Annotated in this window: 47 protein-coding genes (2 of these 47 running past the window's edge); 19 read left to right on the forward strand and 28 right to left on the reverse strand. The window is 74.0% G+C overall.

Going from position 1 to position 56,590, the window contains the following annotated elements:
* A protein-coding gene (locus tag ACZ6CZ_RS16795; RefSeq protein WP_469021021.1) for an OmpA family protein crosses the window boundary here: on the reverse strand, positions 1 to 333 show its beginning. The gene continues 930 nt to the left of window position 1, outside the view; 333 of the gene's 1,263 nt are visible here — the first part of the coding sequence; it begins with the start codon at positions 331 to 333; its stop codon lies off the left edge, out of view.
* A 159-nt stretch (positions 334 to 492) separates the two neighbouring features.
* Between ACZ6CZ_RS16795 and ACZ6CZ_RS16800 the strand changes: the two genes are divergently transcribed.
* Positions 493 to 1,068 carry a Pycsar system effector family protein gene (locus tag ACZ6CZ_RS16800; RefSeq protein ID WP_469021023.1) on the forward strand — a complete coding sequence of 192 codons (576 nt, stop codon included), beginning with the start codon at positions 493 to 495 and terminating at the stop codon, positions 1,066 to 1,068.
* A gap of 90 nt (positions 1,069 to 1,158) precedes the next feature.
* On the opposite strand, the gene ACZ6CZ_RS16805 is transcribed toward ACZ6CZ_RS16800, so the two are convergent.
* The 6 genes from ACZ6CZ_RS16805 to ACZ6CZ_RS16830 form a co-directional block, all read right to left on the reverse strand.
* Positions 1,159 to 2,046, reverse strand: a complete 888-nt coding sequence (locus ACZ6CZ_RS16805) for a hypothetical protein (protein WP_469021025.1) — start codon at positions 2,044 to 2,046, stop codon at positions 1,159 to 1,161.
* On the reverse strand, positions 2,043 to 4,169 hold the full coding sequence (locus tag ACZ6CZ_RS16810) for an FAD-binding oxidoreductase/lyase (RefSeq protein WP_469021027.1): 2,127 nt from the start codon (positions 4,167 to 4,169) through the stop codon (positions 2,043 to 2,045). The genes ACZ6CZ_RS16805 and ACZ6CZ_RS16810 overlap by 4 nt, the downstream gene beginning before the upstream one ends.
* A gap of 13 nt (positions 4,170 to 4,182) precedes the next feature.
* Positions 4,183 to 4,938 (reverse strand): hypothetical protein, encoded by a 756-nt coding sequence (locus tag ACZ6CZ_RS16815; RefSeq protein WP_469021030.1) that lies wholly within the window; start codon positions 4,936 to 4,938, stop codon positions 4,183 to 4,185.
* Between the two features lie 120 nt (positions 4,939 to 5,058).
* Positions 5,059 to 5,778: a Crp/Fnr family transcriptional regulator gene (locus ACZ6CZ_RS16820; protein ID WP_469021032.1), complete on the reverse strand. Its 720-nt coding sequence runs from the start codon at positions 5,776 to 5,778 to the stop codon at positions 5,059 to 5,061.
* Between the two features lie 249 nt (positions 5,779 to 6,027).
* Positions 6,028 to 6,879 carry a hypothetical protein gene (locus ACZ6CZ_RS16825; RefSeq protein WP_469021034.1) on the reverse strand — a complete coding sequence of 284 codons (852 nt, stop codon included), beginning with the start codon at positions 6,877 to 6,879 and terminating at the stop codon, positions 6,028 to 6,030.
* Between the two features lie 151 nt (positions 6,880 to 7,030).
* Complete coding sequence (locus ACZ6CZ_RS16830) at positions 7,031 to 7,318, reverse strand: metal-sensitive transcriptional regulator (RefSeq protein WP_469021642.1); 288 nt, start codon at positions 7,316 to 7,318, stop codon at positions 7,031 to 7,033.
* A 231-nt stretch (positions 7,319 to 7,549) separates the two neighbouring features.
* Here ACZ6CZ_RS16830 and ACZ6CZ_RS16835 point away from each other — a divergent pair, with 231 nt between their 5' ends.
* Positions 7,550 to 8,494: a slipin family protein gene (locus ACZ6CZ_RS16835; RefSeq protein ID WP_469021037.1), complete on the forward strand. Its 945-nt coding sequence runs from the start codon at positions 7,550 to 7,552 to the stop codon at positions 8,492 to 8,494.
* Here the strand turns inward: ACZ6CZ_RS16835 and ACZ6CZ_RS16840 are convergent.
* Entirely contained in the window at positions 8,394 to 9,629 is a 1,236-nt protein-coding gene (locus ACZ6CZ_RS16840; RefSeq protein WP_469021040.1) for an MFS transporter, read from the reverse strand. The genes ACZ6CZ_RS16835 and ACZ6CZ_RS16840 overlap by 101 nt on opposite strands.
* Positions 9,630 to 9,750: 121 nt before the next feature.
* Here ACZ6CZ_RS16840 and ACZ6CZ_RS16845 point away from each other — a divergent pair, with 121 nt between their 5' ends.
* From ACZ6CZ_RS16845 to ACZ6CZ_RS16855, 3 genes are read left to right on the forward strand one after another with little or no spacing between them, the layout of a single operon-like run.
* The gene (locus ACZ6CZ_RS16845) at positions 9,751 to 10,761 is read left to right on the forward strand and encodes an ArsR/SmtB family transcription factor (protein WP_469021043.1); all 1,011 of its coding nucleotides are present in this window, start codon (positions 9,751 to 9,753) and stop codon (positions 10,759 to 10,761) included.
* A 32-nt stretch (positions 10,762 to 10,793) separates the two neighbouring features.
* Positions 10,794 to 11,315, forward strand: coding sequence for a glutathione peroxidase (locus ACZ6CZ_RS16850; RefSeq protein WP_469021046.1), 522 nt, complete (start codon positions 10,794 to 10,796; stop codon positions 11,313 to 11,315).
* 52 nt (positions 11,316 to 11,367) lie between these two features.
* Positions 11,368 to 12,234: a MerR family transcriptional regulator gene (locus ACZ6CZ_RS16855; protein WP_469021048.1), complete on the forward strand. Its 867-nt coding sequence runs from the start codon at positions 11,368 to 11,370 to the stop codon at positions 12,232 to 12,234.
* Between the two features lie 130 nt (positions 12,235 to 12,364).
* Here ACZ6CZ_RS16855 and ACZ6CZ_RS16860 read toward each other — a convergent pair whose 3' ends face one another.
* The 3 genes from ACZ6CZ_RS16860 to ACZ6CZ_RS16870 all read right to left on the reverse strand — a co-directional run bounded on the left by ACZ6CZ_RS16860 (position 12,365) and on the right by ACZ6CZ_RS16870 (position 14,739).
* Positions 12,365 to 12,556 carry a DUF397 domain-containing protein gene (locus ACZ6CZ_RS16860; RefSeq protein WP_469021050.1) on the reverse strand — a complete coding sequence of 64 codons (192 nt, stop codon included), beginning with the start codon at positions 12,554 to 12,556 and terminating at the stop codon, positions 12,365 to 12,367.
* 189 nt (positions 12,557 to 12,745) lie between these two features.
* Positions 12,746 to 13,603: a helix-turn-helix domain-containing protein gene (locus ACZ6CZ_RS16865; RefSeq protein ID WP_469021053.1), complete on the reverse strand. Its 858-nt coding sequence runs from the start codon at positions 13,601 to 13,603 to the stop codon at positions 12,746 to 12,748.
* Between the two features lie 365 nt (positions 13,604 to 13,968).
* A complete protein-coding gene (locus tag ACZ6CZ_RS16870; protein ID WP_469021055.1) occupies positions 13,969 to 14,739 on the reverse strand; it encodes a GOLPH3/VPS74 family protein in 771 nt (256 codons plus the stop codon).
* 231 nt (positions 14,740 to 14,970) lie between these two features.
* Here ACZ6CZ_RS16870 and ACZ6CZ_RS16875 point away from each other — a divergent pair, with 231 nt between their 5' ends.
* The 3 genes from ACZ6CZ_RS16875 (at position 14,971) to ACZ6CZ_RS16885 (ending at position 21,545) form a co-directional block, all read left to right on the forward strand.
* Positions 14,971 to 17,571 (forward strand): D-alanyl-D-alanine carboxypeptidase, encoded by a 2,601-nt coding sequence (locus ACZ6CZ_RS16875; RefSeq protein ID WP_469021058.1) that lies wholly within the window; start codon positions 14,971 to 14,973, stop codon positions 17,569 to 17,571.
* A gap of 226 nt (positions 17,572 to 17,797) precedes the next feature.
* Positions 17,798 to 19,717 (forward strand): MFS transporter, encoded by a 1,920-nt coding sequence (locus tag ACZ6CZ_RS16880; protein WP_469021060.1) that lies wholly within the window; start codon positions 17,798 to 17,800, stop codon positions 19,715 to 19,717.
* Positions 19,718 to 19,970: 253 nt separating this feature from the next.
* A complete protein-coding gene (locus ACZ6CZ_RS16885) occupies positions 19,971 to 21,545 on the forward strand; it encodes a sodium:solute symporter family protein (RefSeq protein ID WP_469021062.1) in 1,575 nt (524 codons plus the stop codon).
* Positions 21,546 to 21,603: 58 nt separating this feature from the next.
* Here the strand turns inward: ACZ6CZ_RS16885 and ACZ6CZ_RS16890 are convergent, their stop codons facing one another.
* From ACZ6CZ_RS16890 to ACZ6CZ_RS16905, 4 genes are all read right to left on the reverse strand, one after another.
* Positions 21,604 to 22,719, reverse strand: coding sequence for an ADP-ribosylglycohydrolase family protein (locus tag ACZ6CZ_RS16890; protein ID WP_469021065.1), 1,116 nt, complete (start codon positions 22,717 to 22,719; stop codon positions 21,604 to 21,606).
* A 178-nt stretch (positions 22,720 to 22,897) separates the two neighbouring features.
* Positions 22,898 to 23,467 carry a hypothetical protein gene (locus ACZ6CZ_RS16895; protein WP_469021068.1) on the reverse strand — a complete coding sequence of 190 codons (570 nt, stop codon included), beginning with the start codon at positions 23,465 to 23,467 and terminating at the stop codon, positions 22,898 to 22,900.
* 126 nt (positions 23,468 to 23,593) lie between these two features.
* Positions 23,594 to 26,179, reverse strand: a complete 2,586-nt coding sequence (locus ACZ6CZ_RS16900; protein WP_469021070.1) for a bifunctional FO biosynthesis protein CofGH — start codon at positions 26,177 to 26,179, stop codon at positions 23,594 to 23,596.
* A 24-nt stretch (positions 26,180 to 26,203) separates the two neighbouring features.
* Entirely contained in the window at positions 26,204 to 27,076 is an 873-nt protein-coding gene (locus ACZ6CZ_RS16905) for an LLM class F420-dependent oxidoreductase (RefSeq protein ID WP_469021073.1), read from the reverse strand.
* Positions 27,077 to 27,413: 337 nt separating this feature from the next.
* Here ACZ6CZ_RS16905 and afsR point away from each other — a divergent pair, with 337 nt between their 5' ends.
* Both afsR and ACZ6CZ_RS16915 read left to right on the forward strand, forming a co-directional pair.
* Positions 27,414 to 30,380, forward strand: a complete 2,967-nt coding sequence (gene afsR / locus ACZ6CZ_RS16910; RefSeq protein WP_469021075.1) for an SARP-family global regulator AfsR — start codon at positions 27,414 to 27,416, stop codon at positions 30,378 to 30,380.
* A gap of 201 nt (positions 30,381 to 30,581) precedes the next feature.
* Entirely contained in the window at positions 30,582 to 30,749 is a 168-nt protein-coding gene (locus ACZ6CZ_RS16915) for a hypothetical protein (RefSeq protein ID WP_469021077.1), read from the forward strand.
* A gap of 267 nt (positions 30,750 to 31,016) precedes the next feature.
* Here ACZ6CZ_RS16915 and afsK read toward each other — a convergent pair whose 3' ends face one another.
* Positions 31,017 to 33,389, reverse strand: a complete 2,373-nt coding sequence (afsK, locus tag ACZ6CZ_RS16920; RefSeq protein ID WP_469021080.1) for a protein serine/threonine kinase AfsK — start codon at positions 33,387 to 33,389, stop codon at positions 31,017 to 31,019.
* Positions 33,390 to 33,557: 168 nt separating this feature from the next.
* On the reverse strand, positions 33,558 to 34,304 hold the full coding sequence (kbpA, locus tag ACZ6CZ_RS16925) for an AfsK-binding protein KbpA (RefSeq protein ID WP_469021082.1): 747 nt from the start codon (positions 34,302 to 34,304) through the stop codon (positions 33,558 to 33,560).
* Positions 34,305 to 34,438: 134 nt separating this feature from the next.
* Between kbpA and ACZ6CZ_RS16930 the strand changes: the two genes are divergently transcribed.
* The gene (locus tag ACZ6CZ_RS16930) at positions 34,439 to 35,074 is read left to right on the forward strand and encodes a TetR family transcriptional regulator (protein ID WP_469021646.1); all 636 of its coding nucleotides are present in this window, start codon (positions 34,439 to 34,441) and stop codon (positions 35,072 to 35,074) included.
* 129 nt (positions 35,075 to 35,203) lie between these two features.
* Here ACZ6CZ_RS16930 and ACZ6CZ_RS16935 read toward each other — a convergent pair whose 3' ends face one another.
* Entirely contained in the window at positions 35,204 to 35,659 is a 456-nt protein-coding gene (locus tag ACZ6CZ_RS16935) for an Lrp/AsnC family transcriptional regulator (RefSeq protein ID WP_469021084.1), read from the reverse strand.
* A gap of 109 nt (positions 35,660 to 35,768) precedes the next feature.
* Between ACZ6CZ_RS16935 and ACZ6CZ_RS16940 the strand changes: the two genes are divergently transcribed.
* The 3 genes from ACZ6CZ_RS16940 (at position 35,769) to ACZ6CZ_RS16950 (ending at position 39,608) form a co-directional block, all read left to right on the forward strand.
* Entirely contained in the window at positions 35,769 to 36,437 is a 669-nt protein-coding gene (locus ACZ6CZ_RS16940; RefSeq protein ID WP_469021087.1) for a pyridoxine/pyridoxamine 5'-phosphate oxidase, read from the forward strand.
* Positions 36,438 to 36,691: 254 nt separating this feature from the next.
* Positions 36,692 to 38,299 carry a subtype B tannase gene (locus tag ACZ6CZ_RS16945; protein ID WP_469021089.1) on the forward strand — a complete coding sequence of 536 codons (1,608 nt, stop codon included), beginning with the start codon at positions 36,692 to 36,694 and terminating at the stop codon, positions 38,297 to 38,299.
* Between the two features lie 133 nt (positions 38,300 to 38,432).
* Positions 38,433 to 39,608: a flavin-containing monooxygenase gene (locus tag ACZ6CZ_RS16950; protein WP_469021092.1), complete on the forward strand. Its 1,176-nt coding sequence runs from the start codon at positions 38,433 to 38,435 to the stop codon at positions 39,606 to 39,608.
* Between the two features lie 22 nt (positions 39,609 to 39,630).
* Here the strand turns inward: ACZ6CZ_RS16950 and ACZ6CZ_RS16955 are convergent, their stop codons facing one another.
* Positions 39,631 to 40,950 carry an MFS transporter gene (locus tag ACZ6CZ_RS16955; RefSeq protein WP_469021094.1) on the reverse strand — a complete coding sequence of 440 codons (1,320 nt, stop codon included), beginning with the start codon at positions 40,948 to 40,950 and terminating at the stop codon, positions 39,631 to 39,633.
* A gap of 94 nt (positions 40,951 to 41,044) precedes the next feature.
* Between ACZ6CZ_RS16955 and ACZ6CZ_RS16960 the strand changes: the two genes are divergently transcribed.
* Positions 41,045 to 42,124: a GlxA family transcriptional regulator gene (locus ACZ6CZ_RS16960; protein ID WP_469021096.1), complete on the forward strand. Its 1,080-nt coding sequence runs from the start codon at positions 41,045 to 41,047 to the stop codon at positions 42,122 to 42,124.
* Between the two features lie 376 nt (positions 42,125 to 42,500).
* Here the strand turns inward: ACZ6CZ_RS16960 and ACZ6CZ_RS16965 are convergent, their stop codons facing one another.
* From ACZ6CZ_RS16965 to ACZ6CZ_RS16975, 3 genes are all read right to left on the reverse strand, one after another.
* Positions 42,501 to 42,965, reverse strand: coding sequence for an ATP-binding protein (locus tag ACZ6CZ_RS16965; protein WP_469021648.1), 465 nt, complete (start codon positions 42,963 to 42,965; stop codon positions 42,501 to 42,503).
* Between the two features lie 864 nt (positions 42,966 to 43,829).
* Positions 43,830 to 44,342 carry an EF-hand domain-containing protein gene (locus ACZ6CZ_RS16970; RefSeq protein WP_469021099.1) on the reverse strand — a complete coding sequence of 171 codons (513 nt, stop codon included), beginning with the start codon at positions 44,340 to 44,342 and terminating at the stop codon, positions 43,830 to 43,832.
* A 131-nt stretch (positions 44,343 to 44,473) separates the two neighbouring features.
* Positions 44,474 to 44,854 carry an STAS domain-containing protein gene (locus ACZ6CZ_RS16975; protein ID WP_469021102.1) on the reverse strand — a complete coding sequence of 127 codons (381 nt, stop codon included), beginning with the start codon at positions 44,852 to 44,854 and terminating at the stop codon, positions 44,474 to 44,476.
* 355 nt (positions 44,855 to 45,209) lie between these two features.
* Between ACZ6CZ_RS16975 and ACZ6CZ_RS16980 the strand changes: the two genes are divergently transcribed.
* Positions 45,210 to 45,782 (forward strand): sigma-70 family RNA polymerase sigma factor, encoded by a 573-nt coding sequence (locus tag ACZ6CZ_RS16980; RefSeq protein WP_469021104.1) that lies wholly within the window; start codon positions 45,210 to 45,212, stop codon positions 45,780 to 45,782.
* Positions 45,779 to 47,284: a maleylpyruvate isomerase N-terminal domain-containing protein gene (locus ACZ6CZ_RS16985; RefSeq protein WP_469021107.1), complete on the forward strand. Its 1,506-nt coding sequence runs from the start codon at positions 45,779 to 45,781 to the stop codon at positions 47,282 to 47,284. The genes ACZ6CZ_RS16980 and ACZ6CZ_RS16985 overlap by 4 nt, the downstream gene beginning before the upstream one ends.
* Before the next feature lie 53 nt (positions 47,285 to 47,337).
* On the opposite strand, the gene purU is transcribed toward ACZ6CZ_RS16985, so the two are convergent.
* Both purU and ACZ6CZ_RS16995 read right to left on the reverse strand, forming a co-directional pair.
* A complete protein-coding gene (gene purU / locus ACZ6CZ_RS16990; RefSeq protein ID WP_469021109.1) occupies positions 47,338 to 48,222 on the reverse strand; it encodes a formyltetrahydrofolate deformylase in 885 nt (294 codons plus the stop codon).
* 120 nt (positions 48,223 to 48,342) lie between these two features.
* Positions 48,343 to 48,843, reverse strand: coding sequence for an SCO4402 family protein (locus tag ACZ6CZ_RS16995; RefSeq protein WP_469021112.1), 501 nt, complete (start codon positions 48,841 to 48,843; stop codon positions 48,343 to 48,345).
* 117 nt (positions 48,844 to 48,960) lie between these two features.
* Between ACZ6CZ_RS16995 and ACZ6CZ_RS17000 the strand changes: the two genes are divergently transcribed.
* The gene (locus ACZ6CZ_RS17000; RefSeq protein ID WP_469021115.1) at positions 48,961 to 50,271 is read left to right on the forward strand and encodes an ABC transporter substrate-binding protein; all 1,311 of its coding nucleotides are present in this window, start codon (positions 48,961 to 48,963) and stop codon (positions 50,269 to 50,271) included.
* A gap of 63 nt (positions 50,272 to 50,334) precedes the next feature.
* On the opposite strand, the gene ACZ6CZ_RS17005 is transcribed toward ACZ6CZ_RS17000, so the two are convergent.
* Positions 50,335 to 52,062 (reverse strand): hypothetical protein, encoded by a 1,728-nt coding sequence (locus tag ACZ6CZ_RS17005; protein WP_469021117.1) that lies wholly within the window; start codon positions 52,060 to 52,062, stop codon positions 50,335 to 50,337.
* Between the two features lie 201 nt (positions 52,063 to 52,263).
* Positions 52,264 to 53,649, reverse strand: a complete 1,386-nt coding sequence (locus tag ACZ6CZ_RS17010) for a transcriptional regulator (protein WP_469021120.1) — start codon at positions 53,647 to 53,649, stop codon at positions 52,264 to 52,266.
* A gap of 264 nt (positions 53,650 to 53,913) precedes the next feature.
* Here ACZ6CZ_RS17010 and ACZ6CZ_RS17015 point away from each other — a divergent pair, with 264 nt between their 5' ends.
* The gene (locus ACZ6CZ_RS17015; protein ID WP_469021123.1) at positions 53,914 to 54,579 is read left to right on the forward strand and encodes a bifunctional DNA primase/polymerase; all 666 of its coding nucleotides are present in this window, start codon (positions 53,914 to 53,916) and stop codon (positions 54,577 to 54,579) included.
* Between the two features lie 85 nt (positions 54,580 to 54,664).
* On the opposite strand, the gene ACZ6CZ_RS17020 is transcribed toward ACZ6CZ_RS17015, so the two are convergent.
* Positions 54,665 to 55,525 carry an alpha/beta fold hydrolase gene (locus ACZ6CZ_RS17020; protein ID WP_469021126.1) on the reverse strand — a complete coding sequence of 287 codons (861 nt, stop codon included), beginning with the start codon at positions 55,523 to 55,525 and terminating at the stop codon, positions 54,665 to 54,667.
* Between the two features lie 481 nt (positions 55,526 to 56,006).
* Positions 56,007 to 56,590: the 3' portion of a metal-dependent transcriptional regulator gene (locus ACZ6CZ_RS17025; RefSeq protein ID WP_469021128.1), read on the reverse strand. It continues 109 nt past the right edge of the window; only the last 584 of its 693 coding nucleotides appear in the window; its start codon lies beyond the right edge, outside the window; it ends in the stop codon at positions 56,007 to 56,009.

The raw sequence follows: 56,590 nt of genomic DNA on the forward strand, positions 1-56,590 counted from the left end.
GACCGTGGCCCTGCTGCCGTCGAAGCCGGCCACGGAGAGCAGTCCGCCCTCCAGCGCCGGTTGCGCGAGGTCCTGGGAGGTCAGCGCGGTGGCCGCCCAGTCCGGTACCCGGTCCTTCGGCGAGGTGGTCCGGCCGGGCCGGGTGGACGCGCTGCGGTCGGTCAGCACGATCGTCTCCCGGCGGACGTCGTCCGCTCCGTCGGAGCCGCGGTCCAGCCAGGCGCAGGGGTGGGCGGCGGGCGTGTCGAACAGCCCGCAGCCACCGGCCGCCGCCATGGCGGTCAGTGACAGCGCGAGTGCGAGAAGGCGGCGGCCGGGACGTGCTTGCTTCACGAGGTGCACCGGGATCTCCAAGTCAGCGGAATACGCATTTGTGGCTTTTCTCGGGTGGGATCTGACGCGTTACTGGGGTCCTCGACCCGGTCTCGACCCTCTTCGGCCGTCACCGGTCGTCTTCAGTCGTTCTCGGTCACTCGTTGCCAGGAGGCTTCCGTGTCCCCTTCCGCCCCTACCGCCCCTTCCTCCGGGACCCCCTCCCCCGGGACCCCGGCCGCCGGGAACCGCCCCACGACACAGGAGGAGGCCGCCGGTCTCCGGTCCGCGCTGGCCGTGTACGCCTCCCTCCAGGCCTCGGCCCAGTTCGCCGACACCAAGGTCGGCGTCCTCGGTGCCGTCCAGGTGGGGCTGATGGCCACGGCCGTCCCGCAAGGCGGCGTCGTACGCGAGGCTCTGGACCGCGGTGACGCCGGGGCCCGGGTGATGGCCGGACTGCTGTTACTGCACGTGGCCGCGTTCCTGCCGGCCGTGTACTGCGCGGTCCAGGCGCTCCGCCCCCGTCTGGGGCCGCCGCCCTCCCCGAACCGGTTCAGCCTGCCGTTGCTGGCCCTCGCCGACGGCACCCCTCCGCCGCCGGACGAGGACAGCGAGCGGAGGGAGATCTGGCAGCTGATCCCGGTGCTCGCCCAGGTGGCCATGGCCAAGCACCGGTACATCGCCAGGGGCGTCGTCTGGACGGGGCTGATGGCCGTGACCGCCGGGCTCCTGCTCGCCGGCCCGCTGCTGGCCTGAGCCGCACCGCCGCCTCGGTCACGGAGCCGGCCCCGGTGTCCCGGTCCCGGAGCCGCCCCGGGGTCTCAGCCCCGGAGCCGCCCCGGAGTCTCAGTCCCGGGCCGGCTGCGCCCGGGGCAGGGGCTCGCGCGGTCCGGCTCCGTGGTCGGGCTCGCCGGGCAGGGGCAGGCCGAACAGGCGCATCGCCTGCCCGAGCTGCTGCTCGTTGGTGATCACGAACTCGAAGAGGTCCTGCGCCTGGTAGCCCTTCATCTGTTTCTCCAGGAGCTTGGTGAAGTCGTCGAGCTGCTTCTGCCGCTGCCGGAACATGTCACCGACCTCGACGGCCGCCTTGTCCGGCTGCTCGGCGAGCAGGACCGCCCACGGCGTCAGCCAGGAGAGCGCGTCGTCGTCCTGCCGCATGCCCGCGAGGCCGCCGGCGAGGAACGCGCGCCACTGCTCGGCGACCTCGCCCAGCAGCTTCACCTGGAGCGCGGACTTCGCGTACCGGTGCTCGATGGCCTGGAGTTCCAGGGCCGCCGTGCGCTGCTGCGCGAGGACCTCGGGCGCGGGCTGGAGGTGGGCGACGGTACGGCACCGCACCAGCCCGTTCTCGAAGCATTCGCCTTCGCGCAGGGCCTGGTTGACGGCGCGTTCCGCCTCCTCGGCGCGGAACGGGTCGTAGCGGCGGGCGATGTCACGGACGGCCTCGGCGAGCCGCTGGGGCAGGGCCGCCTCGTGGCTGTCGACGGCCCGGTTGAGCAGGGACGGCTCCAGGCGTCCCTCGGCGCACCAGTCGCAGCGGATCTCGACCCGGAAGGCGAAGCCGTCGCCGCGGGCGGGTGTCTCGAACGTGACGGTGGAGGTGCGGTGCACCGCCACGACGTCCGGGACGTCGATCACCGGGATGTCGGGGGCAGGCCCCACGACGGGCTCCCTGGCGCTGCCGAACAGCGCGCGCAGCCAGCCGAACGGGCCTCGGCGCGGTGTGCCGGTCACCTCGACCACCTCTCCTCCACGAGGGAACGGATATGTGCGGCTGTCTCGTTGTCGGGGAGCTGGTGGCTCCACAGCCGCAGGTAGAACAGGAACTGCCGGCGTAGGCCGGCGCCCTCGTCGCCCGGCTCGGGCAGGTCGGCGAAGAAGTCGGCCACCCGCTCGTCCAGGCCCGGCTCGTCCCCGGCCCGCTCCACCCACAGCCGCATGGAGTTCCAGCCGCAGCGGCGGTGGGCGGGGTGGCCGCTGAGCAGGACCCGTCGGGTCAGCAGCAGCAGGTGCGTGCGCGGTTCGGGCCGGGTCAGGAAGCGGGTGACCGAGCGGGCGCCGCCGAACCTGCTCAGGCCCTGGAGGCATCTGGCCGCGTCGTCGCGCAGCCAGTGCCGCGGGGATGCCGACCAGGCGGCCAGCCGCCCCAGGACCTGGTCGCGTGATCCGGCCGCGTAGATCTCGCGTACGGCGGTCCACACGCTGCGCGCGCCGGACTGGGCGATCCGCTCCAGGCTGTCCAGCGCGTCCACCGGGAACCGCGCACCGATCCGGGTGCCGTACGCGGCCTGGGCGCAGGCCTGGAAGTCGCGCCGCCGGGACCAGCGCCACAGCAACCGCTGGACCCGGGACGCGAGCAGCGGGTCGGTCACCGCCCGCTCCAGGGCCCAGGCCGCCGCGAACCGCCGCCGGTCGGCGTGCTCCCCCTTGTCGGAGGCCCACCGCACGAGCAGCTCCTCGTGCACGTAGGCCCAGTCGAGGGTGGCCAGCAGCCCGACCGTCTGGGCGGCGGAGACCCGGATGTCCTCCTCACCCCGTACGACGAGGCTGTCCAGCCACTCCAGCAGGGGACCCCGGGCCCCGCTGTGGTCGTGCCACAGCACCTCGAGGACCGCCTCGCCGAAGCCGCGCCGGCTGACCCGGACCAGGCACTCGGGGTGCCGGGGCCCGACCGGGTTCCCGGCCCGGTCGGTGAACTCCACGTCGGACCGGCCCAGCCAGTCCTGCACGCTCTCCTCGAACAGCGGCATCTCCGGCACCGAGGAGGGTGAGCGCACCCCGTGCAGCAGCTCGGCGAGCCGGTGCGACTCCCGGCTGACCCGGCTCAGCGTGATCCCGTCGAGCACCACGCAGGCCAGCAGGAACGCCCGGGACCAGAGGGACACCTCCGGCCGCCCGGTGCCGTCGGTCCCGGTCTGCTGCTCGGGGGCGAGGAGTTTCACCGCGGTGGTGCGCAGTTCGGCCCCTAGCCCTTGGACGATCTGGTCGATGTCGTCGCCGTCCCGCACCCGCCGGGCCAGCTGACCGGCCAGGGCGGCGACCTCGGCCATGGACCTGCGCCCCCGCAGGTCCTCCAGGAGGCCGTCGTGTTCCAGCAGCTTCCGGCGGTCCAGGGGTCGGTCGGCCAGCGACACCGTCAGGTGCCGTGCCAGCACCTGCGCGCGTGCTCGGTCCGCCGCCTCGTGCTCGACGACGTGGTCGGCCAGCGCGCCGACGGGCACCTGGTCGTCGACGACGATCACCAGTGGTGAGCGGCGGTACGTCGCCTCGCGCAGCCGGATGAGCAGCTGCGGGCGCAGCTCGGCCGCCCACTCGGTGCCGTCGCTGTCGATGACGTGGCCCCGGCCGGGCTGGAGCCCGCCTTCCTCACGTGCCAGCCGGCGCACGCCCGCCTGTGCGTCCAGGACCACCACATCGGCGTCGATCGCCTCCTGGGCGGCGAGCAGTGCCGTGGTGCCGCGCCCCGATCCCGGGGCGCCACGCAGGATGGCGACGCCGTGCCTGACCAGGTGCTCGACCAGGGTGGTGTGCGTGGCGGGCGCCACGTACACCTCGCGCAGGCGGTCCAGGTCCTCGTCGGGGACGCGGCCGTCGACCGGGTCGACGGCCGGGGTGCCGTAGTAGTTCTTGTGGATGGTCTCGGCCGCGTCACCGCTGCCGAAGCCGACGGCCTTCGCCTTGATGCCCCCGTCGAGGAGCGTCAGGGGCAGACCGCGTTCCCGCAGCTGTCTGATGTGATCGGCTTCTTCTTCGGCCGCCTCGCCGCCGGGGGGCGGGGGCGCGGTGCCTTCCTCGTCGGCGGAGGGCTCCGCCGGTATCTCCGTGGGTTCCGTCAGGGTCTCGGTCGTGTCGTCCATGGCCGCCGCACCGTCACTTGGAGTACTTCTTGTGCATGATCTTGGCCGCGTCACCGCTGCCGAAGTGGTAGACGCCGCCCTTGTTCCGCTTCACCACGGTGGTGGGGGCGGGGGCCGCGGCGTCCTCCGGTTCCGGGTCCGCGACCAGCGGTGCGAGTTCCTCCGGGCCGTGCTCGGGTACGTGGATCCAGCCGTAGCCGGTGAACTCCTTCTCGCGGACGTGCACCTTGACGTACCGGGCCGGGTCCAGGCCCTGGCCCTCGCCCCGCAGCCGGACGACGTCCTGGTACACCCGGTCGGAGACGATCAGCGCGAGATCGGTGGAGGGCAGGGCCTCCAGGACCCGCTTGAGCGGGGATGCGTTGAGGTAGCGGGCCACGGAGACCGGGGCCGGTCCGCTGTGGCCCAGGGCGGCCGTGCGCGCCACGCCGAAGTCGATGGCGAGCCGGACCCGCATCCGCGCGTCCTCGGCCCGGTTGGCGTTGCGCTCACCGAGCCGGACGGCCAGGTTGCGTACGAAGCCGCCGACCACCAGCGGTTCCCGGATGCCGAGCGGCAGGACCGCGAACTCCTGGTCGCCCTGCGGCTGGCGCTGCCAGGTCGTACGGTCGAGGTCGCTGAGTGCCGCCGCCTCTTCGAGCACCCGCACCAGGTCGGCCTGGCACTCCTCCTGGCCCGGGGTGTCGAGGCGGCCGTACTTCTCCACATCGGCCGCCACGCACAGCCGGCGCGGGATGTCCTCCTGCGAAGCGGGGTCCGGTTTCATCATCTCGGTTGCCCATCTGCTTGGTCGAGCGACGTCGGGCGTCAACTCTGCGCCGCATGACGGGAATCACCGAGTGGGTCGTAGAAATATGGTTTTCGGCCAGCAGGGCCGGAGGACGCCCCGTTACGGGGTCGTCTCGCGGAGCCGGGCGGTCCGCCGCAGCCGGTCCACGTCGAGGACGGTGGTACGGCGGTATCCGGTGGTGATCAGGCCGTCTTTGCGCAGCTCGGCGAGCGCCTTGTGGATGGTGACCTCCGCCGAGCCGGTGAGCGCGGCCAGTTCGGGCTGGGTGAGGTCCACCGCGATGACCAGCCCGCGCGGCACCGGCTGCCCGTACGAACCGGCCAGTTCGGCGAGGACGCGGGCGAGCCGGACCTTGACGGAGTACCCGCCGAACTCCACACGCCGCTGGTTCGACCAGCGCAGCCGCTGGACGACGATCCGGTTGACCGCGCGGGCGGCCTCCGGGTGGGCCTCCAGGAAGACGCGGAGATCGGACTCGCGGACGATGCTGGCCGCGATCTCCCCGCAGGCGGTGACCGTGGCCGACCTCGGCGCGCCGTCGTCCATGGCGGCCATCTCACCGACGATGTCTCCGCCGACCCGGATGGCGAGCAGCGCCTCGTGGCCGTTGTCCAGGCGCGCGGTGACCTTGACGAAGCCCGAGCGCAGGAGCACCACGTGGTTGGAGAGGTCGCCCTCGCGGATCAGGATCTCCTCGGGCAGATAGCGGCAGCGGGTGCCGATCCCGAGGAGTTTGATGCGGACGGCTTCCGGCAGACCGCCGAGGAAGCTTCTGGCGGGCCATTCCTCACGGCCCTGGTGACCGGGCTGCGGCTTCAAGGGCGCTCCTCTCCTGCTGCGCTCCGCCGGTGATCCGTTTCCGGTCCGTGGGCATCGGCTGTCCAGAAAAGCACCTGCCGGGGCAAGGGGGCAGAGTGTGCGCGGGGCGCGCTCGATCCGCTGAGTGCGCGCCGGGGGCGCGTGCCAGGTCGATGCGCGCCGAGCATTGTGCCCCCGGGGGCGCCGGTGGCACCGGGGGCGGACGCGTCAGCGAGAGCCCCTCCCCCGCGCGCCGCACCCCCGCGTGCCTCACTCGGCCAGCTTCAGACGCCGCTCCAAGGCGACCGGGTACAGCCAGGGGCTGTGGGTGCCGGCGCGCAGGGCGTCGATCCCGGCCAGGGTGTCCGAGGCGGTCTTGCAGCGCGGGTGGCGGGCGGCGAAGGCGGCTATGCGGGGGCGCTGGGTGGGCAGCCAGGTGGCGATGACCCGGGGGTCGCCGTCGTACCACCACGAGAAGTCGAACTGCTCCCAGAGCAGGTCCGTCACCCAGTCGAAGGCGAGGCGGACCAGGCCGGCGTCCGCGTGGGGGCCGGTGAGGCCGGCGAGGTGGTCGAGCCACGGCTCCAGGGCGCCCGTCGCGTGCGCCATGCCTTCCACCAGGCCGGTGACGTCCCCCAGGGACCGGTCGTCGACCAGGGCGAGGGTCAGCAGGGCCCGGAACGCCTCGGCGACCGCGGCACGCTCGGCGGCCGGCCACCGGGCCAGGCCGGCCCCGTCGCGGCCGAGGTGGCCCATCTCGAGCCCGGGATCGGCGCAGTCGCCCTCCGGCCCCCAGGAGCGCAGCGCCCGGGGCATGAGGCGGCGCCACAGCACGGGGTACTGGTCGGCGTCCCAGTGGCTGGGGACCTCGCGCAGGAAGGACCCGAGGACGTCGTCCGGTACGGCGGCGGGGTGGCCGCCGAGGAGGAGCAGGTCCGGCTCCGGCGTGCAGAACGTGCAGCCGCCCACCGGGCGGTCCAGGGCGGGAGGCGCCGCGAAGACCCGGTCGGCCTCGGCCAGCGCGTGCCGCCATCCGGCGTACGGGTCGCCGTCGGCCGTGGCGGCCGCGCGGGCGACGGTGGCGGCCGACGGGGCGGCGGGTGGGGTGACGGGATCGGACATGGGGCGACCTGCCGCGGGACTCCGCACGGGTGGACCGGCGAAGATCGCGACGTTACCAGTCGCGGTGCCCACCGGCACGGCGATTGCCCCGGTGCCCGCCGAGCCGCCTCGCGCCCGGCCAGACCTGTTCAGCAGGCCCACTCAGGCCCGCTCAGGCCAGCGACAGGAACAGTTTCTCCATCCGGGCCCGCATCTGTTCGGCGTCCTCGGAGTTCGCACGGCCGGACTGGATGTCGGCCGCACACTGCTGGAGGCCGGTGGCGACGATCGCGAAGCCCGCGCGGTCCAGGGCGCGGGAGGCGGCGGCGAGCTGGGTGATGACCTCCTCGCAGTCGCGGCCCTCCTCGATCATCCGGATCACGCCGGCGATCTGCCCCTGCGCGCGGCGCAGGCGGTTCAGGACGGACTTCAGCTCCGCACCGGCGAGCTCCAGTTCCACGACCACTCCCTCTTGCATACCTCTGCACCCTGGTCCCTGCGCACCCTGGTCCCCGCGCATCTCAGGCATATACCCCCCGGGGTACCTGCGAGTGTGTTGATCCTATCGTCCGGGCCGGCGCTTTTCTTAACGCCTCCCTGACGCCCCTGCCCGCATCCATCCACCGCTCCCCGGTGTCTCCACCGGTGTCCGGGTCCGGTCAGATCCGGCCCGGTCGGAGAAGGGAGTGCCATGGAAGGCACCGTCGTCACAGTGGTGGTCGTCGTCGCGCTGGTCCTGCTGGCGCTGCGCAGCGGAATGCGCGTGGTCAACCAGGTCGAGCGCGGGGTGGTGTTCCGCATGGGCAAGGCGCTGCCCTCGTACCGGCATCCGGGCGTCACCTTCCTCATCCCGTTCGCCGACCGGATGCGGAAGGTGAACGTGCAGGTGGTGACCATGCCCGTGCCCACCCAGGAGGGCATCACCCGGGACAACGTGTCGGTGAAGGTGGACGCGGTCGTGTACTTCCGGGTGACCGACCCGCTGCGGGCCACCATCGAGGTGCAGGACTACGTCTTCGCCGTCGGCCAGGTCGCCCAGTCCTCGCTGCGGTCCATCATCGGCAAGAGCGACCTCGACGACCTGCTCTCCGACCGCGAGCGGCTGCACGAGGGGCTGGCACTGATGATCGACAGCCCGGCCGCGGGCTGGGGCGTGCACATCGACCGCGTGGAGATCAAGGACGTACAGCTGCCGGAGTCGCTGAAGCGGTCCATGTCGCGGCAGGCGGAGGCCGAGCGGGAGCGGCGGGCGCGGGTGATCACGGCGGACGGCGAGTTCCAGGCCGCGCAGCAGCTGGCCAACGCCTCCCGGATCATGTCGGACTCGCCGGAGGCCATGCAGCTCAGGCTGTTGCAGACGGTCGTGGAGGTCGCCGCCGAGCGGAACTCCACGCTCGTGATGCCGGTTCCGGTGGAGCTGCTGCGGTACTTCGACCGGGCGACCAAGCGGATCGACGCCGACCTCGACGCCCGCGCGGCCGAGCGCACGGAAGCCGCCGCCACGGCCCCTGCGGCACCCACCGCGTCCACGGCTGCTACGGCTCCCGCGCAGACGCCTGTCGTTCCGGAGCCGGAGCCGGCACCGGCTCCCATGGCGGCGCCGGCCGGGGTCGTGGAGAGCGACGGGCGGCCGTAGCGAGGGACAGGGTGACGCCGGCCGACGCGGCCGCCGTCACGGTCATCGCGGTGGCGGGCGAGGTCAGCTGGGCCACCGAACCCGCCAGCGCGGCGCTGACGCCTTGAAAGGTGAGGCGTCCCGCGGACTCCAGGCCGAGGGCGTGGCCGCGGAGGTCGTCCGGGGTCAGTGCCATCAGGTGCTCCTGCTGGGCCAGGCTCGCGCCGAAGCCGACCGAGGCGAGCGTGACCAGGCAGGCGGCGAGCGGTACCGGGGGCCGCAGGGCGAAGAGCAGGTAGGGCGCCGCGAGCAGCAGGAGCAGCGGGGTGGCCAGTCGGGCGCGGACGGTGGGCGGCAGCAGCCGGCCGACCGTCGCGTCACCCGCCAGCATGCCGAGCGCGCCGAAGGCGAAGAGGGTGCCGGCGCTGCCGGGGGCGTAGGACACGTAGAGGGACTCGCAGCCGACGACGAGGCCGTTGGGCAGCCACAGGCCGAGCAGGACCAGGCGGCGCGGGCGGGCGGACCACAGCAGGGCGTTGGTCCGCCAGGTCGCCGCGGGCGACGGGCGGCCCGGCGCCCGGGGCGGCCGCGCGCCGAGAGCGAGCCGCAGCACGGACGCGGTCACCAGGTACAGGGCCGCCGCCAGCAGCAGTGCGGCGCGGGGCGGCAGGACGGCCAGCAGGGCGCCGCCGGCCGCGAACCCGGCGATCTGCGTGAGGCCGTTCATCATGTTGAAGAGGGAACGCCCGGGCAGGTAGCCGTCCTTGGTGAGGATCTCGGTCAGCAGCCCCCAGCGGACCCCGCCGCCGAGTGCGGCGACGAGGCCCAGCAGCAGGACGATGCCGAAGAGCGCGCCGAGCGGCAGGCCGGGCAGCGCGAGCAGTGCCGTACCGGCGGCGAAGGCCAGGGCGATCCCGGACAGGGCCGTCCGCGGCGGGAGGCGGTCGGCGCCGGAGAGCAGGAAGGTCGCGCCGAGCACCTGGGCGAGCGACGGGCCGAACATGCTCACCGCGGACAGCAGCGGGGACTGCGTCGAGCGGTACACCAGCGTGCCCAGCGCCAGACCGCTCACCGTCTGAGCGGCGGTCTGGGCGGCGGAGGCCAGGAAGAGGGGGGTGAACTCCGGGGTGCGGAACAGGGATCGGTAGCTGCTCATGCCGGGAGTCTCGGGCGGGGGGCGAGGGGGTGGTTATGGTTTCGCGGGAGCGCGAAAGGTCCCCCGCGCGGCGGGCGGACAGGTGGACCGGTGGACGGGCCGAGGGAACGGGGGCGGGTGGATGGGCTGGTGGCAGCTGAACGCCGACACCCTCGCCCGCAGCCGGTTCGTGATCTCGCCGCTCGCCGAGACGTACGCGCATCTGAAGCTGCTGCACGCGGGCACGGGCGCGCACCCCGGTGAGCAGGCCTGGCTGCGGGTCCATCTGCCCGGCTACCGGGCACGGCTGGCCGCCGATCCGGTCACCGCGCTGCTGGTGCGCGCGGGGCTGGGCAGGCACTGGAACGCCGACTTCCTCACGCCGGCGCCCCGCGACGGCGAGTCCCTGCCCGAGGGCCTGGCCCGGGTCCGCGCGGCCCGCCCCGCCGACGCCCGCGCCCAGCTGCGCGTCTCCCTCGCCGGTCCGCTGCCCGACGCGCTGTACCGCGACGACCTGCCCGAGCGGGCGGCCGCGCTGCTGGAGTACGTGTGGGCGGAGACGGTACGGCCGGACTGGGAGCGGCGCCGGCGGGTGCTGGAGGCGGACGTGGTGGCGCGGACCGCGCAGGTGAGCCGGGGCGGCTGGGCGACCGTGCTGGACTCGCTGCGGCCGGGGCGGACGCGGTGGCTCGGGGACAGCCGGCTGCAGATCAACACTCGGGCGTATCCGCCGCGCGAGATCTCCGGCGCCGAGCTGGTCTTCGTGCCGGTGACCCCGCAGCGGCACGGCTGGGTGTCCTGGGAGGAGGGGGAGGCGTACGCCGTCGTCTACCCGTGCTCCGGGGTCCTCGCCGACGCCGGTGCGGTGGCGCGGGCGGTCCCCGCGAGCCTGGGCGCGCTGCTGGGCACGGCCCGGGCGGGCGTGCTGACGCTGCTCGGCTCCCCGCTGAGCACGACCCAGCTGACCGCGCTGACCGGTCAGCCGCTGGGCTCGGTCGGCCGCCATCTGAAGGTGCTGCGCGAGGCGGGGCTGGTACGGCGGTGGCGGGTCGGCCGGTCGGTGCTGTACGCGCGGACGGCGGCGGGCGAGGTGCTGCTGGAGGCGTCCGGGGGCGGGGCGCATCCGGGGGACGCCGGGCCGGGCTCCCGGTGAGGGGAGGCACCCGGCGGGGTTAGCATCCGCAGATGACTACTGAGACGACCTCCTCCTCCCCCCTCGACGTCGAGATCGGTGCCCTGCGGGGCGGCTCCGCGGATCTGGCGGGCCACCGCGGCAAGGCCGTGCTGATCGTGAACGTGGCCTCCAAGTGCGGACTGACCCCGCAGTACTCCGGGCTGGAGCGGCTTCAGGAGCGGTACGCGGCGCAGGGCTTCACCGTGCTCGGGGTGCCGTGCAACCAGTTCATGGGGCAGGAACCGGGCAGCGCCGAGGAGATCGCCGAGTTCTGCTCCGCGACGTACGGCGTGAGCTTCCCGCTGACCGAGAAGGTGGAGGTGAACGGCGACGGCCGGCACCCCCTGTACGACCGGCTGGTGGGCTTCGCCGACGCCGAGGGGCACAGCGGTGACATCCGCTGGAACTTCGAGAAGTTCCTGATCGGCCGGGACGGCGCGGTCGTGGCCCGGTTCTCGCCGCAGACCGAGCCGGAGTCGGCGGAGGTCGTGGCGGCGGTCGAGGCCGCGCTGGGCGGGCCCGCCGCGGGTTGACCCTGACCCTGGGGCAGGGCCGAGCGTGCGGTCACCGGGCGGACGGCGCCCGGTGACGGAGGATGACGTGGTGGACGACGACCTGCTCACCATCGGGGCGTTCGCGGCCCGGGCCCGGCTCTCGGTTAGGGCCCTGCGGTTGTACGACCGCCTCGGCCTGCTCGCCCCGGCCCGGGTGGACGAGGCCAGCGGCTACCGCTACTACCGGGCCGGTCAGGTGGAACGCGCCCGGCTGGTGGCGCTGCTGCGCCGGCTCGACATGCCGCTCGCGCTGATCGCGGAGGTGGTCGAGGCGGAGGGCACGGTGGCCGCGGACCGGCTGGCCGCCTACTGGGCGGACGTCGAGTCGCGGGTGGCGGGTCAGCGGACGCTCGCGCACTACCTCCGTGGACGACTGTCCGGAAGGGGTTCGCAGATGTACGACAGGTTCGAGGTTCAGACGGTGGAGGTGCCGGCCCAGGTGGTGCTCACCGAGACGCGGCACACCCTTGCGGACGAGCTGCCCGCGTGGATCGGCGCCTCGCTGGGGCGGCTGGAGGCGGCGGCACGGGAGTGCGGGAGTGTCACCGGGGCGCCGTTCGTCGTCTACCACTCCGAGGTGTCGATGGAGAGCGACGGCCCGGTGGAGTCGTGCGTGCCGGTGGCCGACGAGGCGGCGGCCCGCGCCTGGGTGGAGCGGCACACCGGTGCCTGGGCGACGAAGGTTCGGCTGGAGCCGGCGGCCCGGCTGGCGTACACCCGGATCACCAAGGCCCAGGTGGCCCATCCGCAGATCCTGGCCGCCTTCGAGGCGGTGGAGCAGTGGATGGCCGGGCAGGGGCTGGAGATGGCCGGCCCCTGCCGGGAGGTGTACTTCGCGGACTGGGAGGCGGCTGGCGCCGAGGACGCCGTGTGTGACGTGGCGTTCCCCGTGCGATAGCGCCCACCGCTCCCGGCCCCTGTCGGGCACAGGCCGAGCCCCCTCGGCAAGGACGGCGAACTGGTCGAGAGGGCTCTGTGCGTGCTGAGTGTGCGAAGACTGGTGCGGCGGAGGGTCAGGGAGTACCCCCCTACGCCTTGACCGAGGTCACGAACGCGTTCCAGGCGTCGGTGGGGAAGGCGAGGACCGGGCCCTCCGGGACCTTGGAGTCGCGGACGGCGAGTTCCGCGGCGGCGGGCGACTTGACCTCCACGCACGCCCCGTTCCCGGCGGAGTAGGAGGACTTCGTCCATGTCTCCGTGGCGCCCTGAAGCAGTGCCATGTTCACTCCTGTAGCGAGTTGCTGTCGTGCGAATCACGCCAAGCGGATCGACCGGTTGGCGTGATCGACGCTACTCCGCAACTTCCGCCCCTGGAGGAGCCGTTCACTCGACCGGATGGCATATTCCAGGCGAGCCTTCCGCTGGAGCGCCGACCCGGTGTACGATCCCGCGCTGCCTGCCGAGCAGGCTCAGCGGGCGTACTCCTTGGCCACATCCGCGATGAACTGCCGGGATTGCTCCACATTGAGGGACTGTGCCCGCAAGTGCTCGTACATCACGGAGTACTTCTGCACGTCGTGCGCCTTCTCCAGGTACAGGTCGCTGGTGACGCCCTCCAGGTAGACCACGCTCGAGTCGGCGGCGTCGGCGAACTCCAGGATGGCGTACTGGCCGTTGAGCCCGGGGTGCGCGCCCACGTCGAACGGCAGCACCTGGACGGTGATGTGCGGCAGCTGGGACATCTCGATGAGGTACTCCAGCTGCTCCCGCATCACCAGCCGGCTGCCCACGAGCCGGCGCAGCGCCGCCTCGTCCAGCACCACCCACAGCCGCAGGGGGTTGTTCTCGGCGGTGATACGTTCCTGTCGGCGCAGCCGCACCTGCACCCGCTTCTCGATGTCCGCGGTCGAGGTCTCCGGCAGCGCGCCCTGCACCAGGGCCTCGGCGTACGCCCGGGTCTGCAACAGGCCGGTCACCAGCTGGGGTTCGTACACGCGCAGCGACTCGGCGTCGGTCTCCAGGCCGATGTAGACGCTGTAGGGGATGTCCCCGAACGCGTGCCACCAGCCCTGCTGCCGCGAGTCCCGGGCCATCTCCATCAGCGACTCGACGACCCGCTGGTCCTCGACCTCGTACACCCCGCACAGATCGCGGACGTCGCGCTGGCTGATGCTGCGCCGGCCGTTCTCGAGGCGGCTGATCTTCGACTGCGACACCAGCAGCCGCTCCGCGACCTCTTCGGCCGTCATGCCCTTGAGCTCACGAAGCCTGCGCAGCTCCTGGCCCAGCCGGCGTCGCCTGACGGTGGGATTGACATTGGACGCCACGGGACGTGCACCTCCGGCTGCGTGCCTGACTTAACACCATGCGTATCTGCTGTTGAGCAGACTGCCACCAAGGTGCTTCCTACCGCTGGGAAACGGTGGATATGCGGCGCGTACGCGCACGTTCGGGCGTCCCGTGGACACTTCGCAGGTCCGGGGGCCGGCCGGGCGTGCTCCGGGCACCGGCCGGGGACCGGGCGGACATGCGGCCGAGCGGGGTGACGGGACACGCGGTCTCGTCACCCCGCTCGGACCTGCGGCTCCCGAACCGGGTCGTGGGGACTGTCGGTGCGGCTCGTGCGGTCATGCGGTGGTGCTGTCGTGCGGTGGTGCCCGCCGTGCGCGCACGGCTGCGGCGGGGCCCCGGCTCAGTGGGCCACGGCCCGCGCCATGCTGTTGTGCCGCGGTTGCATCGGAACCCCGCGTGCGGGTTCCGTCGCCGTGGTCCGGACGCCGGGTCCGGCCTGGCGGCCGGCCGGGGCGGCCGGGCCCGCCGGGTTGCGCCGCGGCTGCGCCGCCGCGCCGTTCTGGACGTCCATCACGGCGTGTGCCACGAGGCCGCCCATCGGGTCGTGCCGGATCAGGTCCCGCAGCCGGGACCGGGACGAGCGTCCCTCGTTCCCCGGATACAGGTGCTTGCCGAGGCCGACCGCGTGCGCCAGGGCCGCGAGGGCCGCGGTCCGCGGGTCCGGCGGTACGCCGGTGCGGATCGCGGAGTCCAGCCGGGCACGGATCTCCCGGCTGATCTCGTTGTCCGTCGCCTGGTAGCGAGTCGTCGGCAACACCCCGCACATCTGGCCCGCCACGGCATGCACCATGCCGCACCGCTCCAGGTGCGAGAGGTAGATCTGGCGCAGGCCCAGTCGCGGCCCGCCGATCCAGTGCACAGCCCGTACGGGAGCGCCGCGCCTTCGCAGCAACTCCAGCGCACAGTCCAAAGTTGGATCTCCAGTCGGCCGTGGCACCACCACGGCTATACGATCCCCGTCTGGGGCTATCCGTCCGGCCAGCGCCAGCTCCACTAGCTGTGCTCCGGCCAGACCGAGGTCGAGCGACTGCGGCTGCGCAGTGGTACCCGTGGCCGGGTCCAGTGCCAGCAGCAGAAGCTCCTCCGGAAGTGTTCTGCGGCTCCTGCCCATCCATGCCTCCCCGCGTGGATGAATGACAGGGTGACCCCTCTCACATTGGTCTGTCGAGGGCGCGTGACCGGTTCGTACGGGAACCGGAAGGTATGTCGTTCTCGTCTACCACCTGGGTCAAGTCCGCACACAGGACACTGGTACATGGTTCGGACAGCGGCGGTCAGGCGCTGTCCGGGCGGCGCCAACGCTTGTTGGACGGTTCGGCAGACGCACGGAGGCGTGCGGCACATGGAGGAGGCATCGGTGGCGGGCGAGTCCCCCGACAGGTCGAAGCAGCGCGAGTCGTCGGCGGAACCGACGCCGGGGAGCGCGGGTACGGTTCCCGGGGCGCGCGACCCGCGCCTCCCGGTGGCCCGTTCCGCGGAGTCCCGGGGTGAGACGGACACGGCGACGAGGGTCCTCTCGGTGCGGGACGCGCGGCCTGCCGCCGACGGCCCCTCCACCGCGGACGCCGACACCGGTGCCGACGCGGACGGCGACGCGGACGGCGACACGGGCTCCGACTCCGGCACCGGCTCCGGCACGGATTCCCGCGCCGACGCCGACGCGCGGCTGCGGGAGGCCGTCTCGGCGTGGGTGCGCCCCGCGGGGGGTGCGAAGCCCGCGTCCGGGCCGGGCACCGGGTCGGGCAAAGACGCGGAAGCGAACGCGGCCTCCGCCGACGAGGAGCCGGAGACGCCGGAGGCGGAGACCGGCGACCCCGGGGGCAAGGTCGAGGCGGGGGCCGAGGAGACCGCCGTGGCCGACGAGGCGGAGCCGGAAGCCGGCACCGGCGCGTCCGGCGACGCGGCCACCTCCGAGGACGACGAGCCCGCCGCCGAGCCCCAGGACGCCGCCCCGGAGGACGCCGGGGACACCGAGCCCGAGGACGCCCCCGAGAGCCCCGCGCCGGAAGCCGCCGACCGCGAGTCCACCGAGGACGCCCAGGACTCCGCGGAAGCCGAGCCGGAGGACCGCGAGCCCGCCGAGCCCGCGCAGGACGCCGAGCCCGAGGACGCCGAGCCCAAGCCCGCGGACACCGGGCCGGAGGACCGCCAGCCCGCGGCGGACGCCGACTCCGGGGACTCCGAGCCCCAGCCCGAGGACCGCAAGCCCGCCGAGCCCGCCGAGCCCGCGCAGGACGCCGAGCCGGAGCACGACGAGCCCGCGGACCGTAAGCCCGCCGACTCCGAGGACTCCGAGCCCGAGCCCGAGGACCGCAAGCCCGCCGAGCCCGAGGACTCCGAGCCCGAGCCCGAGCCCGAGGACCACAAGCCCGCCGGGCCCGCGCAGGACGACGAGCCCGAGGACGACGAGCCCGAGCCCGCGGACGCGGAACCGCGGGTCGATCAGCCGACGGCCGTCTTCAAGGCCGTACGGCCCGGGGAGCGGCAGGTCGATCAGCCGACCACCATGCTGAAGCTGGGCGGCGCCACGAAGGCTCCGGAGTCGGACGCCGAGCGGACGAGCAAGTTCGTCGCGCTGAAGCCGCTCGACGAGCCGCCCGCGGGCCGTACCGCCCAGGTGCCGCAGATCGGCCCCGAGCGCACCACCCAGCAGCCGCTGCCGCCCAAGCCACCGCTGGACCTGCTCGCCGAGCTGACCAACACGCCCCCGCCGCCGGAGACGCCGGTGCGCACGGCCGTGCGCCGGATCAAGATCTGGACGCCGCTGGTGCTGCTGCTGGCGATCGTCTTCGCGGTCGTACAGGCCATGCGCCCGCTGCCCGAGCCCACGCTGGACCTCACCGCGAAGGACAGCTACACCTTCGGCGGTGGCAAGCCGGACATCCCGTGGCCGTCCCAGGGGCAGGCCGCGCTGGACGTGCAGGGCGTCGGTTCCTTCGGCTCGTCCGGCAGCCAGAAGCCGGTGCCGATCGCGAGCGTGGCCAAGGTCATGACGGCCTACCTCATCCTGCGCGACCATCCGCTCAAGAGCGGCGCCGCCGGTCCCAAGATCAAGATCGACCAGCCGGCCGAGGACCAGTCGAAGGCCGGCCAGGAGTCAACGGTCGACGTCAGCGCGGGTGACTCGATCAGCCAGCGGGAGGCCCTGGAGAGCATCCTGATCGCCTCCGCGAACAACGTGGCGCGGCTGCTGGCTCGCTGGGACGCCGGGTCGGAGAAGGCGTTCGTGGCGAAGATGAACGCCGCCGCCGACGACCTCGGTATGACCAACACCACCTACACCGACCCCTCGGGGCTGACGAACTCCACGGTGAGCACGGCCGTGGACCAGGTGAAGCTGGCGAAGGCCGCGATGGAGAAGCCCGCCTTCCGCGAGGTGGCGGCGATGATGTCGTACGACGACTACAAGGGCGTCAACCACTCCAACTGGAACCAGCTGGTCGGTCACAACGACGTCGTCGGCATCAAGACCGGCACCACCACCTCCGCCCTGGGCAACCTCGTCTTCGCGGCGAAGAAGGAGGTCGGCGGCGAGACCCGCCGGATCGTCGGCGCGGTGCTGCGCCAGCCGGCGGGCGGCCCGGACAACACCATCCTCAGCGCCGCCCTGTCCGGCGGCGACCAGCTGATCCGGGCCGCGCAGGGCGCCCTGCGGTCGGCGACGATCCTGAAGAAGGGCGACGTCGTCGGCTACGTGGACGACGGACTCGGCGGCCGTACCCCGGTCGTCGTCACGAAGGACGTCGGCGCGGTGGGCTGGGCGGGGCTGAAGGTGAAGCTGTCGTTCGCCTCCGATGCCGTACCGCACACGGCGAAGGCCGGTACCGAGGTGGGTTCGCTCACCGTGGGTGACGGCTCGGGCAGTGCGGTGAAGGTGCCGGTGGCACTGGAGAAGGACCTCGCCGAGCCCGGTTTCGGCGCCAGGCTGACCCGGCTGGGCTGACCTGCGGCGCCGGGTCCGCCCCGGTGCCGCGCGCCACGCCCCCGCACCCCGCCGCCGAGCCCCCACCCGGGGGCCCCGCGGCGGGGTGCGTGCTAGCGTCACGAAACGGGGCAGGTCGCCGGTCGCGGGACACGACGGCGAACTCGACGGGACACGGCCGCGAACTCCGGGAGACATCCGGGCGTACGGCCGGGAGCAGAAGACGGGACACGGGGAGTGCCTTCAGGTGGCCACAGCGGAGCCGACACGCGCCGACGACGCAGATCCGGGGCCGGGTTCCGGCCCTCGAATACGGCCGTCCGCGGCTGACCCGGACGGCCGTCGCGCCGACCCGGCGGACAGCACCACCGGCACAGGCACCGGCACCGGTCACAGCGGCGGTCACGGCACCGGCGGTCGCGGACCGTCACGGCTGGGCGCCGCCCTGGAGCCGCCGCGCCGGTGGCTGCTGCTGCACCCCGTGCTCGGGATCACCGCCCTGGCCGGCGTCCTGCACATCATCTGGTTCTTCACGTTCGCGAACAGCGGTGGCGACCTCGCCGCGCAGGACGCCTGGGCCGAGTTCGTCGGCCGGCACCCGGACTCGGCGTACAACCTCGCCTGGTACGGCGGCATGCACCCGGTGTCGTACAGCGTGGTGTCGCCCTATCTGATGTCGCTCCTCGGTGTGCGCACGACGATGATGATCGCGGGGACGGTGTCGGCGGGCCTGCTGACGCTGGTCCTGGTGCGCAGCCGGTCCGTGCGCAACCCGCTGTGGGCCACGCTGGCCGGGGTCTTCGCACTGATCTGCAACGCCGTCTCGGGCCGGGTGACCTTCGCGCTCGGCACGATGTTCGCGCTGGGCGCGGTGGCGGCCGTCTTCTGCTGGCCGCACCGCTGGCGATTCAAACGCTGGGCGAAGGCCCTGGTGGCGGCGCCGCTCGCGGCCCTCGCCACCATGGCGTCGCCGGTCGCCGGACTGTTCGTGGGTCTGATCGCGGTCGCCCTGTTCCTGCAGAAGCGGCGCCCGGGCGCCTGGGCGCTGGGTCTCGCCCCGACCGCGGTGGTCGCCGTCTCGGCCTGGCTGTTCCCCTTCTCCGGCACCCAGCCGATGACCGTCGGCTCGGTCGTCATGCCGCTGCTGTACGGGCTGCTGTGCCTGTTCCTGGTGCCCAGGGAGTGGCGGACGGTCCGGCTGACGGCCGGTGTCTACAGCCTCGGGGTGCTGCTGGTGTGGCTGGTCAGCTCGCAGATCGGGTCGAACATATCCCGGCTGCCGATGCTGTTCGCGGGTGCGACGCTCATCGCGGCGCTGCCGTTCGCGGTGCCGCGCTCGCGCCGGTGGTACGTGACGGTGCTGGCGTTCCTCGGGTTCGTCGGCTGGATCGGCTTCAAGTCGGTCGACGACATCATGCACACCACGCCCGCCGCGTCCTGGGCCCGCGAGCTGGCCCCGCTCGTCAACGAACTCCAGGAGGTCGGCGCCGAGAAGGGCCGCGTCGAGGTGGTCCCGGCCCGCTCGCACCGCGAGGCCTCCGCCCTGGCGCCCTACGTCAACCTGGCGCGGGGCTGGAACCGCCAGGCCGACATGGAGCGCAACCCGCTCTTCTACGACGACACCCTCAACTCCGCCAACTACCACGAGTGGCTCCAGCGCTGGGCGGTGCACTTCGTGGTGCTGCCCCGGGACGAACCGGACGGCGACGGCGGCGAGCGCGAGCGGGCGCTGGTGCAGCGCGGGATGCCGTATCTGAACCAGGTCTGGGGCGACGCCAACTGGCAGCTGTTCCGGGTGACCGACCCGGCACCGCTCGCCGAGCCGGACGCGGTGGTCGACCGGGCCGAGCAGGGCGAGCTGACGATCGAGGTCCGCAAGGCCGGCCGCATCCTCATCCGCATCCCGTACTCGCCGTGGCTGAGCATCGTCGACGCGCAGGGCAAGAGCCTGAAGCCGCCGCGGGAGACCGAGGCCTCCGAGCACCGGTCCGCGGGTGAGCCGAAGACGTACGACAACGTCAACGGCTGCCTGATGGAGACGGAGGAGGACGCCAAGGGCGACCGGTGGACGATGCTGCTCGCGCCGCGGGCGGGCACGTACCACCTGGCCGCCCCCTACCAGCTGCCCCGGGGCACGCCGTGCCCGGACGAGCTGAAGAAGCCGTGAGCACGGGGCGGGGCGGGCCGGAGCAGTTCTTCCGGCCCGCCCCGCCTTTTCTCCTCACCCCGCCCGCCGCTGTCTGAGAATCCGAGGTCCCGAGCGGGGCCGCACTGTCGCGCGAGCGTTCACATGTATGAACTGAGGTCACCAAACAGAACGATTTTACTCCGCCTTGACCTTCCTTCTCCTTGCCGTGCGCATGCTCACGAACCCAGAGTTCACATGCCTGACCCTGGTGACGGACTCTGGAAGGGGGCACATGAACGGTCTCGACTGGGCCGTGCTCATCGGCTACTTCGGCGTGATGGTCGCGATCGGCGTGTGGTCGCACAAGCGCGTCGACAATGTCGGTGACTTCTTCACGGCCGGCGGCAAGATGCCGTGGTGGCTGTCCGGCATCTCGCACCACATGTCGGGTTACAGCGCCGTCATGTTCACCGGCTACGCCGGTATCGCCTACACCTACGGCGTCACCTCCTTCATCACCTGGTCGTTCCCGATCGCCCTCGGCATCGCCATCGGCTCGAAGCTGTTCGCCCCGCGCATCAACCGGCTGCGCTCCCGGCTCCACGTGGCCTCGCCGCTGGAGTACCTGAAGAACCGCTACAACCTGCCCACCCAGCAGGCGCTGGCCTGGTCCGGGATGCTGCTGAAGATCGTGGACGTGGGCGCCAAGTGGGCCGCCATCGCGACCCTGCTGTCGGTGTTCACCGGGCTGTCGCTGACCCAGGGCATCCTCATCACCGGCGCGATCACGGCCGTGTACTGCACGATCGGCGGTCTGTGGGCGGACGCGCTGACCGAACTCGGTCAGTTCGTCATCCAGTTGCTGGCCGGCGTCTCGATGTTCGTGGCCGTCGTGATGAAGCTGAGCGACAAGAGCATCGGCTTCCTGGACGCCTGGGACGAGCCCGCGCTGCACGGCCACGGCAAGCCCCTGGTCGGCCCGTACGGGACCGTCTTCCTGCTCGCCTTCCTCTTCATCAAGCTCTTCGAGTACAACGGCGGCATGCTCAACCAGGCCCAGCGCTACATGGCGACGGGCAGCGCCCGCGAGGCCACCCGCTCCGCACGGCTCTCGGCGGCCCTGTGGCTGGTCTGGCCGGTGGTGCTGTTCTTCCCCATGTGGATGTCACCGCTGCTGGTGCACGCGCAGAAGCCGGACGGCTCCGACTCCTACGCCCTGATGACCGAACAGCTGCTGCCGCACGGCCTGCTGGGCCTGGTCATCGTCGGCTTCTTCTCCCACACCATGGCCATGTGCTCCTCCGACGCCAACGCCATCGCCGCGGTGTTCACCCGGGACGTGGCGCCGGTGCTGTCGGCGCGGGCGCGGGGCTGGGGCGAGCGGTCGGGGCTGATCGCGGCCCGGCTGACCACGGTGATCTTCCTCGGTCTGTCGATGGCGGTGGCGACCCAGGTCAACTCCCCCGCGTTCAAGGACATCATCACCGTCGTCATCAAGTGGGTCGCCGGACTCATGGGGCCGATCGCCATCCCGATGATGCTCGGCCTGCTGCGCCCGTTCCGGCGCTCCGGCCCGACGGCCGCGCTCACCAGCTGGGCGGCGGGCCTGCTCGCCTTCTGGCTGGTCAACTACCCGATCAACTGGAACGTCGACGGCGGCGTCCCGCTCCAGTACCAGGTCTCCATCCCGCTCGCCGTCTCCCTGGTCCTCTACATCCTGATCGGCTACCTGAAGCCGGAGGACACCCCGGAGCGGCTGGCGGTCATCGAGCGCCTCAACACGGACGGGGACGGAGCCGCGGCACCGGTACCGGCTCCGGCGACGGCCGGCGACACGACCGTGGGAGCGCCCAACCAACCCCTCTAGTCCGCCGGTCGATCGACAATCGGCAGGAACGGGGAGCCGGCGATGGGCACCGCCGAGGTCAGGCCCGCGGGTACCGGGTGAGCCAGCCCGGGGACGATCCGGCGGGGCCGTGCAGCGCGGGGCCCTGGGTCATCTCCATGGCGAAGTCGTCGGCGAGTTCCAGGACGGTGGGACGGCCCTCCAGCTCGGCCAGCCAGGCCGGCGGGAGGGCCGTCTCGCCGTGCAGGGCGCCGAGCAGGCCGCCGGTGAGGGCGCCGGCCGCACTGGAGGGGCCGCTCTGGTTCACCGCCAGGCACAGGCCGTGCCGTACGTCCTCGCCGACCAGGGCGCAGTACACGGCGGCGGCCAGCAGGCCGTCGGCGGTGCCGTCACCGGCCAGTTCCGCCACCCGGCCCGGACCGGGCATGCCCTGCCGCACCGCGCCCAGCGCGTGCTGGAGGGCGTCGGCGACCGGCTCGTGACCGGGCCGGGCGGCGAGCAGGGCCAGCGCCCGCTGCACGGCGGCGTCCAGGCTCTCGCCGCGGGCGAGGCCGTGCACGATCACGGCGTACGCGCCCGCCGACAGGCAGGCCACGGGGTGGCCGTGGGTCTGGGCCGCGCACTCCACCGCGAGCTGGACGACGAGCTGCGGTTCCCAGCCGACCAGCAGCCCGAAGGGCGCGGACCGGGCGACCGCCTCGGGGCCCTGCTCGGCGGGGTTCTTCGGCGCGTCCGGCGTGCCCATGCGGTCGTCGCCGAGGCCGAGGAGCAGCGCGCGGGTGGGGTCGCGGCGGGCGTACAGCCACTCCTCGCGGGCCAGCCAGCCGTCGTCCGCGCGGCGTTCGTCGGGCCCCCAGTCGCGCTGGGTGGCCGCCCAGCGGCGGTAGGCGCGGTGCAGGTCGGTGGGCGGGTGCCAGGCTCCGCTGTCGCGGCGCACCTGGGCGCGGATCAGGCCGTCCACGGTGAACAGGGTGAGCTGGGTGTGGTGGGTGACCGCGCCGCGCCGCCCGTACGCGGCGTCCAGGTCGAGCAGGCCTTCGGGGCCGTAGGCCGCCTGGATCTCGTCGAGGCCGAGGGTGTCGGCGGGCGCGCCGAGCGCGTCCCCGAGAGCGACGCCGAGGAGGGTGCCGCGCACCCGGCCGCGGAAGTCCTGCTGTTCGGCACGGCCCCAGACGGCGCCGGTCGTCGACCCCACCCTGATCTCCTCACGGCACCGTCCGCACGTACGACAGCTCAGCACTGTAATCGACCGGGAACGGTCCGTTCAGGAGGCGGACCGGTCCGCGGGGGACGGCCCGGGCGGCCTTCGGCGAGCTGTCGTGGTCAGTTCCGGTCTGGGCCGGTCACGCCGCCGCCGCGGCGGGAGCAGGGCCTTACGGGACGACCGTCACCTTGGTGGCCGCCGCGGCGAACGTCCACAGGGCGGTGCCGTCCGCCTTGTGCATGCGGATGCCACTGGTCTGCTTGCCGGCGGCCGGGGGCGGGGAGGAGCCGTCGACGGCGTTGGAGAAGGCGATCGACAGGCCCGACTTGGCGGCGAAGTACAGGACGTGTTCGATCCGCACGCCGTCGGAGCCGGTCGTGGCGTCCAGGCGCTGCGAGACCGCGTAGCTGCCGGGGTCGGGGCCGACCGTGCCCGGCCAGACCGGGAAGGTGCGGGCGGCCCTGCCACCGGCGTCGACCAGCCACACCCGCTTGGCGCCGAGGGAGTAGACGATCCGGCGGCCGGTGCCGGAGGCGGCCGGGACCGCGGGCGCGGCGGACGGCTTCCGCGAGGCGGAGGCGGAAGGGTGCGCGCCCGCCGGGGCCGAGGCGCTCGGGCGGGCCGCGGCGGCCGTGGGGTGCGGCCCCTGGCCGGCCTGGACGGCGAGGACCACCACCGCCGCGGTCGCCCCGGCGGTCAGACCGGAGACCCAGGCCCACGAGGGCAGACGGGCAGGCACGGGTACGCATCTCCTCCGCTACGGGCTCCCCCTTCGAACAGGGGTCGGATCATCGTACTGCGGCCGCCCGCCCCGGCAGCTCCCCCGCCCGGTCCCCGGCCCCCCGGCCCGGCACGGGCTCCCCGCTCAGTCCAGCACCGGCAGCAGCTCCGGCAGATGGCCGTCCGAGGCGGCCGCCGCCCGCTGCCGCTCCTGCGGCACCTCGCCGTAGAGCGTGGTGCGCGGCCTGGCCGGGCGGCCCGCCGCCTCCGCCACCGCGACGAGGTCCCGGACCGACTTGTAGGAGCCGTAGGAGGAGCCCGCCATGCGGGAGATGGTCTCCTCCATGAGCGTGCCGCCCAGGTCGTTGGCGCCGGAGCGCAGCATCTCGGCCGCGCCCTCGGTGCCCAGCTTGACCCAGCTCGTCTGGATGTTGGGGATGTGCGGGTGCAGCAGCAGGCGGGCCATCGCCGTGACGGCCCGGTTGTCCCGCGTGGTCGGGCCCGGCCGCGCGATGCCGGCGAGGTACACGGGGGCGTTGGTGTGGATGAAGGGCAGGGTGACGAACTCCGTGAAGCCGCCGGTCTCCTGCTGGATCCGGGCGAGCGTGCGCAGGTGGCCCAGCCAGTGCCGCGGCTGGTCGACGTGGCCGTACATCATCGTCGAGGAGGAGCGGATGCCCAGGTCGTGGGCGGTGGTGACGACGTCGATCCAGTCGGCCGCGGGCAGCTTGCCCTTGGTCAGGATCCAGCGGACCTCGTCGTCGAGGATCTCCGCGGCCGTGCCGGGGATGGAGTCCAGGCCCGCCTCCTTGGCCGCCGTCAGCCACTCGCGGACCGACATGCCGGTGCGGGCGGCGCCGTTGACCACCTCCATCGGGGAGAAGGCGTGCACGTGCATGCCCGGGACGCGCTGCTTCACCGCCTTGGCGATGTCGAAGTAGGCCGTGCCGGGCAGGTCGGGGTGGATGCCGCCCTGCATGCACACCTCGACCGCGCCCACCTCCCAGGCCTGCTGGGCGCGGTCCGCGACCTGGTCGAGGGACAGGGTGTAGGCGTCGGCGTCGGTGCGGCGCTGGGCGAAGGCGCAGAAGCGGCAGCCGGTGTAGCAGACGTTGGTGAAGTTGATGTTGCGGGTGACGATGTAGGTCACGTCGTCGCCGACCACCGAGCGGCGGACGTCGTCCGCGATGCGGGTGAGCGCGTCCAGGGCGGGGCCGTCGGCGTGCAGCAGGGCCAGTGCCTCGGCGTCGGTGAGCCGTTCGGGGTCGTCGGCGGCGGTGGCGAGGGCCTGGCGCACGTCCGTGTCGATGCGCTGGGGTGCCATGCCGGGGGCGGCCGCCTCGCGCAGGGCGGACCAGTCGCCGTAGACCTCGTCGAAGTCGTCGCGCCGGTCGGAGGTGCGGCCCTCGGTGTCGATGGTGCGGTGCAGGTCCGTGCGGCCGGCCGGGACGAAGGCCTCCTCGGGCTCCTGCCACGGCAGGCCCCGCGGCAGGGCGCCGGGGCGGGCCAGACCGGTCTGCGGGTCGGCGAGCGCCTTCACGTGCGGCAGCAGCCTCGGGTCCAGCCAGGGCTCGCCGCGCCGCACGAACTCCGGGTAGACGCAGAGGCGTTCGCGCAGCTCGAACCCGGCGGCGGCGGACCTGGCGGTCAGCTCCTCGATCTGCGGCCAGGGCCGCTCGGGGTTGACGTGGTCGATGGTCAGCGGGGACACCCCGCCCCAGTCGTCGATGCCGGCGCCGATCAGCCGCTCGTACTCGTCGTCCACCAGGTTGGGCGGGGCCTGGAGGCAGGCGGAGGGGCCCATGACGTGCCGGGCGACGGCGACCGCGGCGACCAGTTCGTCGAGGTCCGCGTCGGGCATGCCGCGCATCGCCGTGTCCGGCTTGGCGCGGAAGTTCTGGATGATCAGCTCCTGCACGCCGTGGTAGGCGCGGGCGACCTTGCGCAGCGCGAACAGGGACTCGGCGCGCTCCTCGTACGTCTCGCCGATGCCGATGAGGATGCCGGAGGTGAAGGGCACGGAGGAGCGGCCGGCGTCCTGGAGCACCCGCAGCCGTACGGCGGGTTCCTTGTCCGGGGAGCCGTGGTGCGGGCCGCCGGGCTCGGACCACAGCCGGGTCGCGGTGGTCTCCAGCATCATGCCCATCGACGGGGCGACCGGCTTCAGGCGCTGGAAGTCCGCCCAGGTCATCACGCCCGGGTTGAGGTGGGGCAGCAGGCCCGTCTCCTCCAGGATGCGCACGGAGATCGCCCGCACATAGGCGATGGTGTCGTCGTAGCCGTGCGCGTCCAGCCACTCGCGGGCCTCGGGCCAGCGGTCCTCCGGCTTGTCGCCGAGGGTGATGAGGGCTTCCTTGCAGCCGAGGGCCGCGCCCTTGCGGGCGATGTCCAGGACCTCGTCGGGGGACATGAACATCCCGTGCCCGGCGCGGCGCAGCTTGCCGGGCACGGTGACGAAGGTGCAGTAGTGGCAGGTGTCCCGGCACAGCCGCGTGAGGGGCACGAAGACGCTCTTCGAGTACGTGATGACTCCGGGCCGCCCCGCCGCCTCCAGGCCCGCGTCACGCACCCGGGCGGCGGACGCGGCGAGGTCGTCGAGGGCCTCGCCGCGCGCCTGGAGCAGCACCGCCGCCTCCGACACGTCCAGGGCGACGCCGTCCCGGGCGCGTTTGAGGGCGCGACGCATGGAGTTCTCGGTGGGGCCGGTTCCGGAGGTCGCGGAAGTCGTCATCCTTTGAGCATACGTTCGGGATGATCAGTGAACGGGGGCGTCGCCCGCGCCGGGCAGGGCGCCGGCGTACTCGTCGAGCGCCCGCAGCACCTCCGCCTCACCGGCCGGCGGCAGCTGCACCACGACCTCCTCGATCCCGAGGTCGGCGTAGTGGGCCAGCTTGCCGGGCGTGGGCCGGACGGCGTACGGCACCACCTGGAGGGCGGCCGGGTCGCGGCCGGCGTCCGCCCACACGGACCGCAGCACGGGCAGCGACTCCGCCAGCCCGCGTCCGCCGATCGGCAGCCAGCCGTCGGCGTACTCCGCGATGTGCGTGAACAGCTTGGGCCCGGCGCCGCCGCCGACGAGGGTGCGGGGCCCGGTGACCGGACCGCGCGGCTTCTGCACCGGCTTGGGGTGGGCCTCGCTGGCCCGGACACTGCCGAACGCGCCCTCGTAGCCGACCGGTTCGGCCGACCACAGCGCGCGCATCAGCGCCATCCGGTCCCGCGCGAGTTCGCGCCGGGTGCGCCACTCGACGCCGTGGTCGGCGGCCTCCTCCACGTTCCAGCCGAAGCCGAGGCCGAGGGTGAACCGCCCGCCGGACAGGTGGTCGAGGGTGGCGACCTGCTTGGCCAGGTCGATCGGGTCGTGCTGGGCGACCAGGGTGATGCCGGTGCCCAGGCCCAGCCGCTCGGTCACGGCCGCGGCCTGCCCGAGGGCGACGAAGGGGTCGAGGGTGCGGCCGTACTCGCGCGGCAGTTCGCCGCCGGCCGGGTACGGGCTGGTCCGTTCGACAGGGATGTGGGTGTGCTCGGGCAGGTACAGGCCGGCGAATCCGCGTGCCTCCAGCTCACGGGCGAGCCGGACGGGGGTGATGGTCTCGTCGGTGAGGAAGATCGTGACGGCGATACGCATGGGTCATCTGTACCGGTCCCGGAGCCATCTGTCCATACCGACCGGTCGGCATCGCGGAAGGGATGGCCGGCCGCCCGGCGGCCCGCCGCACGCGAGGTGGCGGGCCGGTCCGAGGGGACGGCGGCGGTTCACCGCCCGGCTCCGCTGACATGCCGTCAACTTCCCTGTGGCGCCCCGCGGCCGCCCTGCGCGCGCGTGCCGGTGCGAAGACTGTGTGAGGGGCTTGTGCACTGACCTGCGCCGCGCTGTGATCGGCGTCTCGCACGGCTGACGCAACCGCCGCGCACAGGGCAAACTGGCCTGGTGCCGTGACCGGAATGCCTAGGGGGACGAACGCATGGAGGGTGTACCGCGCGTACCGGAGCAGCGGCGTCCCGGCTCCGCGGCGGAGCCGGCGCCGCTGCGCTTCGCCGTGCTCGGCCCGGTGCGCGCCTGGCGCGGGGCGGAACCGCTGGCCACCGGTTCGCCCCAGCAGCGCGCCCTGCTCGCCGCGCTGCTGCTGCGCGAGGGCCGCACGGCCACCGCGGCCGAGCTGATCGACGCGCTGTGGGGCACCGAGCCGCCGTCGCAGGCGCTGGCCGCGGTGCGGACGTACGCCTCCCGCCTGCGCAAGGCACTCGACCCCGGCGTCCTGGTCAGCGAGTCCGGCGGCTACGCGGTACGGGGCCTGCGCGAGGGCGCCCTCGACCTGGCCCAGGCGCAGGACCTGGCCGCCGGGGCGGAGAAGGCGCGCGCGGCCGGCGACCTGGGCCGGGCCCGGGAGGCGCTGAGCCGGGCCCTGGCCCTGTGGGACGGCGAGCCGCTGGCCGGGGTGCCGGGGCCGTACGCGGACGCGCAGCGGGTCAGGCTGGAGGAGTGGCGGCTGCAACTGCTGGAGTCCCGCCTGGACATGGACCTGGAGCAGGGCTGCCACGCGGAGGCCGTCTCCGAGCTGACCGCCCTGACGGCCGCGCACCCGCTGCGGGAGCGGCTGCGCGAGCTGCTGATGCTGGCCCTGTACCGCAGCGGCCGCCAGGCCGAGGCGCTCGCCGTGTACGCCGACACCCGGCGGCTGCTGGCCGACGAGCTGGGCGTGGACCCGCGCCCGGGCCTGCGCCGGCTCCAGCAGCGCATCCTGCGGGCGGACCCGGCGCTGGCCGCGCCCGCCGCGCCCGCGGCGGAACCCGCCGCCGTCCCGGTCCGCCCGGCCCAGCTGCCGGCGAGCGTGCCGGACTTCACCGGCCGCTCCGCCTTCGTCGCCGAGCTGAGCGAGGTGCTCGCCTCCGCCTCGCGGTCGGCCGCCGAGGGCCGGGTGATGGCGGTGTCCGCGCTGGCCGGCATCGGCGGCGTCGGCAAGACCACGCTCGCCGTGCACGTGGCCCACCGGGCGCGGACCGCCTTCCCCGACGGGCAGCTCTACGTCGACCTCCAGGGCGCCGGCTCCCGGGCGGCGGAACCGGAGACGGTCCTGGGCTCCTTCCTGCGCGCCCTGGGCACCCCGGACTCCGCCGTCCCCGACTCGCTGGAGGAGCGCGCCGCCCTGTACCGCTCCGTGCTCGACGGCCGCCGGGTGCTGGTGCTGCTGGACAACGCCAGGGACGCCGCGCAGGTGCGGCCGCTGCTGCCCGGCACGGAGGGCTGCGCGGCCCTGGTCACCTCCCGGGTGCGGATGGTGGACCTGGCGGGCGCGCACCTGGTCGACCTGGACGTGATGTCGCCGGACGAGGCGCTGGCCCTGTTCACGAAGATCGTCGGCGAGGAGCGGGTGGCGGCCGAGCGGGAGGCGGCGCTGGACGTGGTGGCGGCGTGCGGCTTCCTGCCGCTGGCCATCCGCATCGCCGCGTCCCGGCTGGCGGCCCGGCGCACCTGGACGGTGTCGGTGCTGGCCGCGAAGCTCGCCGACGAGCGCCGCCGGCTGGACGAACTCCAGGCCGGGGACCTGGCCGTCAAGGCCACCTTCGAGCTGGGCTACGGCCAGCTGGAGCCGGCCCAGGCCCGCGCCTTCCGCCTGCTGGGCCTCGCCGACGGCCCCGACCTGTCCCTGGCGGCGGCCGCGGCGGTGCTCGACCTGTCCCCGGAGGACACCGAGGACCTCCTGGAGTCCCTGGTGGACACCTCGCTGCTGGAGTCGGCGGCGCCCGGCCGGTACCGGTTCCACGACCTGGTGCGGCTCTACGCGCGTGCCTGCGCGGAGCGGGACGAGTCGCCGCCCGGCGAGCGGGCCGCCGCCATGTCCCGGCTGCTGGACTTCTACCTGGCCACCGCGGCCCGGGTGTACGCCATCGAGCGGCCCGGGGACCGGGTGGTGGACCACATGGCCGCCACCGAGTACCCGGGGCTGGCCCTCGAGGACCGCCACCGCGCCCAGGACTGGCTGTACGCGGAGGCCGGGTCCCTGCTGGCCTGCGTCCGCCAGTTCGCGGCACCCGGCACCCTGCCGCGCGCCATCGACCTGCTGTGGGCGGCGGTGGACCTGACCGAGTCAGGCGCCAACTCCCGGGAGTACGAGGCCGCCGCCCTCGCCCTGCTCGACGCGGCGCGCTCCTGCGGGGACCGGCGCGCGGAGGTCCGGGCGTCGGTCGTCCTGGCCAACGGCCACCAGCTGTCGGGGCGGTTCACCGAGGCCGACGAGGAGGCCCGGGAGGCGCTGCGGCTCGGCGCCGCCGCCGGCGACCCGCTGGCGCTGTGCTGGGCCGCCAACATCCGCGGCGCCATGGCGTTCTACCAGCGCCGGTACGCGGACGCCGAGGAGCACCTCAAGCAGGCGCTGACCGACTTCCGGGCGTGCGCGGACCGGGCCGGCGAGGCCAGCGTCCTGTGCAACCTCTCCCGCACCCACCTGGTCACCGGCCGGCCGCGCAGCGCCGTGGCCCTCGCCCAGCAGGGCGTCGACATGTACGAGACGCTGGGCCACGCGGTCAAGAGCGCCAACGGCCGCTACGCGCTGGGCATGGCCCTCACCCAGAACGGGCTGCACAGCGAGGCCGCCGACCGGCTGCGCGAGGCGCTGCACGTCTTCCGCGAGAGCCGCCAGCGGCTGTGGGAGGGCATGACCCTGTTCCGGCTGGCCGAGGTGGACCTGGCCGCCCAGCGGCCCGCGCAGGCCTCGGCCAACGCCGAGGCGGCGCTGACGGTGCTGCGCGGCATCGGCGGCGAGTGGCGGCGGGGCAACGTGCTGACGGTGCTGGGGCGGGCGCTGAGCGGGATCGGGCAGTCCGGCCGGGCCCACGTGTGCTGGCAGGAGGCCCTGTCGATCTACGAGACGCTGAAGTCCCCGGAGGCGGAGGCCGTCCGGTCCCTGCTCACGCCGTCCGCCGCCGCCTGAGGGCGCCGCCGTTCATCGTTCGTTTATCGCCGCAGGGCACTCTCGTGCTGTCGATCCGTCGCGTCGGGGGGCAGGCGGACCGCAGGCGGGGTCGTCAGGTCGACGATCTATGGTTGGGCGACCCGCCGTCCGTCCGGCCGTCCCTCGGGGGAACGGCCGGACGGACACAGATCAGTTGAAGTTCCCAGGGGAGGCAGCACCATGAGCGAGATCACGCAGGACGACCAGGCGCTCGAGCCGGACAACGTCCACATCACCGACGAGCAGGACGGCGGCCCGGTCAAGCCGGACAACGTCCACATCACCGCGGCCCCGGCCACCGGCACGGCCACGACGGACAACGTGCACATCACGTCCGAGCCCGCCTGATCCAACCCGACGGGGGATCACGGGGGATCACGGGGGATCACCGGGGGGGGCAACGGGGGACGGCACGGGGGAACGGGGGACGGGGGGACGGGGGAGATCGGCCGCGGCGGCGCGGAGGGGGAGCCGCCGCGGCCGATCCGTGTCCGCACCACCGCACGGCCCGGCCACACAGCACCACCGCACAGCACGACCACACAGCCCGGCCGCGAGGCCGGGCTTCGTCGTCGGTGCGGCCGCCGGGTCCGGTCCCGCGTGGACCGGGCGCGGTCAGGCGGTGGAGCGCGCGGTGCCGGTGCCCTTCTCCGCGTCCAGCGCGTACACGCACCGGTCCTTGCTGGAGGCGTACACCACGCCGTCCCTGACCACCGGGGAGCCGGTGATCTCGCCGCCCGTGGCCAGCTTCCACCGCAGCCGGCCGTCGTCGGCCTTCAGGGTGTACAGCAGGTGGTCGGTCGAGCCGAAGTGGATGCGGCCCTCGGCGACGGCGGGCGAGCCCACCACGTCACCGCCCGCCTGGAAGCGCCACTTGGGGGTGCCGGTGACGGCGTCCAGGGTGTAGAGACCCTTGCCGCTGCCGACGTGGACGTGGCCCGCGGCGACCAGCACGGGCTCGACGCAGGAGCGGGACTCGGTGGCGATGCGCCAGCGGTCGCGGCCGTCGGTGGCGTCGAGGGCGTACACCGTGCCGAGGTAGTCGGCCAGGTAGACACCGCCGCCGGTGACGGCCGGGCCCGGGGCGAAGGCGGGCGGGCAGAGGAACACCGCCGGGGCCTCGAAGTGCCAGCGCACCATGCCGCCGGCCGCGTCGATGGCCAGGACGCGGGTGCCCGCCGAGACGTAGACGTAGCCGTCGGGGGCGGCGGTGAGACGGACCGGGACGCCGCCGCAGGACGCCGCGTCGCCGATGGGGTACGACCAGCGTTCCTCACCGGTGCGGGCGTCCAGGGCGCGCAGCCGGGCGTCCTGCCAGACGTAGACGGTGCCGTCGTGCAGGGCGGGGCCGGCCTCGGGGGTCTCGAAGTCGGTCTGGCAGCCGCTGATCTCCCACAGCTTGTGCCCGTTGGACGCCTCCCAGGCCTGTACGCCGCCGCCCCGGGTGCCGGTGACGACGGTGCCCCGGTCGGCGGTGAGCGCGTACACCCAGGCGTCCGTGGACAGCCGCCACAGATCCGCGCCCTCGCGGGCCTCCAGGGCGAACAGGGTGGGGCCGTCGGAGGCGTGGACCCGGCCGTCCGCGACCGCCATCGACCAGGCCACGTCACGGGTCTTGAAGCGGCGCCGGCCGGTGGCCACGTCGAGGGCGTGCACCTCGAAGGAGGTGACGTAGACCAGTTCGCCGTCGACGGCCGGGGTGCCCCACACGTCGTTGGACATGCGGAAGCGCCAGGGCCGCCAGCCCGTGGCGGTGTCCGGGGGCGCCGGCGGGGCGGGCGGTACGGCGGGGTCGGCGCCGTTGACGCCGGGGCGCGGGCGGGACCAGGTGGCGACCAGGCCCGCTTCCGGCGGCGGCGCCTTGACGGCGGCGGCGCGGGCGTCGGCGACCCGCGGCCCGGGGCCGATGGGCACCTGGGCGCCGGCCAGCCGGACCGGGCCGGTGCCGGGGGCGCCGACCGGGACGGGCGCGGGCACCGCCGGGTCGTACGGCGGCGGTGGCGGCACCGCACCGGGTCCGCCGGCCCGGGAGCCGCCACGGGCGCCGGGCGAGGACGAGGACGACGGGGCCGGGGCCGGCCTGACGGCGGTACGGCCGCCCCGGCGGGTCTCGATCAGGCCGACGGCCTTCTCCGGCAGCCACGCCGAGGCCGTACCGCTGTCGTCCGAGCCGGAGCCGAACAGGTGCGGGGCGAGCTGCGCCTGGAGGTCGGCCGGGGTGGGCCGGGCGGCGGCCTCCATCTGCATGCAGGACTCGATCAGCGGCCGCAGCTCGTCCGGGAGCCCCTCCAGGTCGGGGCCCTCGCGCAGCAGCATGAACACCGTCTCGACCGGGTTGGCGCCGTGGAAGGGGGCGTGCCCGGTGGCGGCGAAGACCAGGGTGGAGCCGAGCGAGAAGACGTCGCTGGCGCCGGTGACGCTGCGGGAGTCCTTCGCCTGCTCCGGGGACATGTAGGCGGGGGTGCCGACGGCCACGTTCGTCATGGTCAGCCGGGTGTTGGACACACCGGAGGCGATGCCGAAGTCGATCACCCGGGGGCCGTCCTCGACGACCAGGACGTTGGAGGGCTTGAGGTCGCGGTGGACGAGTCCGGCGCCGTGGATGGACTGCAGCGCCTCCGCGACACCCGCCGCCAGCCAGCGCACCGCCTGGGCCGGCATCGGCCCGCAGTCGTTCACTATCTCCTCGAGCGAGGGCGCGGGCACGTAGGCGGTGGCGAGCCAGGGCACGGCGGCCCGGGGATCGGCGTCGACGACGGCGGCCGTGTAGAAGCCGGAGACCGCGCGGGCCGCCTCCACCTCACGCGTGAAGCGGACCCGGAACAGCTGGTCCTCGGCCAGTTCGGTGCGGACGGTCTTGATCGCCACGCGCCGGCCGGACGCCGAGCGCGCGAGATAGACCAGCCCCATGCCGCCGGCCCCCAGCCGTCCCAGCACCTCGAACGGCCCGATCCGCCGCGGATCGTGCTGCGTCAGCTGATCCACCACTTGCCTGCCACCTCCCCGTACGAGCCGCGCCACCCACATATGTACGCGACCGAAGTGCAGCGTCTCACCACCGCACCGCCGTGGCGGCACGCACCCCGATTCTTCCTGGCCGGGGCGCCGGTTGCGAACCATGGAGCAAAGGGGGTGTCTCATGACCAGCTGGACATTTCATCTCCCCGGCGGCCGCTCCAGCAGCGCGAAGGACGTCCCCTGGTCGTCGGTGACGACGGCCACCCGCCCGTACGACGCCTCGAAACCGGCCGCCTGCTCCCGGCCGCCGAGCCGCCGTACCCGGCCCAGCGCGCTGTCGAGGTCCGCCACCCTGAAGTGGACCAGGAAGTGCGAGGGCATCTCGGGCGGGAAGACGTCGCCGACCCGCGAGCGGCCCACGTCGGGCTCGGCACCGGCACCGAAGAGGGCGTCGTGGAAGAGGCCGCCGTAGAAGGCGTTGGCCGCCTCGGGGTCCCGGGTGTACAGCTGCGCCCAGCCGAAGGTGCCCGGCTGGTGGCGCCGCCCGAAGCCGGGGTGGGCGCCGGGCTGCCACAGCCCGAACACCGCGCCCTCCGGGTCGGCGGCCAGGGCGGCAACCCCGAGGTCGCCGACGGGCACCGGCGCCGTCACCACCTGCCCGCCGGCCGCGGTGATCCGGCGCCCGAGCGCCACCGCGTCCGGGGTCGCGAAGGACACCGTCCACACCGTGGGCATCCGGCCGTCCCGCTTCGGGGCGAGCGCGGCGACCGGCGCCCCCTCCAGCCGGGCCCACCAGGACCCGCCGTGGGCCGCCTCGAAGCTCCACCCGAAGAGCCCGCCGTAGAACCGCTTGCCCGCCTCGGCGTCGGGAAGCTGGGCGTCCACCCAGCAGGGGACGCCCTCCGCGTACGACGACGTGTCCACCGGTGCCCTGTTTTCGGCCATGTCGCCAACGTAACCGCGCCGCGCGCACCCCGCAGACCAGGCACACCACGCCCTGCGGCCCCGCGCACCCCATTTGCAGTCGGCCGAATCGCGCTCCGATCACCCCTCGGTAAGCTGACGACATGACAGGACAAGTGCGTACCGTCGACGGCCGCGTGGCCGGCCGGCGTGGGCAGGCGACCCGGCAGAAGCTGCTCGACTGCCTCAGCGAGATGCTCAGCTCCTCTCCTTACCGGGACGTCAAGGTCATCGATGTCGCGCGGAAGGCAGGCACCTCGCCCGCGACCTTCTACCAGTACTTTCCGGATGTCGAGGGCGCCGTCCTGGAACTCGCCGAGCACATGGCCGCCGAGAGCGCCGGGCTGACCGAGCTGCTCGCCGGGCGCGGCTGGGCCGGCAAGGCGGGGTGGCAGACCGCGCAGCAACTCGTGGACGGATTCCTGGAGTTCTGGCGGAAGAATGACGCCATCCTGCGCGTTGTCGACCTCGGCGCCGCCGAGGGGGACAAACGGTTCTACAAGATCCGTATGAAGATCCTGAACTCGGTGAACGCCTCTCTTGCCCAGTCCATCACCGAACTCCAGTCCAAGGGCCGGCTCGACAAGGACGTGAACCCGGCGGCGATCGCCGGTTCGCTGGTCGCGATGCTCGCCGCGGTGGCCGCGCACCAGAAGGGCTTCTCGTCCTGGGGTGTGAAGCAGGCCGAACTCAAGCCGAACCTGGCGCTGTTGGTGCACCTGGGGGTGACGGGCCGGAAGCCGTCGAAGTAGCCGCGTCCGCCGGCGGACGCCTTTTTCCGGTTCCCCCCGTCCCAAGTCCTGTCTGGCAGGCGGTGGTCCACCCGAGTGGGCCACCGCCTGCCGCGTCCTACGGCCCTGCCGTGCCTTACGGCGACCGCGTCATGCGGCGGGCAGCGGCCGGTCGCGCACCACGTGCTTCATCACCAGCGTCGACGTCAGCCGCTGCACCCCCGGCAGGGTCGCCAGCCGCTCGTCGTACAGCCGCTGGAAGGCGCCGAGGTCGGTGGTGGCGACCCGCAGCAGGTAGTCGGGCTCACCGAACAGCCGCTGGGCGTCGAGCACCTGCTCCACCTCGCCGACCGCCCGCTCGAAGCCGGCCACCGTCTCGCGGTCCTCCTGCCGCATCGAGACGAAGACCAGCGCCTCGAAGTGCAGCCCGAGCGCGGCCGGGTCCACCAGCGCCCGGTAGCCCCGGACGGCGCCGGCCCGCTCCAGCTCCCGCAGCCGCCGGTGGCAGGGCGAGACGCTGAGACCGACCCGCGCGGCCAGCTCGGTCACGGTCAGCCGCCCGTCCTGCTGCACCTCGGCAAGGATTCTGCGGTCCACGTCGTCCATGGAGGAGATACTCGCGCGCAAGTGGCGCACTTGGCCAAACCGGCCCACGCGAGAAGGTCCCCGGCGGCGTTCACCCGGCCGGTGCGCCGGACCGGGCGATACTCGCCCCATGGCATCAGAGGATCTTCACGACATGCTGCGGTCCCTGCGGGTGTGGGCGCCCGAGGTGACGCGGCTGCCCCCCTTCGAGCCGGACAAGGCCCCGCCGACCCCGCTCCCCCTGTTCACGAGCTGGTTCGCGGACGCGGTGCGGGCCGGGCAGCCGGAGCCGCACACGATGTCGCTCGCCACGGCGGACGAGGACGGGCGGGCGGACGTACGGATCGTGATGCTGCACGGCGCCGACGCGGACGGCTGGTCCTTCGCCACCCACGCCACCAGCCGCAAGGGCCGCGCCCTGAGCGCCCGCCCGTACGCGGCCCTCGCCTTCTACTGGCCGGTGCTGGGCCGGCAGGTGCGGGTGCGGGGCCCGGTGACGTCGGCGCCGTCGAGGGAGAGCCAGGCCGACCTGCACGCCCGCTCGACGGGGGCGCTGGCGGCCGCGCTCACCGGGCGGCAGAGCGAGGAGCTGGCCTCGCTGGACGAGCTGCGCACGGTCTCGGAGGCGGCCTGGCAACGGGCCCGGGAGCACCCGGACGAGCCCTCGCCCACCTGGACGCTGTACCGGCTGCACCCGGAGTCGGCGGAGTTCTTCCAGGGCGACCCCGAGCGACGGCACGTACGGCTGGAGTACCGCCGCACGGAGTTCGGCTGGAGCCGCGGCCTGCTGTGGCCGTGACGCGGGGCTCTCCGGGAGGGTGACGCAGCCGTGGCGGACGCGGGCGCCGGCCCGTCCGCCGGTGTCCGGACGCCGTCCGCAAGGCGGGGCCGGGGCGGGATTCGCTGTGCGTCGCCCCGGAGGCTGTGGGTCCGCCGTGAATCGGCGTGTGAGGGCCGTGGATTGTTGACGATTTTGTCGGCAGGGTCGTACGTTCGCCGGGCACGGCCGGAACACCCGCAGCGACGAGAGGCAGCAAGGTGAAGCACAAGGCAGTGAAGCGCAGGAGCGTCGTCCTGGGCATCGGGGCCACCGCCGGGGTCGCGGCGGTCGGCGGTGTCGCCCTGACCGCGCAGGCGAGCGGATCGGCGGCCGCCGCGGCCACGGCGGCCTCCCCGGGTTCCCTCGTCTTCGACCCGGACGGCTACACGAGGAAGACGAAGACGATCACGGACGCGAGCGGCACCGCCCACGCCGTGACCTACCACTTCTGGCGGGCGGTCCCCTACGTCGCCGAGCCGGTCGACGTGACGTACCAGTCCCTGAACGTCAGCGTCCCGGTCGAGATCGACGGCAGGGCGGTCGACGCGTCCGGCGCACCCATCCTGTTCGCCAACTCCGTCGGCGGGTACATGCCGTCCTCCGTGGCGGACGCCACCGGGATCGGCGGCGCGGGCGGCATGACCCCGCCCGGCGGCACCGCCCCCGCCGGCGCCACGCCGAGCCCGGTGGCCTCCAACGCCACCGGCCAGACCAACGCCACCGGCGGCGCGCTCAACTCCAACCAACTCCTGGCCCTGGCCGCCGGGTACGTCGTCGTCGAGCCCGGGGCCCGCGGCCGCACGCTGAAGAACGCCGCCGGCGCGTACTACGGCACCGCCCCGGCCGCGATCGTCGACCTCAAGGCGGCGGTGCGCTACCTCAGGTTCAACAAGGGCCGCATCCCCGGCGACACCGACCGGATCGTCTCCGCCGGCACCAGCGCGGGCGGCGCCCTCTCCGCGCTGCTCGGCGCCTCCGGCGACAGCCCGCTCTACGACGCCCACCTCGCGGAGATCGGCGCCGCCGACGCCAGCGACGCCGTCTTCGCGACCGGCGCCTGGTGCCCGATCACCGACCTGGAGCACGCCGACGGCGCCTACGAGTGGAACTGGGGCGGCAACGCCCTCGGCACCGGCGAGCAGGTCGACCAGAGCGTCTCCCGGCACCTGCGGGCGCAGTTCGCCGAGTACCAGGCGTCGCTGAAGCTGCGCGGCCTGAACGGCTTCGGACCGCTCACCGCCCGCACCTACGACACGTACCTGCTCAAGCAGTACCTGGAGCCCTCGGCCGGCCGGTACCTCGCCGGCCTGCCGGACTCCGCGCGGACCGCCTACCTGAGCGCCAACCCGTTCATCGACTGGGACGGCCGCAAGGCCACGTTCGGCTGGTCGGACTTCCTCACCCACGTCGGCGCCCGGAAGAAGACCGTCCCCGCCTTCGACGCCTTCGACCTGTCGACCGGCGAGAACAACGAGTTCGGCGCCGGCACCACCCAGGCCCGGCACTTCACCGCCTACGGCCTGAAGAACGACACCACCGGTGTCACCGCCAAGCGCCTCGCCGGCGACATCCCCGAGCTGCTGCGCCTGATGAACCCGATGTACCACCTGGTGCACCGGCCCAACCCGAACCGTTCCCGGCACTGGTGGATCAGGCTAGGCACCAAGGACTCCGACACCTCGCTGACGGTCTCCGCCAACCTCGCCGCCGCCGCCGGCGCCCTCGGCGACGACGTCAGCCACCTCTACTACTGGGACCAGGGCCACGGCGCCAACACCGACCCGGGGGACTTCATCACCTGGATCGGCGAGGTCTGCGGCCACCGGGGCGCCGGGGGCTGACCGCCCGCGCTCGCGGGAGCGGCGGTGCGCGCGGCCCGTGCGGCCGGGCGCGCCGCCCAGCCGTGACCGATCCGCAACCAATTCCCATCTTGACCGAGACCCATCAAGCTGATGTGGGATTACGCTCCCGCTCATGGCCGACTCGCGTGCCCCCGGGCACCTCCTCTCCACCCCCGCCGACCGCCCCGTCTACGTCATCGGTGCCGGCCCCGGCGGACTCGCCGTCGCCCACGCGCTGCGGGCGCGCGGCGTGCGGGCCGTGGTCCTGGAGAAGTCCGACCGGGTCGCGTCGTCCTGGCGGGGCCACTACGACCGGCTGCGGCTGCACACCACCCGCCGCCTGTCGGCGCTGCCCGGCCTGCCGATGCCCCGCCGGTTCGGCCGCTGGGTGTCCCGGGACGACGTGGTGCGCTACCTGGAGAAGTACGCCGAGCACCACGAGCTGGAGATCGTCACCGGTGTGGAGGTGTTCCGCGTCGAGCGGGCCGCCGACGGCGACGGCTGGGTGCTGCGCGCCTCCGGCGGCCGGGAGCTGACCGGCCGCGCCGTGATCGTCGCCACCGGCCACAACCACACCCCGCGGGTGCCCGACTGGCCGGGCCTCGAGTCCTACGGCGGGGAGTTCCGGCACGCCGCCGAGTACCGCAACGCCGAGCCGTACGCCGGGCGGGACGTCCTGGTCGTCGGCGTCGGCAACACCGGCGCGGAGATAGCCGCCGACCTGGCGGAAGGGGGCGCGGCCCGGGTACGGCTGTCCGTGCGCACCGCCCCGCACATCGTGCGCCGCTCGACCGCCGGCTGGGCCGCCCAGTACACCGGTGTCCTGGTACGGCGGCTGCCGGTCGGGCTGGTCGACCGGCTGGCCGTGCCGATGGCCCGGCTGAGCGTGCCGGACCTGTCCGCACACGGGCTGCCGCGCCCGCGCACCGGCCTGTACAGCAGGGTGCGCGAGGGGGCCGTCCCGGTCCAGGACGTCGGCCTGATCGACGCCGTCCGCCGGGGCCGGGTGGAGGTCGTGGCCGCCGTGGAGGCGTTCGAGGACGGCAAGGTCGTGCTCGCCGACGGGGAGCGGATCACGCCCGACGCGGTCGTCGCCGCCACCGGCTACACCCGGGCGCTGGAGGGCCTGGTCGGCCACCTCGGCGTGCTGGACGGCCGGGGCCGGCCCGTCGTGCACGGCGCCCGCAGCCCGCGCGACGCTCCGGGCCTGTACTTCACCGGGTTCACCAACCCCATCAGCGGCATGTTCCGGGAACTGGCCATCGACGCACGGAAGATCGCCAAGGCGGTCGCCGCGCGCCGGTCGTGACACCCGCCGCGCTCCCCCGGTGTCAGGCCGGCGCGGGCAGCGGGACCGGGCGGCGCCGGATCACCAGGGCCATCAGGGCGGCCGCCGCGCACAGGGCGCCGGCCGCGTACCAGACCATGTCGTAGGAGCCGAAGACGTCACGGGCGACGCCGCCGAGGAAGGCGACGAGGGCGGCGCCGACCTGGTGGGAGGCGAGCACCCAGCCGAAGACGATGGCGCTGTCCTCGCCGTACTGCTCGCGGCACAGCGCCAGGGTCGGGGGCACGGTGGCGACCCAGTCGAGGCCGTAGAAGACGATGAAGAAGATCATCGGCGGGTGGACCGACGAGGCCAGCAGCATCGGCAGGAACAGCAGGGAGACGCCCCGCAGGGCGTAGTAGACGGCGAGCAGGCGGCGCGGTTCGAAGCGGTCGGTGAACCAGCCGGAGGCGATGGTGCCGACCACGTCGAACACCCCGATGACCGCCAGCAGCGAGGCCGCCGCGGTGACGGGCATGCCGTGGTCGTGGGCGGCGGGCACGAAGTGGGTCTGGACCAGGCCGTTGGTGGAGGCGCCGCAGATCGCGAAGGTGCCGGCGAGCAGCCAGAACGGCCCGGTGCGCACCGCGGACAGCAGCACGGTGACGGTGCGGCGGGCGGCGCCGGGGGCCGGGGGCGGCTTCGGCACGAACTCCGTCGCGCCGTACGGCTTCAGGCCCACGTCGGCGGGGTGGTCGCGCAGCAGGAGCCAGACGAACGGGACCACGGCGAGCGCGGCGAGGGCCACCGTCACGGCCGCCGGGCGCCAGTCGTGGGTCTCGATCATCCAGGACAGCAGCGGCAGGAAGATCAGCTGGCCGGAGGCGGAGGCGGCGGTGAGGATGCCGCTGACCAGGCCGCGGCGCGTGGTGAACCAGCGGTTGGTGACCGTCGCGGCGAAGGCGAGGGCCATGGCGCCGCTGCCCAGGCCGACCAGCACGCCCCAGCACAGCAGCAGTTGCCAGGCCGCCGTCATCCACACGGTCAGGCCCGAGCCGAGCGCGATCACGGTGAGCGCGACGGCGACCACCCGGCGGATGCCGAAGCGGTCCATCAGCGCGGCGGCGAAGGGCGCGGTGAGCCCGTACAGCGCGAGGTTGACGGAGACGGCGGCGCCGATCGTGCCGCGCGACCAGCCGAAGTCGTGGTGCAGCGGGTCGATGAGCAGACCGGGCAGGGAGCGGAAGGCCGCGGCGCCGATGATCGTGACGAAGGTGACGGCGGCGACGAACCAGGCCCGGTGCACACGGGAGGGGCGGGCGGGTCCGGGCTGCCGGGGTGCGGCGGCTGCCGCTGCGGCCGCGGCTTCGGTTGTCTGGGTCACGTCACCGAGCTTGCTCGCCGCGGCCGGCGCCAACGAGTGGCCCGGGGGACAGCATTCGCTGGGATCGGGCCACCGGTTGCGGCAGGATGGGGTCATGGACCACGGCCAGGAGCCCCCTCGACGGCGTCCGCACCGCGTCGTCGTGCTCGCCCTCGACGGGCTGCTCCCCTTCGAACTGGGCATCCCGCACCGCATCTTCGGCCGCCCCCGGGACACGGAGGGGCGGCATCTGTACGAGGTGGTGACCTGCTCGGTGCGACCGCCCGGGCCGGTCGAGACGGACGCCGACTTCGCCGTCCACGTCCCGCACGGGCCGGAGGCGCTGGCCACCGCCGACACGGTGATCGTCCCGGCGTCGTACGAACTCGGCCCGGTCTTCGAGGAGGGCAGGCTGACCGAGGAGCTGGCCGCCGCCCTCGCGTTCGTCCGCCCGGGCACCCGGCTCGCCTCCATCTGCACCGGCGTCTACGTCCTGGCCGCCGCCGGACTCCTCGACGGCCGCCCGGCGACCACGCACTGGGCCGACGCCGAGCGCTTCCAGCGGCTGTTCCCCCGCATCCGGGTCGACGCGGACGTCCTGTTCGTCGACGACGGCGACGTGCTGACCTCGGCGGGGGTGGCCGCCGGCATCGACCTGTGCCTGCACATGGTCCGCCGCGACCACGGCACGGCGGTCGCCAACGACATCGCCCGGCGCACGGTCGTACCGCCCCACCGCGACGGCGGCCAGGCCCAGTACATCCACCGCCCGGTGCCGGACCCGCAGCTGGCGACCACCACCGCCGCCCGCGCCTGGGCGCTGGAGCGGCTGCACGAGCCGCTCCAGCTGCGCGACCTGGCCGAGCGGGAGGCCATGTCGGTGCGCACCTTCACCCGCCGGTTCCGCGAGGAGACCGGCATCAGTCCGGGCCAGTGGCTCACCCAGCAGCGCGTGGAGCGCGCCCGCCGGCTGCTGGAGTCCACCGGCCTCTCCGTGGACCAGGTCGCCCGGGACGCCGGCTTCGGCACGGCCCAGTCGATGCGCCAGCACCTCCAGCAGGCGCTCGGTGTCACGCCCACGGCGTACCGGCGGACGTTCCGGACGGGCGCGACGGGCGCACCGGTCACGGCGGCGGACGAGGCGGCGGTCACGGCGGCGGACGAGGCGGCGGTCGAGGCCGTCACGGCGGGCTGATCGGCGGGAGGGCCGGGGTCCGCTGTCCCGAGAAGTTGTCCACAGGCTGTGGAGAAACGGGGGCGGCGCGTGCGTCGGGGGCGGTGCGGCAGTCCGGGCGGCGGCGCGCCGCGGCCCGCCCCGAGCACGGTCCCACGCGCCGCCGTCCGGCTCGACCCACACTCGGCGAGGACCCCGTCACCCGGGTCCTCGCCGTCCCCTCACGGCGAATCGCTGAGCACCAGCGTGATCACCCGGTCACGAGCCGTCAACAGCCGCGCGGAGAAATGTCACTTACGCCCCTTTTCGCGGGACCCGCGCACGGATGCACCACCCGGCGCACCCCGCACGCGTGGAGTCGCACGGCGGGGTCACACGGCGAGGTCACACGGCAAGGTCACACGGCTTCGAACGCCAGGCCCTCGAACGCGGAGAGGCCGCCCCCACGGGTCACGGCCACACCCGGCCGGGGTCCGTCGCAGCGGTCCAGTTCGCACCAGATGCGCTTGCCGGCGCCCTCGGCATGCCAGCCCCAGCGGTCGGCCAGGCAGTCGACGAGCGCCAGGCCCCGGCCGCCGGTGGCGTCATCGTCCGCACAGCGCGGCACCGGCGCACCGGTACTGCCGTCGGCCACCTCCAGGCGGACCGGGACCGACTCCGCCGCCGTCCCCGGCAGGGAGAGGCGCAGCACGGCCGGGCAGCCGGTGTGCACGACGGCGTTGGTGACCAGCTCGGAGACGAGCAGGATCAGGATCTCGGCCAGTGACTCGTCGGCCGCTATCCCCGACCCGGCGAGCCGGGAGCGGGTCCACCGCCTGGCCCGCCCCACCTCCGCGGGGTCGGGCCGGATCTCCAGCTGCACTTGAAGCACCTGCACCGCTCACACCATCCGAACCGGCGGACACATGACCCCGCGCCGCAGGAATGCCACGACGCAGTTCGCGACGGACACCACGACGAGGGCCACGATCGTAGCCATTTTCTGCATGGCCAGAACAACGGCCAGAGCTGGGGTAACGGAACGTGATTTCCTCGCGCCACAGCATGGTTGACGTACAGTCACGCCAACAAGCGCTTCGGGCATATTCCAGCGCGAAGGAGTACGCGTACGGCATACTGTGCGACGCTCGCGCCGAGGAGTCGAACAGGCCGGAAACCGCGGTCCGGCAGCCCTGCGCACCCTGCGAGCGGCGGCGAGCACCGCGGTCCGCGGAGCTGCCCCAGGGGCACCACCGGCATGGCTCTTGCTCGGAACCACTCGCATCCCACACAAGGTACCCGAGGGCCCGCCCGACTCCGGTCGGTGACGAGTCACGCCTGGGACACAACCCGGTCTCGACGCTGCGTGACGCCGGAGCGCCACGGAGCGTGACCTCCGGTGCGGCCGGACCCCCGACGCCGCAGCGCAGCGCGGTACGCGCACCCCGGCCGGGGAGAGCGACGGCGAGCGGTCCGTCACTGGGCGCGTCCAGGCGGCCGCCCGTCGGGAAGGTGCCCGAGGGCGGCCGAACTGCTCGCGGGCCCGGGCGTGTTGCCCGGGCGGCCCGCACACGCCCCCGGCCGTGCCCGGGTGTTCGCCGCCCGGCACCACCCGGTGCCGGTGAGGGCCGTTCGGGGACGGTGACGGCCGTTCGGGGACGGTGACGGCCGTTCGGGGACGGTGACGGCCGTTCGGGGACGGTGACGGCCGTTCGGGGACGGTGACGGATCGTCCGGGGACGGTGGGCTATTCGGGGACCGTGAAGTAGCGGGCGAAGGCCGGGATGATCTCCGCCTCGCCGATCCTGCCGTCACCGTCGGTGTCGAGCGCCGCGGCGGCCGCCTCCGCGACCTCCTCGGGCACCCTCAGGACACGCAGCACGCGCGCGGTGTCCGCGATCGTCGCCCCGCCGTCCCCGTCGGCGTCCGCCACGGCCAGCGCGGCGTGCAGGAACGGACGGGCGATCTCCGCGAACCGCTCCGGGTTGTCGCGCAGCCGCTTGACCGCGCCGGTGACGAACTCCGCGCGGGTGATGCGCTGGTCGCCGTCCCGGTCCGCGATGCCCGCCATGCCCTGCCAGAAGGCCTCCGCGCCGGCGTACAGCGCCTGGCCCCGGTCGGAGCGGGCCGGGGTGGCGAACTCGGCGAGGAGCGCCTTGGCCGCCGCGCTGAAGTCCCCGCGGTCGATGTACCCGTTGCCGTCCTGGTCGAAGGTGGCGAACCGGTCGGCGATCCTGCGCTCGTACTCGCTGCTGACCATGTCTCTTCGGACCGCCTTACGTCATGTGGGGTGCGTCTGGCAGGGAGCGTACGACGCGGGTGGCCTCCGGGAAGCGGGAAAGCGTCCCTTGTGCCAAGACCGGGGGAATTCCGGGAGAACGCGCCACCGTGTCACGCGGAGAGCGGGTCGGCCTCCTCGGTGGTGGCGGCCTCGAGGTCGGGATAGACCTCGAACAGGCGCCGTACCCCGAGGGCGCCGAGGACCCGGTTGACGTGGGAGCCGTCGGTCGCGCCCTGCGCGGGCAGTATCAGCCGCAGCCTGCCCTGGCAGGAGCGGATCAGCCTGCGGGAGGCGATCAGGACGCCCACGCCGCTGGAGTCGCAGAAGAAGACGTCGGAGAGGTCCAGGACCAGCGCGTGGCGGCCCTCCGCGACCACGTCGTGCACCCGCTGGCGCAGCATCGGGGACGTCACCAGGTCCAGTTCCCCGGACACCTGGAGCACGGCCCACTCGTCCTGTTCGACACCGGTCACCTTGAAAGCCACGGCCATGCCCTCCGCTCGCCGGATCTGCCGGATGTCCCGGAACCGTCCGGACCCACCTGGAAACGGAAGCAGTTCCTACGCTTCATTTCGCGCGGCTGCCCAGCGGCCGTTCCCTGAAACCCCGGGCGGCAAACGGACGGTGATCAACAACAGGTCTATTTCAGTCACTTACGATCCTCTTTGATCGAAGGTAGACCTTAAATGGACGTCTCCTCGCGTGAAGGAACTGTGAAAGGGCACTATCACCTGCGGCCCTTCCAGGGGCGCGCATTGACACAAAGGGGCGTGCGCCGTCGGAGGTGCCGACTACATTCGTGGAGACGGTGACGAGAGGCTGGACACACGCGAGGGGAGGGGTCGTATGACCAAGAAGGACGCACCACCCCGCTGGGACCGCAAGATGCAGCAGCGGCTCGCGCGCGGTGAGGCGGCCGCCCTCGGTGAGCTGTACGACCGGTTCGCCTCGCTCGTGCACGGCCTGGCGCACCGCGTGCTCGGCGACGAACGGGCCGCCGACGGCGTGACGCGCGAGGTGTTCGCCCATGTCTGGGAGCACCCCGACCGCTACGACCCCCGGCAGGGCCCCCTGCGCTCCTGGGTGGCCACGCTGACCCACCGGCTGGCCGTGCAGCGCCTGCGCGCCACCGAGGCCGCCGCACTGCCACCGGGCGGGGGCGGCTCCACGGAGGAGCTGGAACGCAAGGTGCGGCACGCCTCGGTGGCCGCCCGCGCCGACTTCATCGTCCACTCCATGCCGGCGCCGCTGCGCGCCGCCCTGGAACTGGCTTATTTCCAGCGCCGCGACTACCGCCAGACCGCCGCCGACCTCGGTGTCACCGAGGACGAGGCACGCCGCCGGCTCCGCCTCGGACTGCAGTTGCTGTCCACCGCCCACGACGCCGGGACAGCACCGGGATACGGAGGTGCCGCGTGACCGGCGCCGAGCGGTTCGAGGAGCGCGACGGCCCCGGGGAGCCCCCGCGGGACGGCCCCGGCGCCCAGGAGGGCCCGGGCGGTCCCGGCGGTCCCGGTGACCCTGGCGGACCTGGCGGACCCGGTCGCACAGCGGACGGCTCCGGCAGCGGTCCGGCCGATCCCGTCGGCCCAGGTGGCCCGGGTGGCCCGGGTGGCTCCGGCGGCCCGGGTGGGCCGGGACGCCCGCAGGACGGTTCCGGCGGGGCCGACCCCGCCCGGCCGCCCCGGATACCGCTGCCGCGCGCGTCGGTCGAGGACGGCGGGCAGCCGCTCCCGGACCTGCCCGGCCTGCCCGGCCTGCCCGCCGTACCGGGACCGTCCGGTGCGGACGGCGGGTCCGCCCCGCTCGACCTGCCGCACCAGGTGCTGCGCTCGCTGCTGGGGGCGTGGGCGCTGGCCGCCTGTTCGGCGGCGGAGACGGCGGCCGTGGAGGACCACCTCGGCGCGTGCGGGACGTGCGCGGACGAGGCGCTGCGGCTGCGGGAGGCCGTGGGCCTGCTGCACCAGCCGGAGAGCCTCGACCTGGACCCCGGGCTGCGCACCCGGGTGCTGGACAGCTGCCTGGACCGCCGGCCGCCGCGCATCCCGGTGCCCGGGTGGGCCGCCCCCTACGACGCCGAGAGCGCCCGGCTGGACGCGCTGCTCCAGGACTTCGGGGACTCCGAGTGGCACGCGCCCGTGCGGCTGCGGTGGTTCACGGGGGACGCGGTGACGAGCCGCCGTACGACGGTGGCCGGGGTGATCGCGCACCTGCTGTCGGTGGACGGACTGGTCGCGGTGGCGCTGGGCCTGGAGGACCCGCTGTCCGCCGAGGTGCGCAAGGAGGCGGCGGGCCCGGCCGCCCGCACCGAGGCCTTCTGGCAGGCCTCCCACTTCCCGCCGACCCGCTCCGTACGGGCGCCCTGGCGCGAGCAGAGCCACCACCTGGTGCGGACCGTCTCCTTCACGGGCGGCGGCGCCGGGCGGCTGGAGGTGCCGTACGGCGACTTCCGGCTGCCGCTGCGCGACGCGATGCTGGACCGGGCGTTCGAGTGCTGGGTGCACGCGGAGGACATCGCCGACGCGGTGGACTACCCGTACGCGCCGCCCGCCCCGCGCCATCTGAACCGGATGATCGACCTGGCGGCCCGCATGCTGCCGGCCTCGCTCGCCGCCCGGCGCCGCGCGGGCCTGGCCGGCCCGGGCCGGATCCCGCACCTGGTGGCCGCGGGCGAGCCGGGACGCAGTCTGCGCCTGGAGATCGAGGGCGCCGGCGGCGGGGAGTGGCTGATCCCGCTGGACTCGCCGGGCGCGGTGGGCTCCGCCGACTTCGAGGTCGCCCATGTCGCCCTGGACGGCGTGGAGTTCTGCCGGCTGGCCGCGGGCCATCTGTCCCCGCAGGAGGCGGCGGCCGGCCAGGGCGGCGACCGGGAGGCGATCCGGGACGTGCTGTTCGCGGCGGCGTCGCTCAGCCGGATGTGAGACCCGCCGGGCGACCGGCCGCCGGGCAGGGCCCGGGGCCGCGGCGGCGGGCGCTACGCGAACACGACCGTCCGGCGGCCGTTCAGCAGGATGCGGCGCTCCGCGTGCCACTTCACCGCGCGCGCCAGGGCCTGGCACTCGACGTCCCGGCCGATGGCCACCAGCTGGTCCGGCGTCACGTCGTGGCCCACCCGCTCGACCTCCTGCTCGATGATCGGGCCCTCGTCGAGGTCGGCGGTGACGTAGTGCGCCGTGGCGCCGATGAGCTTCACGCCCCGGGCGTGCGCCTGGTGGTAGGGCTTGGCGCCCTTGAAGCTCGGCAGGAAGGAGTGGTGGATGTTGATGATCCGCCCGCTGAGCTGCTTGCACAGGTCGTCCGAGAGGACCTGCATGTAGCGGGCCAGCACCACGAGTTCGACGTCCTGCTCGCGCACCAGCTCCAGCAGCCGGGCCTCCGCCTGCGGCTTGGTGTCCCTGGTCACCGTGATGTGGTGGAACGGGATGTTGTACGAACCCACCAGTTCGGCGAAGTCGGTGTGATTGGAGACCACGGCCGCGATCTCGACCGGCAGGGCTCCGATCCGCGCCCGGAACAGCAGGTCGTTCAGGCAGTGCCCGAACCTGCTGACCATGAGCACGATCCGCATCTTCTCGTCGGCCCGGTTGAGCTGCCAGTCCATGTGGAAGGAGTCACCGATCGCCGCGAAGCTCGCCCGCAGCTTGTCCACCGTCACCGGGGCCTCGGCGGAGAAGTGGACCCGCATGAAGAACAGACCCGTGTCGTGGTCGCCGAACTGCTGGCTGTCCTCGATGTTGCAGCCGGTCATGAACAAGTAGCTCGACACGGCGTGCACGATGCCCTGCTTGTCCGGGCAGGAGAGCGTGAGGACGTACTGGTCGGCGGGGGCCGCCGCGGCTCGGGTGGACTGCTCGTTCATGCACCACAGGGTCTCACGTCCGGCCCGCGCCCAGGCGGGCCGTCCGTCAGACGGACCCCGCCCGCGGCACCCGGCCGCGGCAGCCGTCGGCGGGGCCGGACCCGGTGCCCGCCGCGCCCGCTACGCGGCGCGGGTGAGGATGCGCAGCACCTCGAGGCTGCGCGGCGCCGCGTCCGGGTCCTCCCCGTCGCTCACCGACATGCGCACGTGCGCGTCCCGCGCCGCCCGCACCGCCTCCGGCCAGGCGTGGTGCTCCAGGTAGGCGGCGACCGGCGCGTCCGGCCCGACCTGGTGCATGATGCGCAGCACCCGCAGGACGGCGGTGTCGACGAGCGCCGCCTCCTGCGAGTCGCGGAAGATCGTGCCGACGTACTTCTCGGCGGACCAGCTGTCCAGCCAGGTGTCCTCCACGAGCCGGTACACGGCGTCGGTGACGTCGCCGAACCCGTCCACGCCGGCCAGCCAGACGTCCCGCTGGAACACCGGATCGGAGAGCATGTGCAGCGCGGAGCGCACATTGCTGCGCCAGCGCCACCACGGCATGTCGTTCAGTGGCATGCCGCCCATGGTGGAGGAGCGACGGCCGCGACGGGAAGAGTTCTCCGAACCTTGCACGGTCATCGATCGTACGTTCCCTTCACCGACGTTCTCACCGGCCCCGGTATTTCACCTCTGCGTCACCTCCCGTTGACCGAGTGTCACTCGCGTGTTCGGGGTGTGCCGGAAGCGTGTCCGTCCATGACCGGCAGGCGACGACTCCGCAGCACATTCCCCACCTCCCTTCCCCGGCCCGTCAGAGCGAGCGCCCTGTCCGCGACCGCGCTGGCCGCCTGCGCGTCGCTGCTCGCCGGGTGCGGACTCGTTCCCGGCGTCACGGGGGGCGCCGGGAACGAGCCGGTCAAGGTGATGACCTGGGCCCCGCAGAAGACCGCGGCCACCAACAAACCCGGCATGCCGGCGATGGCCCGGGCCTACGAGAAGTGGATCAACGCGCGCGGTGGCGTCGCCGGCCACAAGCTCGAGGTGCTGACCTGCAACGACCACAACGACAGTGTGGGTGCCGCGCGCTGCGCCCGGCGCGCGGCGGCCGAGGGCGCCGTGGCCGTCGTCGGCTCCTACAGCCAGTTCGGCGACTCCTACCTCGCCCCGCTGGAGGGCGCCGGCATCCCCTACATCGGCGGCTACGGCGTCACCAGCGAGGAGTTCACCAGCCCGCTGTCCTACCCGGTCAACGGCGGTCAGCCCGCCCTGCTGGCCGGCCTCGGCACGGCGCTCGCCGGGACCTGCGGCCCGGTCTCCCTGGTCCGGCCCGACAGCATCGCGGGCGACGCCCTGCCTGCGCTGCTCGACTCGGGGCTCGAGGCGGGCGGGCACGCGGCCGCCGAGGACCAGCTCGCGGCCGAGGACGCCACCGCCTACGGCGGCCAGGCGCAGCAGGCGCTGCGGTCCGCGACCGGGGACCCGGAGCGCAGGGGCTGCGTGGTGCCCGCGCTCGGGGACCGCACCGACACCTTCATGGACTCCTTCCGCCGCGCCCGCGAGGACTACGGGCCGGTGCGCACCGCGACCGTGCTCGGCAGCGTCGACCAGACGGTGATCGACTCCACGGGCGGGGCGGCGGGGCCGTACGAGGGGGCGTACATCACCGGCTGGTACCCGGTGTCGTCGGACGCCCGCTGGAACGCCATGAAGAAGGTGATCAGCCAGGAGGCCTTCGGCGACAACCGCGTCGACCCCGCGGACGCCGGGGTGCAGACCACGTGGATCGCCTACACCGTGCTGACGGCCGCCGTGGAGCGGATCGGTCACGGCGAGGTGAGCGCCGACTCCGTGCGCCGCACGCTCAACGACGGGCTCAGGGTCGGCACCGGCGGCCTCACCCCGACCCTGCACTGGCCCAGCGAGAGCGCCCTGGCCGCCGTCGGCTTCCCGCGCCTGGTCAACGCCACCGTGACGCTCCAGCTCGTCCGCGGCGGCCGGCTGGTCGCCGCCCGCGGGAGCGGCTTCACCGACATGGCCAAGACGCTGGCCGGCGCGGACCTGGAGTGACGCCGGGGCCGGTGCGGAGCGACGGCGGCGCCGGTCCGGCCGGTCACCGCGGCGCCGGCCGGCTCACAGCTGGGTCGGCTGGCGCTGGGTCAGGCCGTACTGCTTGGCGATCGTGTTCCACAGCGCGGCCGCCTTCACCTTCTGCGCGCTCGCGGTGCCGCTCTCCCGGTTGCCCGCCTGCGTCTCACCGGTGGTGCGGGCCCGGCCCTTGTGGCAGCCCTTGCGGCCACCGACCTGGTCGGCCCACGCCGCGTAGTGCGTGTCGGCGGCCGCCGACGCCTTCCAGGCGCTGGTCAGCGCGGCCGTCAGCTCCGCGTTGCCCGGCAGCCGGTCGACGGACAGCTTGCCCAGGCGGGTGACCAGGCCGGTGCGCTGCCCGGCCGCGTCGCGCAGGTCGGAGGCGGCCTGGGAGAGGTTGGCGCACCGTCTGACGTCGGACACCGCGCTGATCACCGAGGCACGGCTGCTGCCGCTGTCGGAGAGCAGCTGGTCCAGGGCCACGGCCTGCTGCTTCGCCGGGTCGGCGGCGGTGGACGGCGAGGGGGACTCCTGGGTCGCCGGGGAGGAGGCGGCGACCGTCTCGCCGTCCGTGCTCCCGTCCTTGCCGCCGCCGCTGAACAGCGCGCCCGCGCCGACCCCGAGGACGACGAGGCCGACACCCACGGCCGCGATCAACGGCACCCGTGAGCCGGTGCGGCCACCGCGCCCACCGCCCCGGGTCCCGCGCCGCCCGCCACCGTCGCCGTCGCCCGCCGGCGGGCCGTACGACGTCTGCGCCGGGCCGGGCCGGGGGCCCTGCTGCGGATCGAAGCGGGGCATCTGCTGGGTGGAGCCGGCCGGGCCGTCGGCGCCGCCCGCCTCGCTGCGGAAGAGGTTGTCGAACTCGGCCGGCGGCTGCCGCGAGCCGTCCTGCGCTCCCGCCGCGTACGGCGGTATGTACTGCGTGGCCTCGGCGTCCGGGCCCGGTCCGGGCGCGGCCGGCTGCGGCGGCACCGCCCGGCCGAGGAACCGGGTCTCCTCACCGGCGGACTGCGGCGGCACCGACCCGCCCGGCACCGGCGGGAGGTACTGGGTGGCGCCCTCGTCGTGCGCGGGACCCGCCGCGACCGGCGGCAGGTACTGGGTGGCGCCCTCGTCCGCGGGGGCGGCGGGAACGGGCGGCAGGTACTGGGTGGCGCCGTCGGCGGCGGGCGGCAGCGGGGCGCTCACGCCGCCGGGCGTGCCGGGCTCGGCGGGCGGCAGCGGCCGGCTCGCGGCCGGGTAGCCCTGCTGGTAGGCGTCCGCGCCGTACCCCGGGTCCTGGCCGGCGCCGTGCGGGTAGCCGTAGGCCGGTTCCTGCCCGGTGGCGGCGGCGCCGTACGGCTGCTGCGGTGCGCCGGAGCCGTAGGCCCCCTGCTGGGGGATGTCCCGGCCGCCGTAGGACGGGGCGGACGCGCCCTCGGGGGGCAGCGGGCCGGCGCCGTTCCAGGACGGCGGCTGCTGCGGCCCGGGCTGCGGTGCGTACTGCTGCTGGGGCTGCCGCGGTTGCTGGGGCGCGTACTGCTGCTCGGGGGTGTCCCACTGCTGGGCCGCGGCCGGGGGCCAGCCCTGGCCGGGCCCGGCGGACTGCTCCCCGGACTGCTCCGGACCGGGTCCCCACGGCCCGCCCCAGGCCTGACCCTGCGCGGGCGCGGCGGGTACGGGCCCGCCCGCCGTTCCCGGCAACAGGGGCTCGCCTCCGTCGGAGGGCAGCACGATGCCTTCGCGCGCGGGCCGCGCCGAGGGCTCCTCGCCCTGTCCACTCTGCGTCACCGGGACTCCTACGAATGGGGGACTGTCGGAATCGTCGGCTCACGCTACCGGGTCCCCGGAGCCGTCTGCCACGCAGCACGAACGCCCGGCCCTCCACCCTGTGACGGGGGTAACAAAACCGCCCCGCGGCGCGCTGTTCATGGCGCCGCGCGCGATCACGCGCGCGTTCGCCGTGCGTTCACGCGGCCGCGGGGCCGATGTTCACGCGGCCTGCTGAAGGTCCAGCCGCGCTCCGAACTCCCGTACCACCGACTCGTCCCGGAAGGGTTCCAGGCGCTGCTGGAAGTCCTCCAGGTACTCGGCTCCGCGGTTGGAGCGGAGGGTCTCCAGCAGCTCCACCGCCTTCACGCCGGTGGCACAGGCCTGTTCGACCTCGCGCTGCTGCACCTGTGCCGTGGCGAGGAGCACATAGCCGATGGCCCGGCGCCGCACCCGGGACTCGGGATGCCCGGCCAGCGACTGCTCCGCGTACCGGGCGGCGGCCTCGGCCTGCCCCAGGTCGCGGTGGCAGTGCGCCAACTCGTCGGCGAGGTAGGCCTGGTCGAAGTGCGCGATCCACGCCGGGTCGTCCCCGGAGGCGGCGTCGGCCGACTCCATCGCCGCGACCGCCCGGCCGGCCGACGACTGGGCCGCCCGTACGTCACCGAGCAGGGCGTGCCCGCGAGCCTCGGCGGCGTGGAACATGGCCTCCGCGCGCGGGGTGACCCGGCCGCGCGCCCCTTCCTGCGCCGCCCGCGCCAACTGGGCGATCTCACGCGGGTTCCCGAGCTGCGCGGCGAGGTGGCTCATGGACGCGGCGAGCACGTAGCCGCCGTATCCGCGGTCGCCGGCCGCCTGCGCCAGGCGCAGCGACTGGATGTAGTACCGCTGGGCCAGCCCCGGTTGGCCGGTGTCGACCGCCATGTACCCGGCCAGCTCCGTCAGCCGCGCGACGGCGGCGAAGAGGTCCCGGCCCACCGCCTCCCGGTACGAGCCCGCCAGCAGCCCGGAGACGACGCTGTTGAGGTAGTGCACGACGACCGGGCGCACGTGCCCGCTGCCGTACTGGTGGTCGAGGTCGGTCAGCGCCTGGGTCATCGCGCGCACGGCCGCCACGTCGGCCTGCCCCACGCGCGGGCCCGCCTGCCGCGACACCTGCGCGTCGGGCGCGGAGATCAGCCAGTCCCGGCTGGGCTCGACCAGCGCGGAGGCGGCGACGGACGACCCGGACAGGAAGTCCCGCCGGCCCACGTCGCTGCGCCACAGCTCGCAGACCTGCTCGATGGCCCCCAGGACCGTCGGCGAGAACTGCAACCCCACGCCCGAGGCGAGGTTCTTGCCGTTGGCCATGCCGATCTCGTCGATCGTGACCGTCCGGCCGAGCTTGCGCCCGAGGGCCTCGGCGATGATCGCCGGTGCCCGGCCCCGGGGTTGCTGGCCGCGCAGCCAGCGGGCCACCGACGTCTTGTCGTAGCGCAGGTCGAGTCCGTGCTCGGCACCGCACATGTTCACGCGGCGGGCGAGCCCTGCGTTCGAGCAACCCGCCTCCTGGATGAGCGCCTGCAGCCGTTCGTTCGGCTGCCGCGCGACGAGAGGCCTTGCGGCCATGGGCGTACCCCCTGCGAATCCCAGAAGCGAAAAGATCCGGCCGTGAAGATCGATGCCCCGCGGACATACCGAAAATGCGGGACTTGCGAGGATTGCCGGGGTAACGGCGTCTGCTACCCCCCCGGACGTGGCTACCCAGTCCACGCCGCGCTTCCTCCCGCGCGCCCCCGGCCGTGCGCCCATGCGCCCCGGATGCGGGATCGATGCTCCTCCCCCGCGCGCGCCGCGGCCGTAACCACGGGTGGGTGCGGGAGTTGAGTGACCGTGGAAGAGACGATCGCGGGCACCGATGAGACGCAGACGGCCGGGCACATTCCGCAACAGCGGGGGGAATCACTGCTGGAGACGGCCGTGCGGTACACCGAGGAGCGTCACTGGGACGTCCTTCCGGGCACCTGGCTGGAAGCGGTCGACGGGGTGCAGCGCTGTTCCTGCGGCCACGGCGCCTGCCCCGCGCCGGGTGCGCACCCCGCGCGCCCCGACTGGGCGACCCAGGCGACCGGCAGCGCGACCACCGCCCGCCGCATGTGGCAGAAGCGGCCCACCGCGTCGATCCTGCTGCCGACCGGGCGGACCTTCGACGCGCTGTCCGTCCCGGAGAGCGCGGGGTTCCTCGCGCTGGCCCGGATGGAGCGGATGCGGCTGACGCTCGGCCCCGTGACCCTCACCCCGGACCGCCGGATGCAGTTCCTCGTGCTGCCCGGAGCCTGCGCGAAGATCGGTGACCTGGTGCGCAGGCTGGGCTGGTCGTCCTCCTCGCTCGACGTGGTGGCGCTGGGCGAGGGCGGTTACGTCGCCGCGCCGCCGACCCGCTTCGGCTCCCGCGGGGCGGTGCAGTGGGTGCGCCGGCCCACCCCGGCCAACCGGTGGCTGCCGGACGCCGAGGAGCTGATCTCACCGCTCGCGTACGCGTGCGGGCGGGACCGCTGAGGACCCGGTCTCCGCGCGGCTCTCCCGGGGCCCGGTCCGGGATCCGTCGGGGCTCGGTCCGGCTCGGTCCGGGCTGAGTCAGGGCTCAGTCCGGGCGGTCGACGCGGTCCAGGAAGGGTTCGATCGCCGCCCGCCAGGCCTCGGGCTGGTCGTAGTGGACCAGGTGACCGGCGTCGGCGACCTCCGCGTACTCGCCGAGGGGCAGGACGCGGACCATCTCCTGGGCCTCCGCGCGGCCCAGTTCGCCGTCCAGGCCGCGGACCACCAGGGCCGGGCAGCGCACCTGGGCCAGCTCCTCCCAGTGGGCGTCGTAGACCCAGGCCTCCCGGGACGCCAGCATGCGCTCCGGCTCGAAGACGGGGCGCCAGCCGTCGGGTGACTCCTGCATGACCTCGGCGTAGAACTCGCCGCGGGCGGGGTTGGGGCGCTCCACCCAGGGATCGTCCTCGCCGAACCACTTGCGGACGTCGGCGAGGGTGGCGAAGGGCACGGGCCAGGACGTGAACCAGTCGGCCCACTCGCGCTGCGAGGCCGCGCCGAGCGCGGAGGCCCGCATGTCGCAGATGATCAGACCGCGCACCAGGTCGGGGCGTTTCGCGGCGAGCTGCCAGGCGGTCAGCGCGCCCATGGCGTGCCCGATGAGGACGGCCGGGGCGAGGCCGAGCTGCTCCAGGGCGGCCTCGGCGTCCCCGACGTAGGCGTCGCGGGTGTAGGCGGCCCCGGGCGGCTTCTCGCTCTGGCCGTGGCCCCGCTGGTCGAGCGCGACGGCCCGGTGGCGCCCGGAGAGCCAGCGGGCGGTGGACGCCCAGTGCGAGGCGCGGCCCATCAGGCCGTGCAGTAACAGCACCCCGGGGCTGTTCTCCGGTTCCCGTTTGGGCGGGTCGGCGAACTCCCAGGCGGCGAGGCGCACACCACCCGTTCCCGTCACGTCGCTACGCCGTGCCATGGGCCTGGCACCCCCCTCGCTCCGCCTGCCTCGTCCTGCCGTCGCTTCAGCCGACACTATCGAATGGGCATTCGAGAATTCTCTCTCCGTGGTCAACACCCCTCGTTCGAGTGACACCGCTCAAGGAATGATCGGCGCCGCCGAGGGGACTTTCCTTACAGGGAGGCGGACCGCTCGGGGACATCGGTCCGAAGGGAATGACCCTGGGAGCTCGGGGCTCCGGGTCAGTACGGGGGAGGACAGGCCCCGGCGCCGCAAGGTGCCGGGGCCCTCTCCGTGCCCGCGCCGACGACCGCCGCCGCGGCCGGCAGGGCTGCGGCGCGTACGGCTGCGGCTGGTGCGACTGCTGCGGCACGTCCACCCCCGGTCATATGCCTCTTGCCCAAGCCTGGCACGCGCGGCGCCGGGGCGCTGCGGTCCGGCGCCGCGAATTCCGGGTGGATCCGGCGGTCACCGGCAGCAGCCGCCGGGCCCGGCCGGCTCAGCGTTTGGCGACGAAGACGTGGGAGGCGACGTCCGCCTCCAGTTCCGCGGCCTCGCCGCCGCTGCCGACCAGCACCCCGCCCGGGGACTCCGTCACGCTGACCACCGAACCGGGCTGCACGCCCGCCCGGCGCAGCGTGTACATCAGCTGCGCGTCCGTCTGGATCGGCTCGCCGATGCGGCGTACGACGACCGTCTTGCCGTCGGCGCCCGGGTCGAGGTCGGCCAGCGACACCATGCCCTCGTCCAGGAACGGGTCGGCCCCGTCCTTCTCGCCCAGCTCCTCGAGGCCCGGGATCGGGTTGCCGTAGGGCGACTCGGTGGGGTGGCGCAGCAGCTCCAGGACGCGGCGCTCCACGGCCTCGCTCATCACGTGCTCCCAGCGGCACGCCTCCGCGTGCACCTGCTCCCACTCCAGGCCGATCACGTCGACGAGCAGGCATTCGGCCAGCCGGTGCTTGCGCATCACGCGCGTGGCCAGCCGGCGGCCCTCGTCCGTCAGCTCCAGATGACGGTCGCTGGCCACGGACACCAGGCCGTCGCGCTCCATGCGCGCCACCGTCTGGCTCACCGTCGGCCCGC

The sequence above is a fragment of the Streptomyces sp. NPDC041135 genome (genome assembly GCF_055592085.1).

Excerpts from the sequence above, each read along its gene's own strand:
- ACZ6CZ_RS16900 (WP_469021070.1), bottom strand. The coding sequence starts at position 26,179 with ATGACGACTTCCGCGACCTCCGGAACCGGCCCCACCGAGAACTCCATG.
- purU (WP_469021109.1), bottom strand. The coding sequence starts at position 48,222 with ATGAACGAGCAGTCCACCCGAGCCGCGGCGGCCCCCGCCGACCAGTAC.
- ACZ6CZ_RS17020 (WP_469021126.1), bottom strand. The coding sequence starts at position 55,525 with ATGGCACGGCGTAGCGACGTGACGGGAACGGGTGGTGTGCGCCTCGCC.
- ACZ6CZ_RS16875 (WP_469021058.1), top strand. The coding sequence starts at position 14,971 with ATGGAGGAGGCATCGGTGGCGGGCGAGTCCCCCGACAGGTCGAAGCAG.
- ACZ6CZ_RS17010 (WP_469021120.1), bottom strand. The coding sequence starts at position 53,649 with ATGGCCGCAAGGCCTCTCGTCGCGCGGCAGCCGAACGAACGGCTGCAG.
- ACZ6CZ_RS16835 (WP_469021037.1), top strand. The coding sequence starts at position 7,550 with ATGGAAGGCACCGTCGTCACAGTGGTGGTCGTCGTCGCGCTGGTCCTG.
- ACZ6CZ_RS16935 (WP_469021084.1), bottom strand. The coding sequence starts at position 35,659 with ATGGACGACGTGGACCGCAGAATCCTTGCCGAGGTGCAGCAGGACGGG.
- ACZ6CZ_RS16940 (WP_469021087.1), top strand. The coding sequence starts at position 35,769 with ATGGCATCAGAGGATCTTCACGACATGCTGCGGTCCCTGCGGGTGTGG.
- kbpA (WP_469021082.1), bottom strand. The coding sequence starts at position 34,304 with ATGGCCGAAAACAGGGCACCGGTGGACACGTCGTCGTACGCGGAGGGC.
- ACZ6CZ_RS16915 (WP_469021077.1), top strand. The coding sequence starts at position 30,582 with ATGAGCGAGATCACGCAGGACGACCAGGCGCTCGAGCCGGACAACGTC.
- ACZ6CZ_RS16885 (WP_469021062.1), top strand. The coding sequence starts at position 19,971 with ATGAACGGTCTCGACTGGGCCGTGCTCATCGGCTACTTCGGCGTGATG.
- ACZ6CZ_RS16905 (WP_469021073.1), bottom strand. The coding sequence starts at position 27,076 with ATGCGTATCGCCGTCACGATCTTCCTCACCGACGAGACCATCACCCCC.
- ACZ6CZ_RS16860 (WP_469021050.1), bottom strand. The coding sequence starts at position 12,556 with ATGGCACTGCTTCAGGGCGCCACGGAGACATGGACGAAGTCCTCCTAC.
- ACZ6CZ_RS16995 (WP_469021112.1), bottom strand. The coding sequence starts at position 48,843 with ATGACCGTGCAAGGTTCGGAGAACTCTTCCCGTCGCGGCCGTCGCTCC.
- ACZ6CZ_RS16845 (WP_469021043.1), top strand. The coding sequence starts at position 9,751 with ATGGGCTGGTGGCAGCTGAACGCCGACACCCTCGCCCGCAGCCGGTTC.
- ACZ6CZ_RS16960 (WP_469021096.1), top strand. The coding sequence starts at position 41,045 with ATGGACCACGGCCAGGAGCCCCCTCGACGGCGTCCGCACCGCGTCGTC.
- ACZ6CZ_RS16815 (WP_469021030.1), bottom strand. The coding sequence starts at position 4,938 with ATGATGAAACCGGACCCCGCTTCGCAGGAGGACATCCCGCGCCGGCTG.
- ACZ6CZ_RS16975 (WP_469021102.1), bottom strand. The coding sequence starts at position 44,854 with ATGGCCGTGGCTTTCAAGGTGACCGGTGTCGAACAGGACGAGTGGGCC.
- ACZ6CZ_RS16950 (WP_469021092.1), top strand. The coding sequence starts at position 38,433 with ATGGCCGACTCGCGTGCCCCCGGGCACCTCCTCTCCACCCCCGCCGAC.
- ACZ6CZ_RS16970 (WP_469021099.1), bottom strand. The coding sequence starts at position 44,342 with ATGGTCAGCAGCGAGTACGAGCGCAGGATCGCCGACCGGTTCGCCACC.
- afsR (WP_469021075.1), top strand. The coding sequence starts at position 27,414 with ATGGAGGGTGTACCGCGCGTACCGGAGCAGCGGCGTCCCGGCTCCGCG.
- ACZ6CZ_RS16825 (WP_469021034.1), bottom strand. The coding sequence starts at position 6,879 with ATGTCCGATCCCGTCACCCCACCCGCCGCCCCGTCGGCCGCCACCGTC.
- ACZ6CZ_RS16850 (WP_469021046.1), top strand. The coding sequence starts at position 10,794 with ATGACTACTGAGACGACCTCCTCCTCCCCCCTCGACGTCGAGATCGGT.
- ACZ6CZ_RS16870 (WP_469021055.1), bottom strand. The coding sequence starts at position 14,739 with ATGGGCAGGAGCCGCAGAACACTTCCGGAGGAGCTTCTGCTGCTGGCA.
- ACZ6CZ_RS16980 (WP_469021104.1), top strand. The coding sequence starts at position 45,210 with ATGACCAAGAAGGACGCACCACCCCGCTGGGACCGCAAGATGCAGCAG.
- ACZ6CZ_RS16810 (WP_469021027.1), bottom strand. The coding sequence starts at position 4,169 with ATGGACGACACGACCGAGACCCTGACGGAACCCACGGAGATACCGGCG.
- ACZ6CZ_RS16840 (WP_469021040.1), bottom strand. The coding sequence starts at position 9,629 with ATGAGCAGCTACCGATCCCTGTTCCGCACCCCGGAGTTCACCCCCCTC.
- ACZ6CZ_RS17000 (WP_469021115.1), top strand. The coding sequence starts at position 48,961 with ATGACCGGCAGGCGACGACTCCGCAGCACATTCCCCACCTCCCTTCCC.